At 60.0% G+C, this 57,671-nt stretch carries 26 protein-coding genes (1 of these 26 running past the window's edge); 7 read left to right on the top strand and 19 right to left on the bottom strand.

Going from position 1 to position 57,671, the window contains the following annotated elements; all coding sequences use genetic code 11:
- Positions 1 to 234, bottom strand: partial view of a nitroreductase family protein gene (locus tag Q6A51_RS20805; RefSeq protein ID WP_236250133.1) — the 5' portion only. The gene continues 546 nt to the left of window position 1, outside the view; only the first 234 of its 780 coding nucleotides appear in the window; the start codon lies at positions 232 to 234; its stop codon lies beyond the left edge, outside the window.
- A gap of 50 nt (positions 235 to 284) precedes the next feature.
- Between Q6A51_RS20805 and Q6A51_RS20800 the strand changes: the two genes are divergently transcribed.
- Positions 285 to 899 (top strand): TetR/AcrR family transcriptional regulator, encoded by a 615-nt coding sequence (locus Q6A51_RS20800; protein WP_304575627.1) that lies wholly within the window; start codon positions 285 to 287, stop codon positions 897 to 899.
- Here Q6A51_RS20800 and Q6A51_RS20795 read toward each other — a convergent pair.
- The 3 genes from Q6A51_RS20795 to Q6A51_RS20785 form a co-directional block, all read right to left on the bottom strand.
- Complete coding sequence (locus Q6A51_RS20795; RefSeq protein WP_374004986.1) at positions 892 to 1,809, bottom strand: sugar ABC transporter substrate-binding protein; 918 nt, start codon at positions 1,807 to 1,809, stop codon at positions 892 to 894. The two genes, Q6A51_RS20800 and Q6A51_RS20795, sit on opposite strands and share 8 nt — an antisense overlap.
- A 103-nt stretch (positions 1,810 to 1,912) precedes the next feature.
- Positions 1,913 to 2,704, bottom strand: coding sequence for a TIM barrel protein (locus Q6A51_RS20790; protein WP_304575626.1), 792 nt, complete (start codon positions 2,702 to 2,704; stop codon positions 1,913 to 1,915).
- Positions 2,701 to 3,723, bottom strand: a complete 1,023-nt coding sequence (locus Q6A51_RS20785; protein WP_304575625.1) for a Gfo/Idh/MocA family oxidoreductase — start codon at positions 3,721 to 3,723, stop codon at positions 2,701 to 2,703. The genes Q6A51_RS20790 and Q6A51_RS20785 overlap by 4 nt, the downstream gene beginning before the upstream one ends.
- 190 nt (positions 3,724 to 3,913) lie before the next feature.
- On the opposite strand from Q6A51_RS20785, the gene Q6A51_RS20780 reads away from it, so the two are divergent.
- Positions 3,914 to 5,905, top strand: a complete 1,992-nt coding sequence (locus Q6A51_RS20780) for a sigma-54-dependent Fis family transcriptional regulator (protein ID WP_304575624.1) — start codon at positions 3,914 to 3,916, stop codon at positions 5,903 to 5,905.
- Here the strand turns inward: Q6A51_RS20780 and Q6A51_RS20775 are convergent.
- The gene (locus Q6A51_RS20775; protein WP_201017221.1) at positions 5,883 to 6,836 is read right to left on the bottom strand and encodes a LysR family transcriptional regulator; all 954 of its coding nucleotides are present in this window, start codon (positions 6,834 to 6,836) and stop codon (positions 5,883 to 5,885) included. The two genes, Q6A51_RS20780 and Q6A51_RS20775, sit on opposite strands and share 23 nt — an antisense overlap.
- A 233-nt stretch (positions 6,837 to 7,069) precedes the next feature.
- Between Q6A51_RS20775 and Q6A51_RS20770 the strand changes: the two genes are divergently transcribed.
- A complete protein-coding gene (locus Q6A51_RS20770; protein ID WP_304575623.1) occupies positions 7,070 to 8,290 on the top strand; it encodes an MFS transporter in 1,221 nt (406 codons plus the stop codon).
- A 321-nt stretch (positions 8,291 to 8,611) separates the two neighbouring features.
- Here Q6A51_RS20770 and Q6A51_RS20765 read toward each other — a convergent pair whose 3' ends face one another.
- The 7 genes from Q6A51_RS20765 to Q6A51_RS20735 all read right to left on the bottom strand — a co-directional run bounded on the left by Q6A51_RS20765 (position 8,612) and on the right by Q6A51_RS20735 (position 16,226).
- Positions 8,612 to 9,313: a helix-turn-helix transcriptional regulator gene (locus tag Q6A51_RS20765; RefSeq protein WP_201017148.1), complete on the bottom strand. Its 702-nt coding sequence runs from the start codon at positions 9,311 to 9,313 to the stop codon at positions 8,612 to 8,614.
- A gap of 3 nt (positions 9,314 to 9,316) precedes the next feature.
- Positions 9,317 to 10,249 carry an NAD(P)-dependent alcohol dehydrogenase gene (locus Q6A51_RS20760; RefSeq protein ID WP_304575671.1) on the bottom strand — a complete coding sequence of 311 codons (933 nt, stop codon included), beginning with the start codon at positions 10,247 to 10,249 and terminating at the stop codon, positions 9,317 to 9,319.
- A gap of 115 nt (positions 10,250 to 10,364) precedes the next feature.
- Positions 10,365 to 10,982 (bottom strand): glutathione S-transferase family protein, encoded by a 618-nt coding sequence (locus tag Q6A51_RS20755; RefSeq protein WP_304575622.1) that lies wholly within the window; start codon positions 10,980 to 10,982, stop codon positions 10,365 to 10,367.
- A gap of 106 nt (positions 10,983 to 11,088) precedes the next feature.
- Positions 11,089 to 12,729, bottom strand: coding sequence for a dipeptide ABC transporter ATP-binding protein (locus Q6A51_RS20750; RefSeq protein WP_304575621.1), 1,641 nt, complete (start codon positions 12,727 to 12,729; stop codon positions 11,089 to 11,091).
- Complete coding sequence (locus Q6A51_RS20745) at positions 12,726 to 13,643, bottom strand: ABC transporter permease (protein ID WP_304575620.1); 918 nt, start codon at positions 13,641 to 13,643, stop codon at positions 12,726 to 12,728. Before Q6A51_RS20745 ends, Q6A51_RS20750 begins: the two co-directional genes overlap by 4 nt.
- A gap of 4 nt (positions 13,644 to 13,647) precedes the next feature.
- Positions 13,648 to 14,598, bottom strand: coding sequence for an ABC transporter permease (locus Q6A51_RS20740; RefSeq protein ID WP_304575619.1), 951 nt, complete (start codon positions 14,596 to 14,598; stop codon positions 13,648 to 13,650).
- Positions 14,595 to 16,226 carry an ABC transporter substrate-binding protein gene (locus Q6A51_RS20735; protein ID WP_304575618.1) on the bottom strand — a complete coding sequence of 544 codons (1,632 nt, stop codon included), beginning with the start codon at positions 16,224 to 16,226 and terminating at the stop codon, positions 14,595 to 14,597. Before Q6A51_RS20735 ends, Q6A51_RS20740 begins: the two co-directional genes overlap by 4 nt.
- Before the next feature lie 1,050 nt (positions 16,227 to 17,276).
- On the opposite strand from Q6A51_RS20735, the gene Q6A51_RS20730 reads away from it, so the two are divergent.
- Positions 17,277 to 18,302, top strand: a complete 1,026-nt coding sequence (locus tag Q6A51_RS20730; RefSeq protein WP_304575617.1) for a hypothetical protein — start codon at positions 17,277 to 17,279, stop codon at positions 18,300 to 18,302.
- Between the two features lie 62 nt (positions 18,303 to 18,364).
- Here the strand turns inward: Q6A51_RS20730 and Q6A51_RS20725 are convergent, their stop codons facing one another.
- The 4 genes from Q6A51_RS20725 to Q6A51_RS20710 form a co-directional block, all read right to left on the bottom strand.
- Positions 18,365 to 18,739: a cupin domain-containing protein gene (locus Q6A51_RS20725; RefSeq protein WP_122370706.1), complete on the bottom strand. Its 375-nt coding sequence runs from the start codon at positions 18,737 to 18,739 to the stop codon at positions 18,365 to 18,367.
- Positions 18,740 to 18,813: 74 nt separating this feature from the next.
- Complete coding sequence (locus Q6A51_RS20720) at positions 18,814 to 32,418, bottom strand: non-ribosomal peptide synthetase (protein WP_304575616.1); 13,605 nt, start codon at positions 32,416 to 32,418, stop codon at positions 18,814 to 18,816.
- A 1-nt stretch (position 32,419) separates the two neighbouring features.
- On the bottom strand, positions 32,420 to 48,589 hold the full coding sequence (locus tag Q6A51_RS20715) for a non-ribosomal peptide synthetase (protein WP_304575615.1): 16,170 nt from the start codon (positions 48,587 to 48,589) through the stop codon (positions 32,420 to 32,422).
- A 94-nt stretch (positions 48,590 to 48,683) separates the two neighbouring features.
- Positions 48,684 to 49,031 carry a hypothetical protein gene (locus Q6A51_RS20710; RefSeq protein WP_201000672.1) on the bottom strand — a complete coding sequence of 116 codons (348 nt, stop codon included), beginning with the start codon at positions 49,029 to 49,031 and terminating at the stop codon, positions 48,684 to 48,686.
- On the opposite strand from Q6A51_RS20710, the gene Q6A51_RS20705 reads away from it, so the two are divergent.
- The gene (locus Q6A51_RS20705) at positions 49,022 to 49,639 is read left to right on the top strand and encodes an aspartyl/asparaginyl beta-hydroxylase domain-containing protein (RefSeq protein ID WP_201017139.1); all 618 of its coding nucleotides are present in this window, start codon (positions 49,022 to 49,024) and stop codon (positions 49,637 to 49,639) included. The genes Q6A51_RS20710 and Q6A51_RS20705 overlap by 10 nt on opposite strands.
- Before the next feature lie 278 nt (positions 49,640 to 49,917).
- Here the strand turns inward: Q6A51_RS20705 and Q6A51_RS20700 are convergent, their stop codons facing one another.
- The 3 genes from Q6A51_RS20700 to Q6A51_RS20690 are packed head-to-tail and all read right to left on the bottom strand — an operon-like array spanning position 49,918 to position 54,234.
- The gene (locus tag Q6A51_RS20700; RefSeq protein ID WP_304575614.1) at positions 49,918 to 51,126 is read right to left on the bottom strand and encodes an alpha/beta fold hydrolase; all 1,209 of its coding nucleotides are present in this window, start codon (positions 51,124 to 51,126) and stop codon (positions 49,918 to 49,920) included.
- A gap of 57 nt (positions 51,127 to 51,183) precedes the next feature.
- The gene (gene syrB2 / locus Q6A51_RS20695; protein ID WP_201000669.1) at positions 51,184 to 52,128 is read right to left on the bottom strand and encodes a syringomycin E biosynthesis L-threonyl-[L-threonyl-carrier protein] 4-chlorinase SyrB2; all 945 of its coding nucleotides are present in this window, start codon (positions 52,126 to 52,128) and stop codon (positions 51,184 to 51,186) included.
- 18 nt (positions 52,129 to 52,146) lie between these two features.
- On the bottom strand, positions 52,147 to 54,234 hold the full coding sequence (locus tag Q6A51_RS20690; RefSeq protein WP_304575613.1) for an amino acid adenylation domain-containing protein: 2,088 nt from the start codon (positions 54,232 to 54,234) through the stop codon (positions 52,147 to 52,149).
- Positions 54,235 to 54,555: 321 nt separating this feature from the next.
- Between Q6A51_RS20690 and Q6A51_RS20685 the strand changes: the two genes are divergently transcribed.
- Positions 54,556 to 55,617 (top strand): TauD/TfdA family dioxygenase, encoded by a 1,062-nt coding sequence (locus Q6A51_RS20685; protein WP_201017136.1) that lies wholly within the window; start codon positions 54,556 to 54,558, stop codon positions 55,615 to 55,617.
- Positions 55,618 to 55,777: 160 nt separating this feature from the next.
- Positions 55,778 to 57,472 carry a cyclic peptide export ABC transporter gene (locus tag Q6A51_RS20680; protein WP_304575612.1) on the top strand — a complete coding sequence of 565 codons (1,695 nt, stop codon included), beginning with the start codon at positions 55,778 to 55,780 and terminating at the stop codon, positions 57,470 to 57,472.
- The last annotated feature ends 199 nt before the right edge of the window (positions 57,473 to 57,671 follow it).

Below are 57,671 nucleotides of genomic sequence, written 5' to 3'. Positions count from 1 at the left end.
CCGGATCCAGTGCAGCTCGTACGGCTGCATGTTCCCGCTGGACGGCGCATAAGCCGCTTCAGCGAGCAGTGCATTGACGTCATCCTCTGCAATGGGGCTGGAGTTGAATTTGCGAATGGCTCTGCGAAAGTGATTTGCAGTCTGGAAGCCGTCCCAGGCACTCACGAAGTCTGGTGTTTTCATGGTTGGAAATGCTCTCAAGAACATGAAGGGTGTTGTGTGTCCACGCTTCAAAATCGTAAGTTAAAGCTTATGTTTTAAATACTCATGTTCTGGAGCCGCCCGTGAGCAAAGGTCGAGCAGCCGTAAACCCCAGGAAAATCCCGGCTCAGGCGCGCTCCCGTGCCACGGTCGATGCGATTATTCAGGCGGCGACTTACATTTTGATCCGGGTCGGCTGGGAAGGCCTGACGACCAATGCCATTGCAGAACGTGCGGGCGTCAATATCGGTTCGCTGTATCAGTTCTTCCCGAACAAGGAAGCCGTGATTGCCGAATTGCAGCGGCGCCACGCGGTGGCCACGCGCACTGACTTGCTCAAAGCGCTGGAAGTCTTGCCGCAGCAGCCCTCTCTGCGCGACGCACTGACCCTGATTGTCGAGATGATCGTCAACGAACACCGTGTTGCGCCGGCATTGCACAAGGCAATCCATGAGGAGCTGCCCCATACGGTGAGGCAGGCGGATGACCCGGATCAAATGCGCAAACAGTTCGCTGAGGTGCTGAAGCCGTTCATGAAGAATGTCCCCGACCCGGATCTTTCGATCTACCTGATGGCTATCGCTGCGCACGGCATCATCCATACCGTGACTGCCGACAGGCCAGACCTGCTCGGCAATCCGGATTTTGTCGCAGAAGTCGTCACGCTGCTTGAGAACTATCTCTGTCGGGCTACTTGAAGTGTTGTGCGAAGGTCGAGACCTGATCCGGCCTGATCAATTGGTAGGGCACCCATATATCGGACTCTACGGGCTCTCCCTTTATCATCCGTAGCGCGGCGGTGATGGCACTGCTGGCCTGGGCCTGCGGGTCCTGAAACACCGATGCTGCCAATTGACCGCGCTTGATGGCTGCAAGACCATCGGGAAGGCCGTCGATACCTACAACAGGTGTCGAGCGTTGCCCGGCCTGTTGCAGTGCCATGGCGGCACCGATTGCCATTTCATCATTGTTGGCCACGACCGCGTCGATCCTGACTCCGGCCAGTAACCAGTTGCTGGTCAGGTCCATGCCTTTGTCACGCTGCCACATGGCACTCTGTTCACCCACGATCCTGATGTCGGGATACTGCTTCAAAACCTGCTTGACCCCTTCGGTTCTGCCTTGGGTCGCGTTTTGCACCAGATCACCCATGATGATCGCCAGATTCCCTTTGCCGCCCATCTTTTCAGCCAGGTATTGCATCTGTAGCTGACCGGCCTGGATGTCCTGAGAGGCTACGGCCACAACGCCGGCTGGCAGTGTCTGTTGGTCGGGGCGGCGGTTGACGTAGACCAGCGGGATTGTGGCCTTGGTGGCGGCACGAGTGATATTGACGGCAGCAGCGGTATCGACCGGCAATACAATGATCGCATCCACTTTCTGGCTGATAAAGCCCTCGACCTGGCTGAGCTGGCGAACCACGTCCCCTTGGGCATCCTCGAACTGGATCTTCACGTTTTCTTTTTTCGCCGCGTCATTCAGACCGTTGCGCACGTAAGTCATGAAGTTATCGTCGACCTTGGCGATGCTGACGCCGATCCGGTAGTCGGCAAGCACCCCATGACTGAACAGCAGGGTCAGGAAGGCAAGTACAAGTGAGTGGCGCATGATGGTTTTCCTTTTGTTTTTATGAGTTGAAATTCATCAAGTAAACGGTGCTTCTGGCCCCGCGCCGGACAGCTCGATGGCCGGGCCAGAGGCTTTTGAATATTCACTCCTCCAGAGTAAAGGCCTGGCGAAAACGGTGTAGCGCAATGTCCGGATCGCCGCTGGCCCAGCCTTCCAGGCCGACCACGCCGCTGTAGCCTGTTCGATGCAGGGCTTTGGCAATGGCCGGGTAATGGATTTCCCCGGTGCCGGGCTCCATGCGCCCAGGCACATCCGCCACCTGGATTTCTCCGATGGCGGTGCCTGCACGCTGGATCAGTTCGATCAGGTTTCCCTCGCCAATTTGCGCGTGATAGAGGTCCAGATTCATTTTCAGATGAGGGCTATCCACTGCTTCGATCAGGGCCAGTGTATCTTCGGCCCGGGAGAAGGGCGTGCCGGGATGGTCGACTTGTGTATTGAGGTTTTCCAGCAGGAATACCCTGGAATGCTCCTCTCCAAGCCGGGCGATTTTCTCCAGGGTCTTGCAGGCGTTCAGCCACATGCGCCCGCTGGCATGGCCAACAGGTTTGACCGGCAGGCCCTTGTTATCCAGGCCGGTGCCATGCAGGTTGAGGCTGGGGCAGTTCAGGCGCTCGGCAACGGCCAGTGATTCTCTGGCGCTGTCCAGCAAACGCTGAATATCTTCGGCGTCTGTCAGGTTGCCCGAGATATAGCCGGTCATGGAGGTGAAATCAGCGCCAGTGGCACTCAGCGCAGCGATGTCCTTGGTGGTCCAGTCCCAGATTTCGGCACTGAATCCCAGCTCATGGATACGCTGGACACGTTGCACGAAGGGCAGGTCGAGAAACACCATTTCGGCGCTGACTGCCAGTTTGAAGGGGCAGAAACTCATGCCGGTTCTCCTTGTATCTGGACTGTCTTGCCCTGCTGGACTGACTCGATGCAGGCGCGGGCAATGGCCAGTGCCGCCCGGGCATCTTCACCGCTTGCCAGTGGTTTTTCGCCACTGCGCAGGCAGTCGACAAAGTGATTGAGTTCGGCGATGTAGGCATCGCGCAGCAGATCGGTGTCCATGCGCTGGGTATCGGCCTGAATGCCATCTGCCAGATAACGCACCAGTTCGGACTGGGCGACGCTGCCCATGGTCAGCATGCCCGCGCTGCCAAAGACTTCACCCCGCACATCGTAGCCATAGACCGCCTGGAAGTTGGCCTCGGCAGTCGCGATGGCGCCGTTATCGAAACGGATCGTCACCACAGCGGTGTCCAGCAGGCCCTTGTCCTTGTAGGCCGGAGCGACCAGTGCATCGGCCATGACATTCACCTCCACGGCCCTGGCGCCGGGGTTCAGGTAGAGCAGGGCATCGAAATCGTGGATCAGCGTCTCCAGAAAAATGACCCACTGCCCGATGCCGGCCGGATTATTCAATGCCGGGTCGCGGGTGACCGAGCGCAGCAGTTGCGGTGTACCAATCCGGCCGGCGACGACATCCAGATGCGCCTGACGAAAGCTTCTGGCAAAGCGTCGATTGAACCCCACTTGCAAAGGCACCCGTGCGTCGGCGGCTGCGGCGATGGCCCGGTCGGCTTCATCAAGCGTGATTGCCATGGGCTTTTCGCAAAAGACGCCTTTCCCGGCCCGGGCGGCTGCGATGACCAGTTCGGCGTGGCTGCGAGCCGGAGCCGCAATCAGGACACCATCGATTTCAGGGTCATCCAGCAATTGCTGCGGATCTGTGTAGACCCGCTGGACATTGAGCTTTTCAGCCAGGCGGGCGGCTTGCCCCGGTGTCGGGTCGGCAATGGCAGCCAGGCTGGCTCCCGGAATATGCAGGGCGGCCGTCTGGCCATGAAAACTGCCCATGCGGCCTGCACCGATGAGTCCCAGGCGAATGATCTTGCTCATATGCATGCGTTCCTTGTTGTTGTAGTTGGATGAGCGAGTGGGGTCATTCGCTCTTCTGAGAGGAGAGCAAGCGCTGTGCCATTTATTAATTGATTGATATTTAAGGAGAATTATTGTTTTTGATTCTAGAGAGTGTCTATTTGAAAGACATGTCTACAATGACATGTCAAAGATATGAACACTCAGAGAGCTGGATATGGCCGATCATTCGTTCCTGACATTGCCTCAGGATGAGCTGGACTACATCACTGCCATCGGCCCGCTGGCCCTGAGTGACGGGCCGATGGCCGAACTGCAACAGGCCTGGCGCGAGTGTCTTGCAGGCAGGGTCGAGCCTCATCCTGAGGTCAGACCGGTCATCTGGGCTTCATGGCGGCGCAGTGTCGATAAGGGGATCGACCCTGAAGATGCCGAATACCGGTTCGTCACGCCGACGGCTCTTGTTGAAAAACTGACCGGCAACGCCTTATTGATCGAGACAGCCCGGGAAGTGATGCGTGGTCTGCTCGCCTATAACCCCAGAGGCCATATCAACCTCACCGATCCTCAGGGCACGACCCTGAGTTTCTGCGGGCTGGACATCACCCCGGTAGGCAGTCGCCTCTCGGAATCCATCCAGGGCACCAATTGCACCGGTTTGGCAATTACCGAGGACCGTCTGGTTTACGTGCTGGCCGAGGAAAACTTTGCCAATGGCCTGCGGCAGCGCCGAATGCATTGCGCCGCTGCGCCGATCCGCAATGCCAGTGGTGAAACCCTGGCAATCCTGACCCTGACAGCCGAACCTGGCTGGTTTCATTTCCATACTCTGGGCACCGTGCAGGCGGCGGCTGAAGCCGTTTCGCGGCAAATGGCGTTGCAGGCTCTGCTGGACGAACAGCGCAGCGTTCTGGAAGTGCTCAATGAAGGCTTGGTGGTCCTTGATGACAAAGGGTGTATCAAGGCACTCAATCGCTATGCCCGCCAGTTGTTCCGGGTCGGGCCTGAACTGCTGGAGCGCCCGTTCCTGCAACTTGGGCACAGTGAGTTGAACGAGGAAATCATGCAGCGCCAGGGCGAAGCGTTGCGGGATCTGGACTGTACCTTTCAGCTCCACGATGGCACTCAACTGGCATGTCTGGTCTCGGTTTGTCTGGCCGGGCAGGGTGGTCGGGTCGTGTCGCTGCGTGAAAACCGGCGCATCCGCGAAATCACCCGCCGCATCATGGGGGCTCAGGCTCGCTATACCTTCGATAGCATTCAGGGCAACTCCAGAGTCATACAGGACGCGCTGCGCCTTGGCAGGATTGCGAGTCGCAGCGACTCCACCACGCTGATTCTCGGAGAAAGCGGAACCGGCAAGGAATTGTTCGCTCAGGCCATTCATAACGCCAGCGAGCGTAGCAGCGGTCCCTTTGTGGCGGTCAATTGTGGCGCCATTCCCCGTGAGCTGGTGCAGAGTGAGCTGTTTGGCCACGTTGAAGGCGCGTTTACCGGATCGGCCCGCGGTGGTTCGGCGGGCAAGTTCGAGCTGGCGGATGGCGGCACCATTTTTCTCGATGAAATCGGTGACATGTCGTTTGACGCCCAGGTCAGCCTGTTGCGGGTCTTGCAGGAAGGCGAGGTAACTCGGGTCGGTGCCAGGAAATCCCGGCAGGTGGATGTTCGTATCATCGCCGCGACCCATCGCAACCTGAGTCAGGCCGTGGCTGAAGGCGCGTTCAGGGAAGACCTCTATTACCGGCTCAATGTCCTGAACCTCACCGTGCCTCCGTTGCGGATGCGCAAGGAAGACATCTCCCTTCTGGCGCAGCACTTTCTCGATCGTTGCGCTCAGTCATTGCGCAAGGCGGTGTCGGGCATTTCTGCCCCGGCGCTGGAAGTGCTCATGGCGTATTCATGGCCGGGAAATGTACGCGAACTGGAAAACACCATCGAGCGGGCCACCAATCTGGCTGCGACGGTATTGATCCAGCCAGGTGATCTGCCTTTGGAAATCATGCAGTCATCGCTGCGCGCACAACACACATCACGCCCTGAATATAACGAGGCGCCTGATCTGGGAGCCCATGAAATGAATGCGATCATCGGTGCCCTGAAGCACACCAATGGAAATATCCGGCTGGCGGCAAGGCACCTGAAGGTATCTCGCGGCGGGCTGTATAACAAAATGAACCGGTTCGGGATCAGTGCCGATGCCTTTCGCTAGGCGGGCCTGACCATGAACCAGCCTCGGTTCGCAGCATATCGACCAACTCCCGAAGGCCCGGCGGCATTTGCCTGCGGTCCGGGTAGTAGATATGAAAAGGAGGTTCGATGGGAGACCACTCAGGCAGCACCACTTGCAGTTCACCCCGTTCCAGATGACCGCGTATGCGATCCTCCAGGCAGTACGTGATCCCTCTGTCAGCCAGGGCCATTTCAATGCCGAATTCGGTTTCGTTGACACATAACTGCCCGGTCACATCAATTGCCTGATGCTCCCCGTCCTTCTCGAAGTCCCAGCGGTAGATCGTTCCGTTGCCAGTGCGGATCTGGATGCAGTTGTGATTCTTCAGGTCTTCGGGATGCACAAGGCGCGGTGAGCGATTGAGATACCGTGGAGAGGCTGACGCAACCCATCTCAAGGGGCCGCTGACGGGCACGGCGATGAAGTCCTCCGGGATGGTTCCTCCGTACCGGATACCTGCATCGAAACCTGCGGCGATGATATCCATCATACGGTCGTCCACGGCTATTTCGACCGACACGTCGGGGTAAGCGTCCAGAAACGGAGGCAGCCATCGAGTGAACAGCAGGCGTGCTCCGTCATTGAGAACGTTGATGCGCAACCGTCCCGAAGGCTTGTCACGGTGCCTGTCTACTTCAGCCAGTGCGCCGCCGATCTCCTGAAAACCGATTGCAAGCCGTTTGGCCAGGGTTGTACCCGCATCCGTAGGAGAAACCGTGCGGCTGGTGCGATTCAACAACCGCACGCCAAGACGGGTTTCCAGATTGCGGATGGAATGGCTGAGGGCCGAGGTTGTGATGCCCAGCTCGACGGCGGCTTTGGAAAAGCTTCGATGGCTTTCGACGGTCAGGAATGCATTCAGGTCGGCCAGGTCTGCTCGTGACAGTCTGGTAGTGGGAAGCACGGGCATCATGGATTCTCATTGTTGAGTTTTGCTCAATGCTTCCTTCGATTGCTCTAAACAAAATCGAAGGATGCAGAGTTTATCATTAGAAAAATTCAATGATGCGACAGGTTGCTTTACACAAGCAATGGCACGGGCTTGCCGAACGGTTTTCCTGTCCGCCCGGGTGTACCGGAGAAAACTACCGGGTTCGCCCTTCGTACCGTGTCATCTCGTTAACCGCTTTGCAGGAGATTTTCATGAGCCATTCAGACAGCGTTGCGGTCGGCGATCTATCAGCGACTACTGCTCCTCATAGCGTAACCGCCGCGATTGTGACGCTGGGTCTCGGCGGGCTTTTCATCGGTACGGGCGAGTTCGTTTCAATGAGTCTTCTGCCGGGCCTGGCAGAGAGTACCGATGTCTCGATGCCGACTGCCGGTGGCTATATCAGTGCCTATGCGCTTGGCGTGGTGATCGGTGCTCCTGCCATTGCGATCATGGCTGCGCGCTGGCCGAGAAAGCTTCTGCTGATTTCGTTGCTGGCCTTGTTTGCACTGGGGTATGCAGCAAGCGCGGTGGCCTGGGATCACATGTCGCTGCTCGGAGCCCGGTTTCTGGCTGGTTTGCCCCATGGCGCGTATTACGGCGTAGCCTGTCTGGTGGCAGCAGCCATGGTGGCCGAGAACCGCAAGGCTCAGGCAGCAGGGTATGTGATGGCCGGGCTGGCGGCGGCTAACGTGATCGGCGTACCGATTGCGACCTGGATCGGACAGCTTTGGGGCTGGCGCGCGACCTTTGCTGCACTTGCTGCTGCCGGAGTGGTTTCGATGGGGCTGTTCTGGTACTTCGTACCCACGATCCCCAAAGATGAAAAAGCCAGCCCCAAGGCAGAGTTGAGCGGCTTGAAGCGGCCTCGGATATGGCTGACTCTGGCGACGGCCTCGATTGGTTTCGGTGGAATGTTTGCGGTGTACAGCTACATCACGCCGACACTGACTGAAGTGAGCGGCTTTGGCGTGGATCAGGTGCCGATGGTTCTGGCCCTGTGGGGGCTTGGCATGATCGTCGGTAACCTGGCGGGAGGCTGGCTGGCAGACCGGGCACTGATCCCCGCCATTTTCTGCATCATGATCTGGAACGTTGTCTTTCTCGGGCTTTTTTCCATCTATGCGTCTTCGACCTGGGGCTCGCTGACGGTTCTGTTTTTCATCGGTTGTGGCTTTGCACTCGTGCCAGCGCTACAGGTTCACCTCATGAATATCGCGGGTGAAGCGCAGACCCTTGCCGCCGCCCTCAATCACAGCGCCTTCAATATCTCCAATGCCGTAGGCGCAAGCCTTGGAGGGCTGGCCATTGCCTCCGGTTTCGGGTGGGCGTCCACCGGCTGGGTAGGAAGCATCCTTGCGGTATCGGGTGTCGTCTTGATGAGTGTTTGCGTGCTTGTTCAGCGGCGGGAAGAGCGCAAGGCAGGAAACTGAAGCTTAACGCAGGCCTTCGGCAATCTGTTGTGAAGTGGTAATTTACGCGCCCATTCTCTTTTAAGCAGATCAAGGATTGTCGGCTGTGATTGACATACTGGTTGAAGTCGTTTTTCGAGCTGTTTTCTACTTTGTCGGCTGGCCTGTGATGAAGGCTCTCACGCTAGGGAAGTACCCAGTGAAAGGCTCTTTGCTTTCAGAAACCCCGCAGGCCAACTTGACGTCTTTGACAGGTATTGCCGTCTTGGCGCTTATAGTCCTGGCAGTACTGATGTAGTTCGTGATCCCTTGGCACTTTGCGCAGGCTTGCGCTGCACTCCATCAACTGCAGTCACTCTGGTTACAGGGATGAGCTTCCTGAGCCCGCCATTCCTTGATCAGTTGCTGGCGAGGGCGAGAGTAGTGATCCTTGAGGAAGTCCACTTCTGCTATCTGGTCGGTCCGGAAAATTCGATAGCCCTCGCGCAGCTCGCACCATCCTGCAATAAACAGGCGTGATTCGACGAACCCCAGCATGATGGGCCAGATGATTCTTTGTGACTCTGCGCCATTCTTGTCGGTGTACCGGATGTGCAGTTTGCGTTGCTCGCGCAGTGCCTGTCTGACCTTGGTCATATCCAGGACTGTGGAGTCCTTCCTGTCGCGGTTGATATAGATCGTATTGTCGTCCAGGGAGCGCCGCATATCCGGCGGCAGGACCGCATGGATTTTTGCGAGGGCGTTATCGACGGCGTGAGCCAGACCCTCGTCGGTCTGGCGGCTGACCCACAGCGCGCCAGCCACCAGTGCCTGGATCTCTTCCTCGGTAAAGGTGAGGGGTGGCAGAAGGAAGTCTGGACGCAGCATGTAGCCCACGCCAGGCTCTCCGGTGACGTCTGCGCCCATGGCCTGCAAAGTGGCGATATCGCGGCGTATGGTGCGCAGTGAAACTTTCAGTTCGCCCGCAAGCACTTCACCGGAAACCGCGCCGCGGTGGCGGCGAAGCACTTGCATGAGGTCGAATAATCTATGGCTTCGTGACACGCTTCAATCCATCGCTACAAGGGCCTTGCCAGGGATTCTCCGGCCTCCCTCCAGCGCGGTGATAAGCGCGATGGCTTCGTTCAGGGGAACGGTCTGAGCTATGGAAACCCGGAAATTGCCATTCTTTACGGCGCTGGCAAGGTCGTCAAGAATACCGGGGCGCGGTGTGCAGATAACGGGTTTTAGGCGCCGGTCAATAATGGCACGAATGAACTTGCCGGGGCTGGGTGTCAGATCCAGGAATACGCCTCCCTTGCGCAGCATTCCAAACCCGGTGGCGGTCGTCATTGTGGCTGCCGTGTCATACACCACGTCAAAACGCTCCTTGATGTCAGCAAGGTTTGTCGTCTGGTAGTCGTAAACGGTTTCAACGCCAAGGAGCTTTGCCTGCTGCATGCCGCCAGCACTGCAACTGCCTGAAATCCTTGCGCCGGTCATGCGTGCGATCTGCACGGCGGCTTCACCCACTGCGCCGCGACAACCATTGATGAAAACATGATGGCCTGCCGTCAGTCTTGCCTTGTCTGCAAGGCCGTTCCAGGCTGTGACTCCGGGTGTTGCGAGACAGGCCGCATCCTCGAAAGACACCTCATCGGGTTTCCTGGCCAACAGCGCTTCCCTGGTGATCACAGCCTCTGCCAATGCGCCACTTTCCTTGAAACGGGCAAGCCCGAAAACGGCGTCACCGACCTTGAAGCGCGTCACGCCGGTGCCTGTGGCAATGACTGTCCCCGAAAAATCCATACCCATCGTACGGGGGAACGCCTTGCCTGTAATGAGTTTCATCTGGCCCTGACGCAGCTTCCAGTCGATAGGGTTGATGGCTGCAAACCGGACCTTTACGGCGACCTCGGAGTGACCGGGTGAGGCCAGTTCGAATGACTCAAGCTGCATGACACTGGCATCGCCGTAATTGTGGTACTGGATACGCTTCATGATAGGTGCGGTACTCATGGGGAGTTGAGGCAAGCCTAACGCCCACTGGTGCCAGATTCTGGCACCAGTGTTTTATGAGTAAGTGCCGACGGAGTCATGAAGCGACTGCTTATGCCTACCCGTAAAACCCGGTCTCACGCGCCTGCGCACTTTTCCAGCTATCAAGGTTCCTCAGCGTGGCCAGATAGCGCTGAATATTGGCGTAGGCCTGCGGCTTCTCCAGCCGCTCCACCAGTTCAGCGACAAAAAACATCATGAAGTCCGCACCGCTCAGCTTTTCGCCGACCAGAAACGTCTTGTTTTCCAGTTGCTGGTTCAGATAGCCAAAGACTTTTTCGCATTCGACCTGCGCATAGCCGGGCAGAAAGGAGAGGGTGGCCGTTTCGCGCTGTGCAAAGATTTTCAACAGCGGTGGGAGCATGGCGGAGCTTTCGGAGAAGTGCAGCCATTGCAGGTAGTCCAGATAATCCCCTGTGTATTTTTCAGGGGCAAGGTGCGGCGCGAAGCGTTCGATGAGAATCTCGGTGATGGCGCCGGATTCGGCAACGACCTTGCCATCAAGCTCGATAACCGGGGATTTGCCCAGAGGATGGATGGCCTTCAAGGACTCGGGTGCAAAATGGGTCTTGCCGTCGCGACGGTAAAACTCGATGTCGTACGGCGCGCCAATCTCCTCCAGCAGCCAGAGAATGCGGATGGAGCGAGACTGGTTCAGATGATGCAGCCTTATCATGGTCTTTCCTTGAGGCGATGAGCGATAAGGCATCCTAGAGGTCTGGCTGGTTGGCAGCCAACAACGTTATTTGCAGAGCCCCATAAATTATTTTATGAGGCTGCTCCTATGACGCAGCCTGCAATTCCAGGCTCCGGCCCGGTATCGCGGCAATAAGCTCTTGCGTGTAAGCCGCCTCGGGCCGCTCGAAGACGTCGCTGGCGAGACCTTGTTCGACGGTCTTGCCGTGTTTGAGCACCAGTACCTGATGGGCGACGCTGGCAACCACCGCAAGGTCATGGGAAACCAGCACATAAGCGATGCCCAGTTCACTTTGCAGTTCGACGAGCAGGTCAAGGATCTGCGCCTGAACCGAAACATCGAGTGCCGAGACAGGTTCATCGAGCAGCAGCAGGTCCGGTTGCAGGGCCAGGGCTCTGGCAATTGCAACCCGTTGCCGTTGTCCGCCTGACAGCTCGCGGGGCAGTCGATCCAGATAGGCGGTTGGCAGGTGAACCCGTTCGATAAGCTGGCGTGCAGCCTGTTCCAGTTCGCGCCCCTTGAGCAGGCCAAAGGAAACCAGTGGTTCAACAATGCTTTCAAACAAGGTAAAGCGTGGGTCGAGGGCGCCGAACGGGTTCTGCTGAACCAGCTGGATACGCCGCCGCAACGGCCTGAACTCGTTCCAGCCAAGGTCCGTGACATCGCGGTCCTCAAACAGTACTCGTCCGTGGGTCGGCTTTTCCAGGCCCAGGGCGATGCGCAATGCCGTGCTTTTGCCCGAGCCGGATTCGCCGACAATGGCCAGTGTCTGGCCCGGATAAACCTTGAAATTGACATCCTGCAAGGCCTGGAAGTCGGCGTCTTCTCCTTTCACATAAGGCAGGCGATAGGTCTTGCCGATATTGCTCAAGGTCAGCAACGGCGTAGCGTCGGGCGAGATATTGCGCGGCGCGGCCGGGCTTTTGCGCTGTCCGAAAGCAGGCGCTGCGGCAATCAATGCGCGGGTGTAAGCGTGCTCTGGCTTGATGAGGATCTGCTGTGGCGGGCCTTGTTCCACCAGTTCACCGCTTTTCATCACCAGCACCCGGTCTGCGCGATCAGCCGCCACGCCAAGGTCGTGGGTGATGATCAGCAGGGAAATGCCACGTTCGCCCACCAGACGTTGCAGGTGGTCGAGAATCTTGCGTTGCACCGTGACATCCAGCGCGCTGGTCGGCTCGTCGGCGATGATCAATCGCGGATTGCCCGCCAGAGCAATGGCAATCAGCACCCGCTGACGCATGCCACCTGACAGTTCGTGCGGGTACTGCCGGGCGCGCAGCACCGGTTTGTCGAGCCCGACCTGTTCCAGCAACTCCACGACATCGGCATCGATGGCCGGGTAGCGACGGCCGTGGGCCTGGACCAGCGCTTCGGCAATCTGCTGGCCAATGCGCAAGGTCGGGTTGAGGCTGACCATCGGGTCCTGGGGAACCAGGCCGATGATGCTGCCGCGGATCTGCCGTTTTTCACGTTCAGAGGCGTGGCTCAGGTCGTTGCCATCGACCCGCAGTTCGCCGTGGGTGATGGTTGCGTTATCCGGCAGCAGGCCGAGTATCGAGTTGGCGATGGTGGACTTGCCGGAGCCGGACTCGCCGACAATCGCCACGGTTTCGCCTCTTGCCACTTGAAAGGAAACGTTACGCACGGCCTGAGTGAGCTGCCCGTTGAAGCGATAGGTCACGCTCAGGTTCTGGAGATCGATCAGTTGAGGCGTATCGGTCATCGTTGAGTCTCTTCCAGGGTGCGGGCGATATGGTTGAAGCTGAACACTACGGTGACCAGAAACAGGCCAGGCAACAGTGACACCCAGGGCGCGGTCATCAGGAAGTGACGGCCGTTGGCAATCAGCGTGCCCCATTCGGCGGCTGGTGGTTCTGCGCCAAAGCCGAGAAAGCTCAGGCCGGCGGTGGCCAGAATCGCTGCGCCGAAGTCCAGAGTGGCCAGCACGGCAACCGGGCCCCAGGCGTTGGGCAGGATGTGTCGCAGCAAGGTTCGGGTCCAGCTTGCACCGCCCAGGCGTGCCGCCTCGACGTAGGGCAAGGTCTTGACGCGCAGCACTTCGGCGCGGGTGGTGCGGGCGAAGCCGGGGATGATCCCGACACCCACCGCGATGGCCACCGGAATGGTGCCGAAGCCGATAGCCGTGACAATGGCCAAAGCCAGCAACAGGCCGGGCAGGGCCAGTAATACATCGATGAAACGCATGATCACGGCATCGATACGGCCGCCCGCAAAGCCGGAAATCACCCCAAGGCTAAGGCCACCGGCCATGGCGATGCCGACGGCCAGCAAGGCCGCCTGCACAGACAGGCTGGAGCCATGCACGACGCGGGTATAAAGGTCGCGCCCCAGCTCGTCGGTGCCGAACCAGTGTACGGCATTGGGCGGCGTGAGCTTGTCGGTCGGCGAGGTGGCGTAGGGGGCATAGCTGCTGAGCAGGGTCGGAGCTATTGCTGCCAGCAACGCAAAGGCAACGATAGCCACCGCCAGCAGAAAGCCGGGTCGACGCAACAGTGGTCTTGCGGCATCGAAAGCCCGGCTCAGGCTGCTGCGCCGCCGCCACTGGGTCGCAGGCGGTGTTTCACTGCGGCTGACAACGCGAGCCAGACGCGCAAGGCGATTATCGAAAATGGTCATGGTGTCAGGAGACCTTTGGCGTGTGGGCGATGCGCGGATCCAGCGCAGGGTAGAGCAGGTCAACGATCAGATTGACCAATACAAAAGCGGCAGCCGAGACGGCGACGATGGCGAGTACCACCGGGATGTCCTGGCGCAGCACCGCTTCCTGGGCAAGACGACCGACTCCAGAGCGGGCGAAGATGGTTTCCACCAGTACTGCGCCGGAAACGGTATTGCCCACCTGCAGGCCGATCAGCGTCAGCAGTGGCAAGGCCGCGTTCTTGAACGCATGACGTGCCTGGACCTGAGCGCGGCTCAGGCCTTTGGCGTAGGCGGTGATGATGTAGGGTTCTTTCCAGACACCCTGAAAGCCGCGCAGCAGAACCTGGGCGTAAACCGCGGCACTGGGAATCGCCAGAGTGACCGCAGGCAATATCAGGCTGGAAAAGCCATCATTGCCGGTTGCCGGAAACCAGCCGAGGCTGAAGGCGAACAACTGGATCAGCAACAATCCCATCCAGAACACCGGTACCGAGAAGCCCAGCGAAGGCAAGCGCGACAGGGCGACCTTCAACGGCTGCCAGCGTACATACGCGGTGAGGTACGCCAGGCCGATCCCGCCGATCAGCGACAGGACAATGGCCAGGCCTGCCAGCGCCATGGTTTGCGGCAGCCGCTCGACCAGCACTTCTGAAACGGGGCGGTTGAGCGTGAGCGAATTGCCGAAGTCACCGTGGATCGCGCCCCATAGCAGATCGACATATTGCTCGAAGGCGCTGCGATCCAGCCCGTAATAGGACCTGGCCTGAGCGAGGTCCTGCTCTGACAGAGCATCGATCTCGACCCCTGAGGCGCTGAGCATGATGGACAGTGTGTCGCCGGGCAGCAGATACAGAATGAAATAAGTGATGCTGTAGGCACCCCAGAGTACCAGCAGCGCCTGGGCAATCCGGCCAAGAACGTAACGGCTCATGGTGTTGCGATCTCGATGTCGTTGAACAGTGCGAAACCTTCGGCGGTCCAGTGGAAATTACGCACCTTCTTGGCGGTCGCGGCTTGCCAGACCCGCTCATAGATAGGGAATGCCGAGCCTTCGTCGATCAGCAGGTCCTGCAAGTCGCCATAGGCTTGCGCCCTTTGCTCGCTGCGGGTAGCGGTCAGCCCGGCATCGAACAGCTCCAGTGCTCTTGGCAGCGTTTGCGGCTCGTAAAGGCTGGTCGCCAGGGTCGAGCTGTTGGCACTGCGCGGATCGAGGATGCTCTGCAGGACGATCGGGTCTGCGCGGGTCATATAGGCGAAGGTCAGGTCGTAGTTACCTGCGGCGTTGGTCGCCGCCCATTCAGCCGTCGTCACGACGCTGAGCTTGAGTTCGATACCGATCTTGCGCAGTTGATCCTGGATCAGCACATCGCCAGCGCTTTCGGAAGGCGACAGGTTGTAGGAAAGCTTCAGCCGTTTACCGTCCTTGTAGCGATAGCCATCGGCATTTTTCTGCCAGCCCGCACCTTCCAGCAGTCGCTCGGCACCCTGGGGATCATAGGCAAGCTTGTCGCTCTGGTTCTTGTAATAAGGCGTAGTGATGTCATAGATGCCAGAAACCACAGGGAACTCTGGGCTATAAACCGTGGCGGCGTAAGTCTTGCGGTCGATGCCTTTCTGTAGCGCCAGACGCACATCGCGATCAGCCAGAATGCGCGAGCCACGGGTATTGGGGTAGATGTTCAAGGCCGGACCAGGCAGGGAGCGGCTCTGGATGGTGGCGCCCTTGGACTTGAACAGGTTCAGGTCCACTTCGGAAAACGGGTTGCGCGGCCAGAGAATATCGACCTGGCCCTGTACGAACTGACCGTTGCGCACGCTTTCTTCCGGCACGTAACTGACTTCGACCTTATCCAGATGCGCTTCGCCCTTGTTCTGGGCATTGGCTGATGGCCAGGCGTAGCCTTTGCGTTTGGTCAGGAGCAGACCGCTTTCCGGCGTATAGCGCTCCAGCACAAAAGGCCCGGTGCCAATGATCGCGCCCAACGAGCGCTCCTTGGCGCTGAGCTTGTAGGATTCCGGAGCCAGAATTGAGAGGTTGGTAGTGGACGTGGCTTGCAGGAAGCCGGCATTGGGCTTGGCCAGCACCAGCTTGACGGTAAAGTCGTCCAGGACCTCGGCGTGATCGTAGCCCGCCAGATAAGTCGCGCCAAAGGTGCTCGGCAACTGGGCGGCGAAAGATTTGTTTGAGTCATAAGCAGCCTTCACCGCATGAGCGTCGAAGCGCGTACCGTTGCTGAAGGTCACGTCCTTGCGCAGGTGAAAGGTGTATTCCAGCGCGTTGTCACTTACCTCCCAGCGCTCTGCCAGCCAGGGAATGATCTTGCCGGTCTGTGGGTCCTGATCGGTCAATGACTCGACGACATTGCGCAGCACTACCCGATGCTCCAGCCAGTAGACCTGGAAGAGATCGACGCTGACCAATATGGTGTTATCCCTGAAAAAAGCGACTTTGAGCGTCTTGGCCGCCTGACTGTCCTGACCGGCAGGGGAGCAACCCAGCAAAGTGGCGGCAGTGGCAGCGGCAAACAACAGGCGCATGGGAAGAGGGCGTTTGATCATTGCTGCGTCCCCTGGTCCGCGGGGTTGGCTGGCAATGCCTGATGTTGAGTGCGGTGCATGAGAAATCCTCTTCAAGTCGAACAGCGCTTCAGGCTGGTTTTTAAGACCTTATTCGTCTGAGAAGGGGCTGTAAAAGTCTTTTTGGTTTTAAGCTAATATACATTTTTGTGATTTACGGTTTGTTTATTATGCTTGATTGGTATTTTTTTGCGGTGAGATCGGCCTGCTGGCTGCCGATTTCGGGGGCTTGAATGAAAAAGCCCTCCAGCGAGGGCTTTGTAGTCAAGCGGCAGGGCACCGGAGAGGGGCTGAGCGTAGGCCTATCCTTGAGAATGAGCTTCTCAAGAAGTTTTCAAGGCGGTTCTGAGTAGCCGGCTATTTTCCATTTATCGAATCGTCAGTATTTTTCAGAAGCGACGCATGTTGAAACTTGACCCATTCTGCTCATGTTTCAGCACTCTCGATTGCTGTAAGGGGGCGGGTTTTTTATTCCTTTCTGACATGCAGAGTGAAGTATTGCTATACATCACTGAAAACGTACCCAAAAAAAAGCGTCCCTGAGGACGCTTGAAGATTCACCTTTACCAAAGGAGCTGTAAAGCTATAAAGGTGAGTTCTGGAAATCTGATTTTCAGCCTTCCGACTTGTTTATCTGTTCGGCACGAGGTTTTTCATCCGCACTGACCAGCCGTGAAGTTTCACTGCGATTCTGTTCGTTGAACCTGAGGACTTGAGCGTGATGGTACGTCGTGAAGGCTAACGGGAAGATGAGCCGATTATTACAATATTGTTAGAAATTAATCTGATCATGAGTGGTCTGGCGAGTCGAGTGGCAGAGAGTGTTAAGAGTATAAAGTGCAGTGCATGTCAGGCCCCAGGCTGTAACATGGGTGAGTCATATTTATTTATGTGTATAAAGCGCACTCTGTAACGTTTTTGATTATTTAAAACTTTTCGACGGAAGTATTAAACTTCCTGAGTTGCCTTCAGGTCACTGGACTAAGCGCAGGCTTTTTGCGTGTTCTGCCACTGACTTCAAGGACTACCATCATGATTCGCGATGACCGTATCAATCCGGGCGTTGATCCCGCCTATGCCCATCAAGACACCCATACCATTGCACCGCTGCTCAAGCGTATTTCCTGGAGTGCGATACTGGCCGGTGTCGTGTTGGCCATGGTTGTTTCATTGCTGCTGAACCTGCTGGGGACGGCTATCGGGAGTGCCAGCATCGACCCTGTCCAGGAAGCCAACCCCATGTCCGGGATCGGTACTGGTGCCGGTATCTGGCTGGTCGCCAGCTCCATGATCTCGCTGTTTGTCGGGGGGTGGGCGGCAGGGCGTCTGGCTCAGCGTGAAGGTGCGTTTCACGGCTTGCTGGTGTGGGCCAGTGTTTCGCTGATCACGGTCTATCTGGTTTCCAGTGCTGTTACGGGCGTGGTACGCGGTGGTCTGAATCTGGCTGGCAGCGGCATGTCGGCACTGGGCAGCGGCATTGCTCAGGTCGCGCCTGCGCTGGGCGGCAAGATTCAGGAGCAACTGCGTGCGCAAGGTATCGACTTCAACCTCAACGATATTCAGGGTGAAATCGAAACCGCCATGCGCCAGACCGGAAAACCCGAACTGAACCCCGATAATGTCAGGCAGGAGGCCCAGTCCACCCAACAGGACGCGCAGAATACTGCCCGACAAGGTGCTCAGAACCCTCAACAAGCCGATGAGCAACTGGGTGGTCTGATGGATCGGATCAAGGCCAAGGGCGATCAGGCCTGGGATGCGGCCGACCGTCAGGCGCTGGTCAATCTGATCAAGGCCCGTGGCAACAAGACCGATGAAGAAGCCAACCAGATCGTCGATCAGGCTCAGGCCAGTTACCGCGAGGCTTATGCCAAGTATGAGGAGTTGAAGGCCCAGGCCGAGCAGAAAGCCCGTGAAACCGCCGAAGTTGCCGCCAAGCGCATTTCACAGGCGGCCTGGATTCTGCTGATCACGCTGGTGATCTCCGGTCTGGTGGCAGCAGGTGCCGGTGTTTTGGGACGTCGTACCCAGCCGCCCGTCAAGGCGGTGGTTTCCTGATTCATGCTTCAGGCTGAGGGCTTCAAACTGAAGGCTCCCGCGCAGTATGCGGGAGCGCTGCTTCAGATCCAGCGGTCATTCTCGGCGGTCATCTCGCCAGTGTGCTCGCCGGTATTGATGACGCCACGGGGTTCGACCAGCAGAATCCTGGCCTCCCGCGCCGCACAAGGCTTGTGCTCGACACCTTTGCCGACCACATACATTTCTCCTGCTCCCAAAGTGACCTTGCCATCGCGCAGGTGAATCTCCAGTTCGCCTTCCAGGACGATAAAGACTTCATCCGTGTCGGCATGGCTATGCCAGATGAACTCGCCTTCGACCTTGACCAGCTTGAACTGGTAGTCATTCATCTGCGCGATGACCTTGGGGGTCCATTGCTCGGAAAACAGGGAAAACTTGTCGGCAAAGTTGATTGCCGTTGCAGATGCTCCATTCACAGAAAAGACCTCGTTCCAACCCGGTGAATGGCGGCCTGGTGCTTCTAGCACCAGGTCGCCGATGCTGCTGGAAGTTATAGACGCTTCAAGGCCAGAGAGATGGCCTCGCCCAATGCCCTGACATACGGTGCCGTTACCAGCGTATTGTGCTCGCCGCGCAGCGGGGTGACTTGCAGGCGGTTGCCCTGCAGGTCGCTCCAGCCCAGAGTCGCATCGACACGCTCTTGGTCCTTGGCGGTAAACAGCGATACGTTCACTGCCGTCACAGGGCTGACATAGGCATCGACCGCCTGACGAATGGCATAGGCAACCTTCAGGTGAGTGCGCAGAGACTGGGCGTCGATGTCTTTGCCCAGCTCCTGCGGCAACAGGTCGTTGGCCAGGCACAGTGCAAGCATCTGCTCGATCCTGTTGGCAGCGGCATGGGCATCCAGCTCGTTTCTGATGGCCGGTTCGATCCGTTCCGGCAGCCATTCGAGCAGGAATTGCGTTTCGCTGAGTGGTTTCTCGGCAGGCGCTGTCTTGTGTACCGAGGTATCGATAATCCCCAGGAACTCCACCGTTTCACCCGCAGCAATGGCCTGATGAGCCATTTCATGGGCGATCAGGCCACCAGCCGACCAGCCCGCGATGCGGTAAGGCCCCTTGGGCTGCACGGCGCGAATCGCTGTGAGGTAGCTGGCGGCAAGGGCCTGGATCGTGTTCGGGGTCTTTTCCCCGGCAGCGAAACCACTGGCCGCCAGCCCGTAGACCGGCACCTCGACATTCAGCTCCGGTGCCAGATCCCTTGCATATTGCACTTCGCCGCCCAATGGGTGGACCAGGAACAGTGGCCGCTGGCTGCCGCTGCGACGGATAGGCACCAGATTGCTCTGTGCTGCCTGACCAGCCTTCTGGTCCAGAGTCCGGGCGAAACCGGCCACGGTAGGTTCGACAAACAGATCACGGACCGCGATTGCCTTGCCCAGCACCTTGCGCAGCCTTGAGGTCATTTGTACGGCCATCAGCGAGATGCCGCCCAGTTTGAAGAAATCATCGTGGCGACTGATCTGCTCGGTCTTGAACAGCTCTTGCCAGATGCGTGCAATCGCCAGTTCCGTATCGCCTTGCGGGGCCTCATAGGGCAAGGCTTCTGCTTCTTGTGCATCCAGTGCCGAGGCGGGCAGGTGCGGCGCGGACTCGGCACGCACCAGCGCGGGCAACTGTTCCAGCAGCTTGCCGACCGGTTGCCGGGCATCCGCGATCAGATGCTCCAGGTTCAGAGTGAACAGATCGAGAATGTTCTGCACCGTTGCGGTATCGAACAGGTCGCTGGCGTACTGCATGCTGCCGTACAAGCTGCCTTGATCCTCGGTAAGAGACAGCGACAGATCGAACTGGGTCGTGTGGTGAGCACTTTCCAGGGACTCGATCTCAAGTCCGGGCAGCGTCAGCGGTGCTGGCGGGGTGTTGTTGAGGCTGAGCATCACCTGGAACAGCGGGCTGTGGCTCATGCTGCGGGTCGGCTGCAGCGCGCTGACCACCTGCTCGAAAGGCAGATCCTGATGATTGAAGGCTGCCAGGGTCAGGTCTCTGATGCTGACCAGCAACCTGGAAACACTCGTCTCACGCTCAGCCTTGACCCTTAAGGCCAGGGTGTTGGCGAAGAAGCCGATCAGCGGCTCCAGCTCGGTACGCTGCCTGTTGGCGACCGGTGTCCCGACCACCACATCATCCTGGCCGCTGAGGTGAGTCAGCAGAGTCGACCAGCCAGCCAGGAGGGTCATGAACAGGGTGGTGCCCTGTGCCTGGCTGAAGGTACGCAACTGTTCGCTCAGCGCTGCGGGCAAAGTGAAGTCGAGGATGCCGCCGGCATAGCTCTGCACGGTTGGGCGAGGCCGGTCGAGTGGCAGGTTCAGCAAGGCGGGTGCGCCTTGCAGGTGCTTGTGCCAGAAGTCGGTCTGGGCCTGCAGGGCTGCACCCTGCAACCACTGCCGTTGCCAGACGGCGTAATCGGCGTATTGCAGCGGCAAGGCTGGCAGCGGGTCCTTGTTCCCCTGGCTGTAGGCGCTGTAAAGCACGCTTATTTCGTGGGCCAGAACACTGTTGGACCAGCCGTCCGAGATGATGTGGTGCAAGGTGATGAACAACACATGCTCATTGTTGCCAGTCTGTACCAGACAACCTCTGAGCAGTGGCCCGTTGCCGAGATCGAACAGAGTACTGGCATTGGTTTCACCCAGTTGCTCGATGGTCCGTTGACGTTCCTCGGCCAGCAACTGACGCAAATCATGCCGCGTCAGCGAGAAACCACGGTCCGCAGGTGCGATTTTCTGTTCCGGTTGGCCATCGACCAGTGCAAACGAAGTCCGCAGGTTTTCATGGCGGGCCACCAGACGGTCAAGGGCGGCCTGCAAGGCATCGGGGTTCAGCTGTCCACTCAGGCGCAGTGCCACTGGCAGGTGATAGGCGGCACCGGCTGCCGGGTCCAGATGATCCAGGAACCACAAGCGTTGCTGCGAAAACGACAGGGCAAGCTTTTCCTTGCGGTTGGCCAGCGGGATGGTCTGGCTTTGTTCGGACGAAGCCGATTCCACTCGTGCTGCAAGACCGCGCACAGTCGGGGCGTCGAACAGCTCACGCAAGGTCAGCCGGGTGCCGAGCTTGCGGCGCAGCCGCGAGAGCAATTGCACTGCCAGCAGCGAATGGCCGCCCAGTTCCAGGAAGCCATCGTTACGGCCGACTCGCTCCACATGCAGCAAGTCCTGCCAGATTTTGGCAATGGCTTCTTCCACCTCGCCCTGTGGTGCCTCATAGGCACGGCTGGCAAGCGATTCCTGGCCCGGAGCGGGCAGGGCGCGGCGGTCGAGCTTGCCGTTGGCGGTCAGTGGCATGGATTCCAGTTGCACGAAGGCGCTGGGCACCATGTATTCCGGCAGGCGCTTGAGCAGCAAGGCGCGCAGTTCCTCGGCAGAAGTCGGTTCGCCACAGATATAGGCCACCAATCGGCTGCTGCTGGCTTCGCCTGGGTTGTCTTCACGGGCAATCACTACTGCTTCACGTACTGCCGGAGAGGTCAGCAATGCGCTTTCGATCTCGCCCAGTTCGATACGGAAGCCCCGGATCTTGACCTGGAAGTCGTTGCGTCCTGCGTATTCCAGGCTGCCGTCAGCTTTCCAGCGGCCCAGGTCGCCGGTCTTGTACAAGCGAGCCTGTTGATTACTGGAGAACGGATTGCTGAAGAAGCGCTCGGCGGTCATTTGCGGGTTGTTCAGATAACCGCGGGCCACACCGGCACCGCCGATATGCAGTTCCCCGGTCACACCCACCGGCACCGGCTGGCCACGCTTGTCGAGTACCAGCACCTGCATGTTGGACAGCGGCTTGCCGATGCTCGGACGGTCGCCCAGATCGCTGATCAGGCCCAAAGAGGCATCGACCGTGCATTCGGTCGGGCCGTACATGTTGTAGAAACGGATGTTCTGGCTCTGGCGCAGCTTGTCCCAGGTCGCAGCATTCAGGGCTTCGCCACCCAGCAGGACGCTGACCGGCTGATAGCTGCGACGTTCCAGCAATCCCGCCGCCAGCAATGTATCCAGCTGTGATGGCGTGGAATCGAAGGCATGGACCTGATGTTTCTCAAGGAAATCCAGCAGTTCATGGCCGCTGGCACGGATCAAAGGCGGAATGATGATCAGGCGATGGCCAAAGAACAGTTGCGCGATGCCCTTGATGGACATGTCGAAGTAGAACCCGGCATTGAGGGCCACATTGGCCTGCGGCGGGCAATGGGCGTGGGTGGTGCGGGCCATGACGTGACTGAAGTTGAACACCGAACGGTGCTCGACCATCACGCCCTTGGACTGCCCGGTTGAGCCGGAGGTGTAGATCACATAGGCCAGGTTCTCGGCGGTCAGGCCGATGCTGGCAGGGTCGATGTTCTTGTCGTATTGCGCGTCGTTATCGACCGATTCAAGGTCATGCTCATCGAGCAGGATCAGCATCGGACGGTTGGGTTCGGCAGGCAGGTGAGCAGTCAGTGCCTGCTGGCAGAGCAGAGCCTGAGCGTCGCTGTCCTTGAGGATAAAGGCGATACGGTCAGTCGGGTGATCCGGGTCGATCGGCACATAAGCGCCGCCAGCCTTGAGCACGGCGAGCAGAGCCACGATCATCTCGACGCCGCGTTCTGCACAGATGGCCACCCGCTGTTCTGGCTGAATGCCGTGGGACAGTAGACGCTGGGCCAACTGATTGGCCCGACGGTTGAGCTGGGCGTAGGTGAGCTGTTGCTGCTCATGCACCAGCGCAATGGCATTCGGCTGAACCTGAACCTGCTGCTCGAACAAGGTCTGCAGAGGGCGAGGGCTGCCAAAGTCGCTGGCGGTCTGGTTGAAACCGTTCAGCACCAATTGGCGCTCTGCCACAGGCAGGATGTCGAGGGTATCGGCCAGACGTTGCGGTGTATGTTCCAGCGCTTCCACCAGCACAGTCACCGCTTGTGCCAGATAATCGGCAATACGTTGCGGGTCGATACCGACCACTGTCTGGGAGGTCAGCGAGATCGCACCGTTTTCAGTCGCCACGGCAATTTCGATCGGGTAGTTGGTGTGGGTTTCCGAAGCCTCGAACTGGATACCGTCCCACTTGTCGAATTCAGCGATATTGCTGCCATCGGCAGTGATCATCTCGCCATGTCGGCAGTTGAGGATGACGGTAAACAGCGGCATCGAGGCATCGACCGCACTGCAACGCTGGGCCAGGGCCAGTGAAGCCTGTTCGTGGGTCAGCAGCTCGCTCAATTGCTGATAGGCATCCTGGACGATGTCGTTGACGCTTCTTTGCTCCAGGCGAATGCGCATCGGCAGGGTGTTGATGAACATGCCCAGTGCCTGGTCGGCACCGCTGGCACCCTGGGAACGGCCCGACAACACCGTGCCGAATACCGCATCGTCGCGTCCGCTGGTGGCCGCGACCACCAGCCCCCAGGCCGCATGGAACAGCACGGAATTGGGCACCCCACGGATTTTGGCCACGCGGTGAACGGCTGCGCTGACCTCATCGCTCAGGTAACGGATGGCCTTGGTATTGCCGGCACCGCTGCTCTGAACATCCAGCACACCATAGGGCGCAGTGGTTTCGTCCACGTCGCCCAGAAGTTTGCGGAAATAGGCTTCGTGCTCTTCCTGGGAAACCATGGCCGCCTTGGCAATAAAGTTCCGGTAAGGGTGAGACGGCGGCAGGCTGTGACCTTCGCCATGCAGGATGGCGTAGATCTCCGACATGATCAGGCGCAGGGTCACGTTATCGCTGATCAAGTGGTGATCCAGCAGCGCCAGCAGCCATTGCTCCCGTGTCCGGTCCCAGGTCATGTACGCCGCGATCAGCGGGGCCTGTTGCAGATCCAGGCTCAGGGTCTGGGTGTCGGTGTGTTCATGCAGCATCTGCAACGGATCGGCAGCCTGGCTGCTGTCGAGCACATTCACCGGCAGCGTTGCCTGGCGCTGCACGATCTGCACCGGTTTCGGCAGGCCGGACCAGCGCAGGGCCGTACGCAGGATGTCATGGCGATTGATCACGCTTTGCAGCGCCGCCAGAAACTCGTCCAGACGCTCGCGTTGTTTGAATTTCACGACAGTACGCATCAGGTACGCATCGCCCTGGCCCTGCAACAGGTGGTGGAAGAGAATCCCTTCCTGCAGCGACGAAAGCGGGTAGATGTCCTGCACATTGCCGGCACCACCCGGCACGTCAGCCACAATCTGCTCGATTTCCGCCTGAGTGAGCGTGACCAGCGGCAGCATGTCCGGGGTGATTTCCGTGCAGCCGTCAGGAATCAGATTTGGCGGAATTGCGGTGCTGGCAAGCTCGGTATCCGTAGACAGCACTGCGGCCATGGCCTTGAGTGTCGGTGCGGCAAAGACGCTGCGCACATCCAGCACGATTCCGCTCTGGCGCAGGCGCTCGATCAGGCTGATTACCAGGAACGAATGCCCGCCCAGCTCGAAGAAGTGATCTTCGCGCCCCACACGCTCGATACCCAAGAGTTCCTGCCAGGCCGACGCCAGGGCAATTTCCAGCGTGCCTTGAGGCGCTTCGTACTCGCGGGTTGCCGTTGCAGTGCGATCCGGCGCGGGCAGTGCGTTGCGATCCAGCTTGCCGTTGGTGGTCAGCGGCCATGCCGACAGGGGCATGAAAGCGCTCGGGATCATATGCTCGGCCAGGGTACTGGCCAGTTGCGAACGCAGGGCCGACGACTCCAGCGTCGCCTGTTCATGGGCGATCAGGTAAGCCACCAGACGTTTGTCACCGGGCGCATCTTCGCGCACGATCACCACGGCTTCACGCACGCCGTCGCAGGCTTGCAGACGGGCTTCGATCTCGCCCAGTTCGATACGGAAACCGCGGATCTTGATCTGTGAGTCGTTGCGGCCCACATAGACGATTCCGCCATCGGCCCGATAGCGCGCCACATCGCCTGTGCGATAGAGGCGTGCTTCAGGGCTGCTGGCAAACGGATCGGCGATGAAACGCTCTGCGTTGAGTTCAGGACGGTTCAGGTAGTGGCGAGCGACGCCTGCGCCGCCAATATAGATTTCGCCTTCGACACCGACCGGCACCGGCTGCCCGAAGGCATCCAGAATGCGCAGGCACAGGTCCTGCAGCGGTTCGCCGATCAGGCCGTTATCACCTGCATCGATTTCCGCCTGGCTGACGGCATGAAAGGTGGCATGTACGGTTATTTCGGTAATCCCGTACATGTTCACCAGTCGGGTGCGGGTCAGCGGCGTGTTCTGTGTCCAGGCACGCAGGGTGCGAACGTCCAGGGCTTCGCCGCCGAAAATCACTTCCTTGAGGCTGTGTGCTTCGTCGCTGCGCCCGGCGGCTTCGATGAACTGGCGGAAGGCGCTCGGCGTCTGGTTCAGCACGCTGACCCGCTCACGGCAGACCAGTGCATGGAAGTCATCCGGCGAGCGTGCCAGTTCGGTGGGCACGATCACCAGCTTGCCGCCGTAGATCAAGGCTCCCCAGATCTCCCAGACCGAGAAGTCGAAGGCGAAGGAGTGGAACAGCGTCCAGACATCGTCACTGCCGAAACTGAAGCTGGCCTGTGTGGCATCGAACAGTCGCGCCACATTGCCGTGCTCCACCAGCACACCTTTGGGCAGCCCGGTAGAGCCGGAGGTGTAAATCACGTAAGCGAGGTGCTGCGGACCAAGCTCTGGAGCCGGATTGCGGTCCAGGGTGGCGTCGGCTGCCGTTTCACTGTCGGTTTGCGGGTTCAGCTCGATCAGCGCAATGTCGGGACGGGCGCCCAGTGCATCCAGGCTGGCGGGCTGGGCCAGCAGGGCAACCGGCTGGCTGTCCTCCAGCAGATAAGTCAGGCGCGCCTGCGGATAGGCTGGGTCCAGCGGGACGTAAGCGGCACCGGCTTTCAGCACGCCGAGAATGGCGCACAGCATGTCCACGCCACGTTCGGCGAGAATACCGACCCGATCATCGGGCTTGACGTTCAAGTCGAGCAGTTGCCCGGCAATGCGGTTGGCCCGACGGTTGAGTTCCTGATAGCTGACCTGACGTTCGGCGAATTGCAGTGCAATGGCTTGCGGCTGTTGTTCCGCCATTTGCTCGAAACGCTGATGAATCAGGGTATGAGTGCCGAAATTCGCCACAGGAGGGCGCAATGACGGGTGCGCTTCTCGCTGGGCAGGCGTCAGCAGCGGCAGGGCCATGACCGGTTGTTCGCTGTCTCGGACAAAGGCTTCCAGCAGTACCTGGAAGGATTGGGCGAAGCGTTCCACGGTTGCACGATCAAACAGGTCGGTGGCGTATTGAATGGCACCGCCCAGCGTCCCGGCGTTTTCCGCCAGAGACAGCATCAGGTCGAACTGCGAGGTTTCCTGAGCCTGATTCAGGGCTGTCAGGGTCAGGCCCGGCAAGTTAAGCGGGCCATCGTCCGGGGTGTTGTTCAAGGACAGTGCAACCTGACACAACGGGTTATGGCTCAGGGAACGCGGAGGTTGCAGGGCTTCGATCACATGCTCGAAAGGTACTTCCTGGCGTTCATGGACCGCCAGCAGTGTGTCCCGGACCTGCACCAGCAGTTGCGCGACGCTCGGGCTGTCCTGCAATTGCACCCGCACCGGCAGCGTGTTGACGAAAAAGCCGATCAGGGATTCGACCTGCGCATTGCCACGGTTGGCAGTCGGCACGCCGATCACCACATCGCGCTCGTTGCCCAGCCGCGCCATCAGCACCGACCAGGCGCTGAGCAGGACCATGAACAGTGTGACGTCGTGTTGCTTGCAGCAGCGTTCCACCTGAGCGAGCAGTTGTGGGCTCAATGCCAGTGGCACGTCGGCACCGCGATAGCTTTGCAGCGCAGGCCTTGGGCGGTCGGCAGGCAGGGTCAAGAGAGTCGGCGCGCCACCCAGGTGCTCGCGCCATTGCTCAAGCTGGTTGACCAGTTGCGGGCCTGAAAGGGTTTCGCGCTGCCAGGCGGCATAGTCGGCGTACTGGACCGCCAGCGGTTCGAGCGATGGGGTATTGCCGTTGGCAAAGGCTTCATAAAGCTGCGCGAACTCCTTGACCAGCACACCCACGGACCAGCCATCGGAAATGATGTGGTGCTGGGTGATATGCAGGCGATATTCGTCATCGGCCAGACGCACCAGGCTGCCGCGAATCAGCGGGCCGTGTTGCAAATCGAACGGCGCTGCCGCTTCGCGCTGGGCGATACGTGCCGCGCTGGATTGTGCCTCCTCGAAAGGCAGGGCGCGCAGGTCGTGTTCGGTCAGGCTGAAGCCGCTGTCGGTGGCGGCAATCACCTGAACCGGCTGTTCACCGATACGCTTGAAGGTGGTGCGCAGCCCTTCGTGACGTGCCACCAGATGATCCAGTGCAGCTTTCAAGGCCTGAGTGTTCAGGTCGCCGCGCAATTGCAGGGACGCCGGCATGTGATAAGCGATGCTGGCATTGGGGTCCAGTTGATCGAGGAACCACAGGCGCTGTTGAGAGAAGGACAGGACCAGCGGAGCTTCACGGTCGATGGGCTGAATGCCGGCAACTGTGGTCTGTTCCAGCGCACCGATGACCCTGGCCAGTTCTTCGACGGTCGGGTGGCTGAACAGCTCACGCAGCATCAGTTCGCCGCCCAGCACCTGACGGACACGTGACACCAGTTGCGCGGCCAGCAGCGAGTGGCCACCCAGCTCGAAGAAGCCGTCACGACGCCCCACACGCTCAACGCCCAGCAGTTCCTGATAAATCTGCGCCAGTGCCTGTTCGGTGGTGCCCTGTGGCGCTTCATAGCCGCGCTCGGACATGGAATCTACGCCAGCAGCGGGCAGGGCATCCTGATCCAGTTTACCGTTGGCGGTCAGTGGGTAAGCGTTCAGGCTGACAAAGGCGCTGGGCACCATATAGTCCGGCAAGGTCGCGCCCAATTGCTTGCGCAGGGCCGCCACTTCAATCACGGCTCCCGGCTCGGGAATCAGGTAGGCGATCAGGCGTTTGCCCTGGCGGGCATCGTCGCGGGCCAGTACGCGCACTTCATGCACGCCTTCGCAGGCCAGCAACTTGGCCTCGATCTCGCCCAGTTCAATACGGAAGCCACGAATCTTGACCTGAGCGTCCATGCGGCCCAGGTGTACGATCTCGCCATTGCTCAGCAATTTGCCCAGGTCACCCGAGCGATACAGGCGCTCACCGGGGCGCAGCGGGTCGTCGATGAAACGCTCGGCAGTGAGTTGCGGACGATTCAGGTAGCCGCGCCCGACCCCAAGGCCACCGACACAGATTTCCCCCGGTACGCCCACCGGCAGCAGACGCTGTTTGCCGTCCATGACGTAGGTCACGGTGGTCGGGATCGGCCGTCCCACATTGGAAATGCTGGCGTTGATGTCATCGGCCTTGATGTGCTTGAAGGTCACATGCACGCAGGTTTCGGTGATGCCGTACATATTGATCAGCGCCACCTCGGGGAAGGCGTCATGGAACGCCCCCAGGCGATTCACTTCCAGGCTTTCGCCGCCAAAGATCACGTATTTCAAGGCGCGCAGAGCGGTTTCCTTGCGTCCCAGCGCGGCTTCGCTCAAGGGCAGGAAGGCCGAGGGAGTCTGGTTGAGGACCGTGACCTGCTCGCGTTCGAGGAAATCGAGGAGCAGCGCCGGATCACGGCGCTCGGGTTCCGGCACCAGCACCAGACGCCCGCCGTGCAGCAAGGCTCCGAACATTTCCCATACCGAGAAATCGAAGGCGTTGGAGTGGAACAGCGTCCAGACATCGTCGCTGCCGAAGCTGAAAGGGCTGCGGCTGTTGTGCAGCAGGCGTACTACGTTGCGGTGTTCCAGCAAGGTGCCCTTGGGCTGGCCGGTGGATCCCGAGGTGTAGATCACGTAGCACAAGTGGCCCGGCGCCGTCAGGTTGTCCAGGTTTGTAGCGGTAATGCGCTCTTCGTTCATCGAGGCGGGATCGAAGACTTCAAGATCCGGGTCTGCCAGGGATGCTGCTGTCTCTGCCCGTGCGATGATCTTGCGCACGCCGCTGTCTTTCAGAATGTAGGCCATGCGATCGGCAGGCGAGGCCGGGTCGATGGGCACATAGGCCGCGCCGGCCTTGAGCACGGCCAGGGTGCTGACAATCATGTCCAGCGAGCGGTCCAGCAGAATGGCGATCAACTCCTGGGTAGCGACCCCGCTGGCACGCAAGCGATGGGCCAGACGGTTGGCCCGCTCATTGAGGGCTTTATAGGTGAGCTGACCCTCGCTACTGTTGACCGCAATATGTTCCGGTGTGGCCAGCACCTGCGCCTCGAACAGTTGGTGCAGCGTTGCATCCGTCGGGTAAGCGGCTTCGGTGTCGTTCCAATGCAAGGCCTGAAGGAGTTTTTCCTGTTCATCCAGCAGCGGGATGTCATCCACCGGTTGTTCGGTATCGCCAGCAAAGGCATCCAGCAGACGCACGAAATGCTGCATCAGTTGCGCGATGAAGTCCTGATCAAAGAAGTCGGCGTTGTAGGTCATGTGGCCTTGCCACTGAGCTTCGCTGGCGACGATCAACAGATGCAGGTCGTTCTTGCCGTAACCCAGGCTGGTTTCCAGGGTACGAACTCCAAGGCCTGCAACCTGATCAGGCGTCTGGCGAGCCTGTTCGAAGTTGAACAGCACATCGAACAGCGCGGTGCGGCTCATGTCCTTGTCGGGATTGAGGGCCAGTACCAGTTGGTCGAACTGCATGTAGCGATGTTTGTGGGCCTGAGCCAGTTTTGTCGAGGTCTGGGTCAGCAAGCCTTGCAGCGAGGTGTTTTCATCGCAGGCACCGCGCAGCACCAGCAGGTTGCCGACCGGGCCGACCATGTCCTGCAAGACCACGTCTTCGCGGCAGGCAGCGGTGGTGCCGATCACCAGCTCGTCGTGCCCGGCATAGCGACGCAGCAGGGCGGTGAATGCACTCAGGGCCAGGCTTTGGGTCGAGACTCCGGCGCGGCGTGCGACGGCTTCGATAGCCTTGACCTGTCCGGTAGTGAGGGCAAAGGCATGGGTGGCCGGTGTGAACACATGAACCGCTGCGCGAGGACGGTTTAGAGGCAGTTCCATGGGCTGCAGCTTGCCGCGCAGTTGGTAGGCCCAGAACGAACGCAGGGATTCACGGGTCGCGGCAGGCAACTGACGCTGCCATTGGGCGAAATCATGATAGGTGACCGGCAGGTCTGAAAGTTGCGGTTCGCGCTCCGAGCAGGCCGCGTCATACAGCTCCAGCACGTCGCGCTTGATGATCTGCATCGAAGCCCGGTCGGCCAACAGGTGGTGAACGGTAATGGCCAGCACCGCTTCTTGAGTACCGTCCTGTACCAGCGTCGCCCGCACCAGACCGCCACCGTCCATATGCAGCGGCTGCGTCGCATCTTCCAGCGCAATGACGGTGCATTGACCGATTGCGGCTTGCAGACAGTTGAGGGGGAGCGAGGCGTTCTTTTCAAAACGCTGCCAGGCCCTGGCGCCATCGCTGAGCACCCGGCAACGGAGGATTTCATGGCGAACCATCAAGCCATTGAGGGCCGTTTGCAGCGCTGTGGTATTGATTTCACCACTGAGTTCCAGCAACAGCGGGATATTGTGGTAGATCGGGTTGGCGGCATACAGATAGCCAGTTTCAAAGGTATCGACGAACCAGATACGTTCCTGATGCCAGGACAGTGGCGTTTCCAGAGCGTCGTGGCTGACAGGCTGCACCTGTGGCAGTTCAAGATCCGGGTCCAGGTCCAGCGCGCCGACCCGGGTCTGTGGTGCATCGGTGAAATAGCGCAGCACTCGCTCGAAGCGCCGGGAAAGTCGTTCGATGGTCGAGACGTCGAACAGGGCCGTGGAGTAGGACAGGCTGCACACCAGTTGCTCGCCGCCCTCGTCAATGTGCAGAGACAGATCGTGCTGGGTGTCTTCCTGACGCGAAGACAGGAATTCCAGCGTCAGGCCCGGCAGGCTCAGCTGTTCTGCGTCGTTGCCGGCGTTGGTGTACAGCATGGTCTGGAAGATCGGGCTGTGGCTGGCACTGCGCGGTGGCTTGAGTGCTTCGACTACCAGGTCGAAAGGCGTGTCCTGATAGCTCGACGATTCCAGCATCAGGTTGCGCACCTGGGCCATGACTTCATCCAGGCTCGGATCAGCCTGCAAACGGACACGCAACGCCAGGGTGTTGGCAAAGAAGCCGATCAGACCTTGTACATCCTGGCGGTCACGATTGGCGGCGACAGTGCCGATCACTACGTCCTGCTGGCCGCTGATGCGGGTCAACAGCACGGCCCAGGCCGCCATCAGGGTCATGAATGGCGTTGCGGCGCGCAACTGGGCAAAGGCACCGATTGCGCGAGACAGCTCCTTGGGCAGAGTGAATTTCAGGGTGCTGCCTTCATGGCTTTGTACTGGCGGGCGAGGCCGGTCAGTGGGAACCGTCAGCAGGACGGGTGCGCCGCTCAGGTGATTACGCCAGAACTCCAGATGTTGTGTCTGGAGGTCGCCATTCATGCGTTGACGTTGCCAGGCGGCGTAGTCGGCATACTGGATCGACAAGGGCGGCAGCGGGTTCGGCTGGTTGCCGACAAAGGCTTCATAAAGCGCCGAGAACTCCCGGACCAGCACTTCAATGGACCAGCCATCGGAAATGATGTGGTGCTGGGTGATCAGCAGCAGGTGTTCTTCATCGGTCACTTGCAGCAGGCGACCACGAATCAGAGGCCCTTCCAACAGGTCGAAAGGCTCGGCGGCTTCGGCTTCGCTGATCCGGGTGGCGCTCAGGCGTGCCTGTTCGGGCGACTGCTCACGCAGATCCTGCTCCACCAACACAAAGCCACTGTCGGCAGCTGCGATGACTTGCACCGGTTGCTCGTTTTCTTGCTTGAAGGTCGTGCGCAGGCTTTCGTGACGCGCCACCAGATGGTCGAGTGCGGACTTGAGTGCCGATCTGTCCAGGCTGCCCGTCAGGCGCAAGGCCGCAGGCATGTGATAGGCCACGCTGGCGGTGTGATCAAGCTGGTCGAGGAACCACAAGCGTTGCTGGGCGAATGACAGCGGCAGCGCGGCGCTGCGGTCGGCGGCTTCGATTGCATCCTGCGGTGCCCGTTCGGTACGGCTGGCGCCGCGTTGCTGGAGCAGGCGCAGCAGGGCGGCGCGTTTCAACTGGTCGAGACTTTCGTTACGGTCGTTCAATTCAGGCATCCTTGGAGACAATAGCGAGCAGGTCGCTTTCAGAGAGCAAAGCCAGTTCCTGTTCGAGCGCGAGCAGGTCGTCGGCGTCGTACAGCGCCAGTTGCAAGGTGTTGATGTGGTCGGCCAGAGCCATCAGCGAGTTCTGTTCAAAAAGGGTTCTGAGAGGAATGTCGACGCCGGTTTCCTCACGAATCCGCAGGGTCAATTGCACCGCTGTCAGGGAGTGACCGCCCAGCTCGAAGAACGAATCGTTACGACCGATGTGCTCGAAACCGAGCAGGTCGGCCCACAGGCTGGCCAGCAATTGCTCGGTCTCGCCACTCGGGGCTTCATAGGCGCGCTGGGCAAAGGCTTGCTGATCCGGTGCTGGAAGCCGTGCGCGGTCGAGCTTGCCGTTGGGGGTCAACGGCATGGCATCGATGATCACGAAAGCGCCGGGCAGCATGTACTCGGCCAGTTGCGGCGCGAGTTCTTCGCGCAATGCCGTGGCACTGAGGACATGACCGGCCTGCGCGACCACATAGGCCACCAGCCGTTTCTCGCCGGGCACGTCTTCGCGGGCGATGACGGCCGCTTCCTTGACCCCGGCACAGCCGGCAAGCCGGGATTCGATTTCCCCCAGCTCGATCCGGAAACCCCTGACCTTGACCTGGAAGTCGTTACGGCCCATGAACGCCAGGCTGCCGTCGCTCAGGTAACGGGCCAGATCGCCGGTCTTGTACAGACGGGCATTGGCTTCGTCGCTGAACGGGTCGGCCAGGAAGCGTTCGGCATTGGCGGCTTCCAGGTTCAGGTAGCCGCGAGCGACCCCGTGGCCACCGATATACATTTCTCCCGTAGTACCGAAAGGCACGGGGCGCAGGTGTGGGTCCAGCAGGTAAATACGGGTATTGGCCATGGGCTTGCCAATGCTCACCAATGCTTCCATCCGCCGGTCGCCTGCTGCTTCGCCCACATAAGCGGCGGTACAGGATACGGTCGCCTCGGTAGGGCCGTAGGTGTTCACCAGTCGGGTGTGAGCCGGCCGGATCCTGGCCCATTGCTCCAGCTTCTGCGCCGACAGAGCATCGCCGGTCACGTTGATCAGCCGCACATTGCCCAGGCAGGCCAGGGCGCGCTCCGGTTGTGGGTGCCAGCCGCCGACCAGGCTGTGCCAGTGGGCCGATGTCATGTGCAGCACCGTTGGAGCCGCTTCGCCGATCAGCCCGTCAGTGCCGAAAATCTCCTGCGTCGGCATCAAAGTGGCGCCTGCCAGCAGGGCCGGGAAAATTTCCTCGACCGACAGGTCGAAGTTCGGCGAGTTCTGCTGCAATACCAGATCGTCCGAGGTCATTTCAAACAGACTGGCTGCATCCAGGCTGTAATTGACCAGGCTGCGGTGCTCGATCATTACGCCTTTGGGCAGGCCGGTCGAACCCGAGGTATAGATCACGTAGGCCAGGTTTCTGGAACTCAACGCCAGGTCCGGGTTGTGCTCCTGTTCCGGGTTGCTCCGGGCCAGGAACCCGGCATCGATCAGCAATGTCGGGATCGACAGCTCAGGCAGCGAGTCCAGCCGTCCAGCCCGGCTGAGCAAGACCTTCGGTGCGCTGTCGGTCGCAATATGCGCCAGCCGCTCGGCCGGATAATCGGGGTCCAGTGGTACATAGGCGCCACCGGCCTTGAGAATGCCCAGCATGCCGATGATCAGTTCCGGGCCACGCTCCAGCAGCAAGGCAACCCGATCGTCCGGTTGCAGACCCTGGGCCAGCAACTGGTGGGCGACGAGGTTGGCCTGACGGTTGAGCTCCTGATAGCTCAGGTTCCGCTCGCGGTCCCGGACGGCAATCGCCTCGGGTTGGCGCAGCACCTGTGCTTCAAAGAGCTGGTGGATGCAGGTGTCCTGCAGATAGGCCGTCTGAGACTGGTTGAGTTCGACCAGCACTCGCTGACGTTCTTCGTCCGATAGCAGGTCCAGGTCGGCAAGCTCGATGTCCGGATTTTCCGCCAGTGCCTGGACCAACAGTTTCAGGGCTTTGAGTGTCATGTCGGCGATGCGCCGGGCATCCATGACCGGCACACTTTGCAGGGTGAGTGTCAGGTGCTGAGGATAATCGTCCACCGACAGCGACAGCGGATAGTCGCCGTTATCGACGTCGGTCAGCACCCGTATGCCGGGCCAGTCCGCCAGCCCTTCGGCAGCCCGGGCATGCAGGCGGTAGTTGAGCAGGCTGGTAAACAGCGGCAGGCCAGTGTCGATACCGCTGCAACTCTGGGCGGTGGTCAGTGCAGCCTGTTCGTGGCCCAGCAACTCGCTCAGGTCCTGATGAGTTTCGCCGATCAGGCCCTGAACGCTTCGTCCTGCCAGTTGTACGCGCACCGGCAGGGTATTGATAAACATGCCCACGGCACTTTGCGCCCCGGCACCGCCTTGCAGGCGGCCGGAGAGCACGGTGCCGAACACCACGTCATCGCGGCAAGTGCAACGTGCCAGCACCATCGCCCAGGCAGCATGCAGGATCGTCGCGGGCAGTACGCCGCGGCTTCGGGCCTGGGTGCGCAGGCTTTGGGTGAAGCCTTCGTCGAGTGTCAGGATGTGGTTCTGGAAGTCGCTCTGTACATCCATCACGTCGAATGGCGCAGTCGGGCTGTCCACGTCTGCCAGACGCCGACGGAAGTAGTCCTCATGCAGTTCGACCGGGCTGGCCAGAGTCTGCGCGACAAACTCGCGATAATGCTGGGGTTCAGGCAAGCGGGCTGCGTCGCCGTCCATGATCGTGCGGATTTCGTCGAGGACGATGCCCAGGCTCACATGGTCGTTGATGATGTGATGGTCAAGCAGTGTCAGCAGCCAGCATTGTGTGTCTACATCATGGGTGATGTGGGCGTGGATCAGCGGTGCCTTGCCCAGATCGATACGCTGACGGCCCGGCTCGGTGGCGCGTTCCAGTTGCCCGCGAATGTCGTCGCCTGTGAAGTCCAGACTGTTCACGGTCAGTCGTGCGTTGCGCTGTACTACCTGTAGTGGTTGCGGCAGGCCGCTCCAGTGTATTGAGGTGCGCAGGCTGTCATGCCGGTCGATGACCTGTTGCAGCGCCTCCAGGAAGGCATCGAGGGTTGCCCGCTCGCTGAATTCGAGGACCGAACGCACCAGATAGGCGTCGCCTTCCTGGTCCAGCAGATGGTGGAACAGGATGCCCTGCTGCAAAGGCACCAGTGGATAGACGTCCTGGATATTGGCCGCGCCGCCCGGTACTTGCATGACGATATGGTCGATGTGCGACTGGCTGAGCTCCACCAGCGGCAGCAGGTCCGGGGTCAGTTCTGTACAACCGGACGGTATCGGGTTGGCCGGTGTCTCGAATTGCAATACGTTGCCGTGCTGCAAGGTCGCAGCCAGTTCGTGCAGGCTTGGCGCGGTGAATACGCTACGCACGTCAGCGTTCAGGCCCAATTGACGCAGACGATCGATCAGCGTGACGGCCATCAGCGAGTGACCGCCCAACTCGAAGAACCGGTCATGGCGCCCGACTTTTTCCAGCCCCAGCAGTTCCTGCCAGAGCGTGGCAAGCACGGTTTCGGTTTCGCCCTGGGGCGCTTCGTTCCGGCGGCTGGTGAAGGCCTGCTGATCGGGCACTGGCAAGGCGCGGCGGTCGAGCTTGCCGTTAGGGGTCAGTGGCAATTCATCGAGCTGAACGAAGGCGCTGGGCACCATGAAATCAGGGAGCCGTTCAAGCAGTTGCGCGCGCAATTGCTCCACGGACAGTGATTCGCCGCACAGGTAGGCGACCAGCCGCAGGTCCCTGGCCTGTCCGGGCGTGTCGTCCCTGGCCAGTACCACCGCCTGGCGCACGCCCGGACAGGCGGCGAGGGCGTTTTCGATTTCACCCAGCTCGATGCGCAGGCCACGGATCTTGACCTGATCGTCATTACGGCCCAGGAACTGCAAGGTGCCGTCCGGCAACCAGCGACCCAGATCACCGGTGCGGTACATGCGTTGTCGATCGTTGCCGAACGGGCAGATCGGGAAGCGTTCGGCGCTCAGTTGTGGCTGATTGAGGTAGCCACGTGCGACCCCGGCACCGCCGATATACAGCTCACCGACCACGCCGGTGGGCAGCGGTTCGCCATGGCGGTCGAGGACGTAGACCCGGGTATTGTCCAGTGGTCGTCCAATACTTCGGTTCGGGGTGTCCTGCGGCTGGACTTCAGCGGCAGTCGTCACGATGGTCGCCTCGGTTGGCCCGTAGGTATTGAGCAGCCTTGGAGTATGGCCAGGGCGTGCGAACCACTGCTGCACGGCCTCTGTGCTCAATTCCTCGCCGCCGATGACCACCACGCGCACCTGCTCGGGAATCGGCGCCTTCTGGTCCTGAGCCAGCTGTTGCCAGAAGCGGGTGGGCAGGCTCACCACACTCAACCTGTTTTCCGCACACAAGGCCCAGAAGTTGCTGGCGTAGGTGAGCCAGTCATCGTTGCGCAAGACCAGCGTGGCGCCGCTGACCAACGCGCCGAAAATCTCCTCGGTGGAGGCGTCGAAGTTGACCGAAGCGAATTGCAGCGAGCGTTCTCCAGCGACCAGGCCGGTCAGCTTGCAGATTGCCGCCACTTCGTTGCGCAGGCCCGCATGTTCAAGCATCACGCCTTTCGGTGTACCGGTGGAGCCGGAGGTGTAGATCACGTAGGCCAGGTTCGATGCCGTCAGCCCAAGCGCAGCAGCATCCGGGTTGCTGTCATCGAGGGTGGTCCAGGGCTGGAACTCGTCATCCAGGGCAATCACTTGCAGGCCAGCGGGCAGTTCGCCCAGACGCTGCAAGGCCCCGTGCTCGCAGAGCAAGGCACGCGGTGCGCTGTCACGCAGCATGTACGCCAGGCGTTCCGCAGGGTACGCCGGGTCCAGCGGCACATAGGCTGCACCCGCCTTGAGGATCGCCAGCAAGGCGACGATCAGGCGCGGGCTGCGCTCGATGGCCAGTGCCACACGGTCATCGGGCTGGATGCCGGTGGCCAGCAGGTAATGGGCCAGGCGGTTGGCCTCGGCGTTCAGCTCGGCGTAGCTCAGTTGCCGGTCTTCGAAGATCAGTGCCAGTTCGTCAGGCTGATTGCGAACCTGTTGTTCGAACAGCTCATGGATGCAGGGATTGCCCGGTAATGGCCGTTCGGTTGCGTTCCAGCCATGCAGCACTTGCTCGCGCTCCTCCTCGTTGAGCAGCGGCAGGCGGCTTATCGTTTGCAGATCGTTGCCCAGCAGGCCGTCCAGCAAGGTCTGGAAGTGGGACATGAAGCGGGCAATGGTGCTGTCGTCAAACAGGTCGCTGGCGTATTCCACGCTGCCGGTCAGGTCGGTGCCGTCGTCGGTCAGTGACAGCGACAGGTCGAACTGGGTGCTGCGGTGTTCGTAGTCCTCGGCGCTCAGCGTCAGCCCCGGCAGTTGCAGGGCAGGCTCGGCGTCGCCGTTCTTCAGCGCCAGCATGCTCTGGAAGACCGGGCTGTGGCCCAGGCTGCGAGCCGGGTTCAGGGTTTCCACCACATGCTCGAAAGGCAGCTCCTGATGACTGAAAGCCCCCAGCGTGCTGGCTTTCACTTGCTCAAGCAGTTGCGTGACGGTCGGTTCGTCGTCCAGTCGTACGCGGATCGCCAGGGTATTGACGAAGAAGCCGATCAGCGACTCGGTTTCCTCGCGTTGCCGGTTGGCGACCGGTGTGCCGATCACGATGTCGGTCTGTCCGCTCAGGCGTGACAGCAACGCTGCCCAGCCCGCCATCAGAGTCATGAACAGGGTATTGCCATGGCGGCGACTCAGGGCACGAAGCCCCGACGTCAGTTCAGTGGGCAACGCAACGTTGTACTGGCCGCCTGCATGGCTCTGGACCAGTGGACGAGGGCGGTCGGTGGGCAGTTCCAGCAGGGTTGGCGCGCCCTGAAGGTGTTGTTGCCAGTAATCCTTCTGCGCCTGCAAGCGTGAGCCCGACAGCCATTGCCGCTGCCAGACGGCATGGTCGGCGTACTGGATGGCCAGAGAAGGCAGCGGATCGGTCTCGCCTTTGGCGAAAGCACTGTAAAGCGCGCTGAACTCGTCGATCAGCACGCCCAGCGAAGCACCGTCGGAAATGATGTGGTGCAGGGTTACCCAGAGCCGATGCTCGTCATCGCCCAGGATGACCAGATGCGCCCTGACCAGCGGCCCTTTGGCCAAGTCGAAAGGCTTGGCCACTTCTTCCTCGGCCATGCGTTGCAGAGTGAGCCGGTCCACTGGATGGGTGACGGTGGTTTCACTGATGACGATGCCACTGCCTGGCGCCGCGATATGCTGCTGCACTTGCGTGCCATGGCGCTCGAAGGTGGTACGCAGGCTTTCGTGGCGCTCCACGATCCTGGCCAGCGCCCGTTGCAGAGCAGCGCGGTCCAGCTTGCCGGTCAGGCGCAGCAGTGCCGGGATGTGATAGGCAGCGCTGGCGTTGCGGTCCAGTTGGTCGAGGAACCACAGACGCTGCTGGGCCAGGGACACCGGCAACGCTTGCTGGCGGTCTGCCAGAGGAATCGGTTGCGAACGGGATTGATCGGCCTGGGCGACATAGGCCGCCAGTTCCTGCAGCGAGGACTGGGCGAATAGCGTACGCAGGTCGATTTCAACACCCAGTTCGGTGTGCAGGCGAGCCTGTAACTGAACGCTCAGCAGCGAGTGGCCGCCCAGCTCCAGGAAGCCATCGTTGCGACCGACTCGCTCCACATGCAGCAAGTCCTGCCAGATGTTGGCAATCGCTTGTTCCACTTCACCCTGCGGTTCTTCATAGGCCCGGCTTGCCAGCGAGTCCTGGCCCGGAGCGGGCAGGGCGCGACGGTCGAGCTTGCCGTTGGCGGTCAGCGGCATGGCGTCCAGTTGCACGAAGGCGCTGGGCACCATGTATTCCGGCAAGCGCTTGATCAAACGTGCCCGCAGCTCTTCGGCAGAAGTCGGCTCGCCACAGACATAAGCCACCAACCGGTTGCTGCTGGCTTCGCCGGGGTTGTCTTCACGGGCAATCACTACCGCTTCACGCACCGCTGGAGAAGCCAGCAGTGCGCTTTCGATCTCGCCCAGTTCGATACGGAAGCCCCGGATCTTGACCTGGAAGTCGTTACGCCCGGCGTATTCCAGGCTGCCGTCGGCTTTCCAGCGACCCAGGTCGCCGGTCTTGTACAAGCGTGCCTGCTTATCACTGGAGAACGGGTTGGAGATAAAACGCTGGGCAGTCAGTTGCGGGTTATTCAGATAGCCGCGGGCCACACCGGCACCGCCGATATGCAGCTCCCCGGTCACGCCCACCGGCACTGGCTGACCACGCTTGTCGAGTACCAGCACCTGCATGTTGGACAGCGGCTTGCCGATGCTCGGACGGTCGCCCAGCTCGCTGATCAAGCCCAAAGAGGCATCGACCGTACACTCGGTCGGGCCGTACATATTGTAGAAATGGATATTCTGGCTCTGGCGCAGTTTGTCCCAGGTCGCAGCATTCAGGGCTTCGCCACCCAGCAGGACGCTGACCGGCTGGTAGCTGCGGCGCTCCAGCAAGCCAGCCGCCAGCAGGGTATCCAGCTGTGATGGCGTGGAATCGAAGGCATGGACCTGATGTTTCTCAAGGAAATCCAGCAGTTCATGGCCGCTGGCCCGGATCAGCGGTGGAATGATGATCAGGCGATGGCCGAAGAACAGTTGCGCGATGCCCTTGATGGACATGTCGAAGTAGAAGCCAGCATTGAGCGCGATATTGGCCTGTGGTGGGCAATGGGCGTGGGTGGTCTGCGCCATGACGTGGCTGAAGTTGAACACCGAACGGTGTTCGACCATCACACCCTTGGACTGCCCGGTTGAGCCGGAGGTGTAGATCACATAAGCCAGGTTCTCGGCACTCAAGCCCACGGATTCCGGGTCAAAGTTCTCGTCGTACTGCGGATCGTCATCGATGACTGCCGGGTCGTGCTCATCGAGCAGGATCAGCGCCGGGCAATAGCGAGCTGCAGGCAGGTGAGGAGTCAGGGTCTTCTGGCACAGCAGCAAACGGGCGGCACTGTCCTTGAGGATAAAGGCGATGCGATCAGCCGGGTGATTGGGGTCGATTGGCACATAAGCGCCGCCGGCCTTGAGCACCGCGAGCAGGGCCACGATCATCTCGACGCCGCGATCCGCAAAGATGGCGACCCGTTGTTCTGGCTGAATGCCGTGTACCAGAAGACGCTGGGCCAACTGGTTTGCGCGGCGGTTTAACTGAGCATAGGTAAGCTGTTGTTGCTCGAAAACCAGAGCGATGGCATCCGGTCGGGTCAGCGCCTGAGCCTCGAACAAGGTCTGCAAGGGTCTTGGCGTACCGAAGTCGATGGCAGTCTGGTTGAAACCGGTCAGTACCTGCTGGCGTTCAGCTTCGGACAGGATGTCGAGGGTGTCAGCCAGACGCAGCGGCGTCTGTTCCAAAGCGTCGACCAGCGTACTGACAGCCTGGATGAAATAGCTGGCAACACGCTGCGGATCGACACCGGCGGCTGTCTGGGTGGTCAGTGAGAAACCTTGGCCTTCATCGGCCATGGCGACTTCAATCGGGTAGTTGGTGCGGGCTTCGTTACTGAGGAAGCGCACGCCGTTCCATTGCAGTACGGCCTCGTCATTGGCCAGAGATCCACCATCGGTCTGATGGCGATAATTGAGCAGGGTGGTGAACAGCGGCAGCGAGGCCTGTACACCGCTGCAACGCTGGGCCAGCGCCAGAGAGGCCTGTTCGTGACCGAGCAACTGGCCAAGATCCCGGGCTACTTCGCTGACCAGTTCGCGGACACCTTGCCCGGCAAGGCTGATGCGCACCGGCAGGGTATTGATGAACACCCCCAGCGCCCGTTCGGAGCCGGACGAACCTTGCAGGCGGCCCGACACCACAGTGCCGAACACCACGTCGCTCTGATCGGTGCAGCGGGCCAGAACCTGCGCCCAGGCGGCATGGAACAGCACTGCCGGAGTCATGCCCTGGCGGCGGGCCTGCTCGCGGATGGCGTGGGCCAGCTCCGGTTCCAGGTACTGGCTGATTTCGCTGACGTCGGCTCCGTCGCCTTGCACATTGAGCAGATCGAAAGGGGCGGTAGGTGTATCGATTACTGCCAGACGTTCGCTGAAATAGGCTTCGTGAACCTCGGGCGTGCTGGCCAGGGTCTGGGCGACGAAATCCCTGTAAGGCATCGGTACCGGCAGTTGATCGCTGCGATCCTGCATGATCGTCTGGATTTCTTCGAGAATGATCGCAAGGCTGACGTGGTCGCTGATCAGGTGATGATCGAGCAACGCCAGCAGCCAGCGCCGGGATTGCGGGTCCTGGACGATCCGGGCACTGAGTAGCGGTGCCTTGGTCAGGTCCATGCGCAGATGGCGCGGGTCGCTTGCCCGTTGCAGTTGTTCAAGAGCTGTCGAGTGGCCTTTGAGTGCCAGTGTCTCTACCGGCAAGGTGGCCTGACGCTGAACGATCTGCACCGCCTGTGGCAGGCCGCTCCACTGAACGGAACTGCGCAGGATGTCGTGGCGGTCGATGACCTGCTGCAAGGCGTCGAGAAAGGCATCCAGGTGGGTGCGGTCGTCGAATTCGATCAGCGAGCGCACCAGATAGGCGTCGCCCTCGTGACCCAGCATGTGGTGATAGAGAATGCCCTGTTGTAATGGCACCAGCGGGTAGATGTCCTGGACATTCGCTGCGTCGCCCGGCACTCGCTGGGCCAGGGTGTCGAGTTGTTGCTGGCTCAATTGAACCAGCGGCAGCATGTCCGGCGTCAGCGCCGTGCAGCCATCGGGAATCAGGTTCGCCGGGGCGACGAACAGCGAGTCGTTGCCGCCCTCGATGGCTGTGGCCATGTCCCGCAACAGTGGTGTACTGAACACGGCCCGTACATCGGCGACCAACCCTTGCTCACGCAAACGCTCGATCAGGCTGACGGCTTTCAGTGAGTGCCCGCCCAAGGCAAAGAAGTGATCGTTACGGCCTACGGTTTCAATGCCGAGCACTTCTTGCCAGGCCTGCGCCAACAGGGTTTCGGTGGCACCTTGGGGCGCCTCGTGTGCGCGATTGGCATAGGCTTCGGCGGTGGGCTCGGGCAGCGCCTTGCGGTCCAGCTTGCGGTTGGCAGTCAACGGGAAGGCCGGCAGGCTCACGAACGCAGCGGGCATCATGTATTCAGCCAGTAGCGGAGTCAGTTGCGCGTGCAGCTCTGACGCCTCGATGCTCTGGCCGTCACGGGGAACGACATAGGCCAGCAGGCGCTTTTCACCTGCACTGTCGGCGCGGGCAATGACCGCCGCTTCCTTGATGCCCGGCAGGCTGCCCAGACGGGCCTCGATTTCTCCCAGTTCGATGCGGAAGCCCCGCACCTTGACCTGGAAGTCATTGCGGCCCAGATATTCGATACGTCCGTCCGGCAGATAGCGGGCCAGGTCACCGGTCTTGTACATGCGGGCGTCAGGCTGATCGCTGAACGGGTCTGCCAGGAAACGCTCCAGAGTAATGGACTCCAGATTCAGATAGCCTCTGGCTATGCCATCGCCGCCGATGAACATTTCCCCCGAAGCACCGAACGGTACGGGTTGTTGCTGCTCGTCCAGCAGATAGATCCGGGTGTTGGCCATGGGTGTGCCGATGGTGGCATTGCCGCTGGCTTCGCTATCGTCGGCAGAACCCTGCACATAGGCGGCAGTGCAAGACACCGTCGCTTCGGTCGGGCCGTAGGTATTGACCAGCTTCACATGGGCCGGGCGGATGGTTTCCCACTGTTGCAGCTTTTGTGCGGACAGCGCATCGCCGGTCACGTTGATCAGGCGCACGTCTTTCAACTGCCTTGTGGCCAACTCGGCATTCAGGTGCCATTCACCCACCATGGTGTGCCAGTGGGCGGCGGTCATGTGTACCATGGTCGCGACGGGTTCATCGTCATCCTGCCGGGTGCCGAACAGGCTGCGGGTCGGTTTCAGGGTCGCGCCAGCCAACATGGCCGGGAAGATTTCTTCGATGGAAAGATCGAAGTTCAGGGTGTTCTGCTGCAACACGGTGTCGCGGGTGCTCAGCTCGAACAGACGGGCCGCATCGAGGCTGTAGTTGACCAGTGAGCGGTGTTCGATCATGACCCCTTTCGGGTTGCCGGTGGAGCCGGAGGTGTAGATCACATAAGCCAGATGCTCAGGCTTCAGGTCGGCAACGAACGGATTGTCATCGCGGCCCTCGATGGGCTCATCCAGCAGCACCAGCGGGATCGACAGTTGTGGCACGCGCCCCAGAACCTCGTGCTGGCTGACCAGCACCGAGGGCGCGCTGTCTTCCAGCATGTAGGCAATGCGTTGTTCAGGATAATCCGGGTCCAGCGGCACATAGGCCGCGCCCGCCTTGAGAATACCCAGTAAACCGACCACCATCCTGGCGCTGCGCTCTACGCAGATCGCCACCCGGTCGTCTGGTCGAACCCCCAGGCCGATGAGGTGATGCGCCAGGCGGTTGGCCTGCCGGTTGAGTTCGCTGTAGCTCAGGCGCTGGCCCTCGAAAGCCACTGCCAGCTCATCGCCGCGCACGCTGGCCTGATCCTCGAACAGACTATGGATGGTCCGGTCGTGGGGGTAAGGTGTGCGGGCGGGGTTCAGATCCTGCAGCACCCGCTGACGCTCGCTGGCGTCGAGCAGTTCGATATGTTCCACCACCGAGCGGTCGTCGTCGGCCATCGCTCGCAGAATGCGCTCGAAGTAACCGAGATAGCGCTGTGCTGTGGCTTCATCGAACAAGGCGGTGGCGTATTCGAGGTTACCGCTCAGGCGGCCATTGGCTTCACCCAGGTCAAGGGACAGGTCGAATTTGGCGATGTCGTTCAACAGGCCAAGGTCTTCAAGCAGCAGTTCGCCCAGTTCGGCCTGGCCGACGCCGGTGTCCTGCCAACTGAGCATGGCTTGAAAGATCGGGGTGTGGGACAGGCTGCGGAACGGATTGACGATTTCCACGACCTGCTCGAAAGGCAGGTCCTGATGACGCTGGGCAGCCAGGGTCTGGGCCTTGACCCGTGCCAGCAGCGATCCGACATCGGGTTGCCCCGAGGTGTCGACACGAATCGCCAGGGTGTTCACGAAGAAGCCGATCAAAGGCTCGACTTCGGAACGGGTCCGGTTGGCCATGGGTGAACCGATCACCACTTCGTCTTGACCGCAAAGTCGGCTGAGCAGGGCGGCCCAGGCGCTCATCACGGTCATGTACAGGGTTGCGCCGTGGCGTTGGCTCAAGGCCTTGAGAGCCTGGGTCAGTTCTTCGTCAAAGGCCACAGGCAGGCTGGCACCGCTGTAGCTCTGTTCCGCCGGGCGTGGCCGGTCGGTTGGCAGGGTCAGCAGTGCTGGCGCATCGGCCAGTGTTTCCTTCCAGTAGCGGCTTTGCTTCTCCAGCACCTCGCCGGTCAGCCAGCGACGCTGCCAGGCAGCGTAGTCGGCGTATTGCAACGCAAGAGGCGGCAATGGGTCGGCATGACCCTGACGCAGCGCGTCATAGAGCGCGGCCACTTCACGGGTCAGCACGCCAATCGACCAACCATCGGAGATGATGTGGTGCAGCGTCACCAGCAGTACATGCTCGGTTTCACCCAGGCGAATCAGCGTGCCACGCACCAGCGGGCCGCGCTCCAGGTCGAAAGGTGCCAGAGCTTCTTCATGGGCCAGGGCCTGCATCTGCTGTTCGGCATCTGCCTGGCCCGACAGGTCGATGCGTTTCAGGGTAAAGCCGATGTTCTCGGCATCGATGACTTGCACCGCCTGCTGACTGGCATGGGGCACGAAACGGGTGCGCAATACCTCATGGCGGGTGACCACACGATCCAGAGCGCTTTGCAGTACCGAAACGTCGAGCGTGCCACGCAGGCGCAAGCCCGCCGGCATGTGATAAGCCCCGCTGGCACCTTCCATCTGCGCCAGAAACCACAGGCGCTGTTGGGCGAACGACATCGGCAGGTCTGCTTCACGGTCAACCGGCGTGATGTCCGGCAGGCTGCTTCTACCCGCGCTTGCAGCAATCTGCGCAAGATCCGCAAGTGTCGGGTGGGCAAACAGCTCCGCCAGGTCCAGCTCGATGGACAGTTGCTGACGCATCTGGGAAATCAGTTGAATGGCCAGCAACGAATGGCCACCCAGCTCGAAGAAGTGGTCTTCACGCCCCACTTGAGGGACTTTCAGCAGGTTTTGCCACAACTCGGCAAGGGCGTTTTCCAGCTGGCCTTGAGGCGCTTCATAGCGACGGCTGATCACGTCGTCTGCTGTCGGTGCTGGCAGCAGGCCGCGATCCAGTTTGCCGTTGCCAGTCAGCGGCAGGGTTTCCAGGCCGACATAAGCGGCAGGCACCATGTAGGCGGGAAGCTGGGCGTGCAGGTGGTCGCGCAGTTCACGGATATCCAGCGCAGAGTCGCTGGTCGAGGTGAAGTAGGCCACCAGACGTTTCTCGCCGGACGCTTCGTCGCGAGCCAGCACCACAGCTTCCTTGATGGCCTCATGCAGGGCCAGCTTGGCTTCGATCTCGCCCAGCTCGATACGCTGCCCCCGGATCTTGACCTGGAAGTCGTTACGGCCGATGTACTCGACCGCGCCATTGTCCAGCCAGCGGCCCAGATCGCCGGTCTTGTACAGGCGAGCCTGCGGGTCACGGGAGAACGGATCACGCACAAAGCGTTCGGCGCTCAGATCGGGAAGGTTCAGGTAGCCACGAGCAACGCCCACGCCACCAATGTTGATTTCACCCGCCACACCCACAGGCGTCGGCTGGCCATGGGGATCGAGGATATAGATCTGGATATTGGCGATAGGCCGGCCAATCGGCACGCTGTCGCCTTCGTCAGTCGGGCGGCACTGCCAGGACGTGACGTCGATGGCGGCTTCGGTCGGGCCATAGAGGTTATGCAGCTCGACCGGCGCCAGTTGCTCCTCGAAACGTTTCTGCAGACTGCGAGGCAAGGCTTCGCCACTGCACAACACGCGGCTCAGGGCGGTAAAACCCTGATTGTCGCCATGCTCCAGAAACACTTCCAGCATCGAGGGGACGAAGTGCAACAGGGTGATGCTTTGTTCGCGCATCACCTGAGCCAGATAGGCTGGGTCCTGATGGCCGCCAGGGCGCGCCATGTACAGATGAGCGCCGGTCAGCAGCGGTAGGAAGAATTCCCAGACCGATACGTCAAAGCCGAAAGGCGTCTTTTGCAGCACTCGATCTGTGTCATTGACCCGGTATTCGTCCCGTGCCCACAACAGGCGGTTGACCACACCCCGGTGCTCGTTCATCACACCTTTTGGCTTGCCGGTGGAGCCTGAGGTGTACAGCACATAAGCCAGATGGGTGGCCTCAAGGCCCAGCAATGCCGGGTCTGGATTGGTGTCCGGGAACGCGGAGCGATCAATGTCTTCGTCAACCAGCAGCACGGGGATGTCTGCCCGTGCGACGTGATCCAGCAATGCCCCTGAGGTCAGCATCGCCACCGGTGCGCTGTCGTCGAGCATATAGTCCCGGCGATTGTCCGGCAGGTCCGGGTCTATCGGCACGTACGCGCCACCGGCCTTGATAATCGCCAGAAGCGCGACTACCAGCTCGTTGCTACGGCGCAGGGCCACGGCGACCCGGGCATCCGGTGTTACACCTTGCTTGATCAGTTGATGGGCCAACTGGTTGGCACGCTGATTAAGCGCGCTGTAGCTCAATGACTGGCCGTTATGGTCGCTGACCGCAGCCGCATCAGGCGTACGTTCGACTTGCTGCTCGAAGAACCCGTGAATCAGTTCATCGCGAGGATAGTCATGCTGTGTGGCGTTGAAGGTGTGCAGCACGCGGTCCTGCTCGGTTTGCGGCATGATCGGGAATTGCGCGACAGGCAGCGCGTGGTGCTCGATAAGGGCTTCAAACATCGACACCATGCGGCCCTGAATGACCTGGACTTCTTCCTGAGTGAAGAAGGCGGTGTTGAAGTTGAAGTCCAGATAAACATCGTCTGAGGCATGGTAGTCACGGACGAAGATTGCCAGTGGCAAACGCTCGTAACCGTTGTCCTGGGTGAAAATCTCGGTTTCCTGACCGCCCAGCGTCGCGTCGCCATTGAGGCTTTCAAATGAAATCGACACGTCAAAAAGCTGCCGACGACCTTGCTGGGCAAGCTTCAAGGTGCGGTTGAGTTCGGCAATCGGAAAGCGCTGGTGCCGATAGCAACGGCGCAACTGGCCTGCCGTGACCTGCATCAGGTCTATAAGCGAAGCCTGGGTATCGACTTCCAGACGGATCGGGCTGACCGACGAGAACATGCCCACGGTCGCCTTTTGCCGGGCATTGGTACGGTTGTGGACCGGCATGCCGATCACGATGGAGTCTACGCCCGTGGTGCGACAGAAATAGGTGCTGATCACCGTCATGAACACGTGAGCCAGGGACAGACCCTGGCCAGTAGCGAACTCGGCCAGTTCGTTGAACAGTTTGCGCGGCATCATCGTCTGCACCTGGGCGCTGGGTGCAACGCCGTTACCAGGGACTGCAAAACGCTGTTGCAGCAGCGGCGGTGGCAACTCGGCGAAGACTTCCTGCCAGAACGCCCGGTCCCGCTCGAAACGACTCGATTCCAGGTAGCCGCGATCCTCTTCGAGGAAAGACAGATAGGACGGCCCCTGGGCCGGATCGTCTTCACCAATGAGCAGGCCGTTATAAGCCTGCTCCACTGCGCGTCCCATCAGCATGACGCTGATGCCATCGGTCATCAGGTGGTGATAGCGGGTCAGCCAGTAATAAAGCTGTGGCCCGCAACGCACCAGACGAACACTCCAGAGCACACCGGTCAGCGACGCAAAGGGGCGGCGGAACTCTTCCTGCAGATACGCTCTGGCGACTTTTTCCGGGTCCTGCTCGCCGGAGAGATCCACCACTTCCAATGCCACATCGACCCGAGGCAGGACACGCTGGCAGGCGACACCGTCCTGTACATCGAAACTCAGGCGCAGGGAATCGTGACGTTCCACAACCAGCTGGATGGCCTTCTCGAACAGCGGGACATCGATCTCGCCACGGATCTCCATCGCCATGCCTATGTTGTAGTAAGGCAACTCGGGATGAGCCATCTGATCGAGCCAGATACCTTGCTGGACGGAGGCGAGCCCGTACGCCGGGGTTTCTTGTTCAAGCACCTGGGGAGTGGACGAGGCCATGTTGGATCACCTGTATTGCGCAGTCAGTGAAGGCTCGTCTACGGGCGGTGGGCAGGCAGGCTGCAATGCGGACATTACCCATCGGCGTGACGAATCATGAGGTTCGATCAATAAAAGTCGTCTCGGCGGTCGCAGTCGGTGAACCGGCTTTTCGAGAGAAGAATGCGCAATCGAGCAAACCATCCCGTGCCTGGGTACCGGGCGCTTCCGGGGAGCAATGGTTGGAAATTAGAGGATCGGTTCTGGACTGTCTGTCGCCGGAAGTGGGGACAAACAGCAGGCGCAGCACGGGTGGATCGGTGTACCCGAATACGGTGGCAGACAGCCCATGGTGGCGCAGGCCAAATGGCTTGATCGCCTTGCATTCGCCTGGCGAAAGGCAAATGACCTCACCTTGAAGGTCTTCCAGTAATTGCTGATGAAGGAGGTGCCATGCGCCCATCGTTTTATGAAGCCAGCCGTTTCCCGCAACTTGAAAACCTGGCCAGAAACTGGGAAGTGATTCGCGATGAATTTCAGGCTCTGGATGCGCCGACCCTGGAAATAAATCGCGTGAACAAGTCCATCACCGAGTTGTTCGAGGAACTGACCGAGCACGTCAATAACGGCGGCGAGTACGGCTGGCTCTGGGGGTGGGGCGACAACGACCAGTTGATGACCAACTGGACGCAATACGCGCTGGTGGCCTACGACCAGCCCATCCCGTTTGCCCAGCAAAAGATGCCTCGCACCCTGGAGCTGCTGAGCAACACGCCAGGCATCAAACTGTGTGCGTTGTTGCGCCTGGAGCCCAATGTGTTCCTCGGCACGCATTCCCATGGCGGGACCTGGGAAGAGGGCTTGCTGCACATGCAACTGACCATCGATGCGCCGACCCGGCAGAACTACAACTACCTGAACGTCAATGGCCAGTTCAGCCAGAGCGTCAACGGCAATCTGGTGGTGTTTGATGGCTCACTCGATCATTTCGCAGTCAATGCATCGAATGGTGTAAGGACAGTGATGTATATGGAGTTCTATCGCGAACAGCATATGGTGGGGCAGGCCTGATTGATGCGTAGGAGCGAATCGGGCGGCGCTCCGCTTATTCGCGAGAGGCCCGTACACCCGAAGAAGCTTTATCGCCTTCAGCGGACGTCTCGCGAATAAATTCGCTCCTATCAGAGGTGGACAGAGGTATTCCATACACTGCCGTAAAGGCGGAACCAGTAGGGCCAGCACATGCCGATAATGGATATGTACGTCGGATAACGTTTCAAACTCATTCGCGAATACTGAAGTATCGCGAATGAATTCGCTCACACAGACCGTGTGGAGTGCGGTTTGATTTAAATCAGTGCGGGTTCTTCCAGTTCTTCCATGAAGCGAAACGCGGTAGCGCACGAACGCGGGGCATGCTCGAAAAACGCCAGGTGGCTGCCGTTTTCTTCAACATGCAGGCGTGCCCCGTCGATAGTCTGGGCTATATGCCGTGAGCCACCGATGTGCGTGGTCTGGTCGCTGTCACCAGCCACTACCAGCACCGGCACGACGATCTGGTCGAGCAGCACGTTCAGGTCCGTCTTGTTCAAGGCGTCGTTGAGTCTTGAGTAGCGGTAGAACAGCTCCGCATTGGTGTACGGAAACAGGGCCACGTGGGCAATGGGTTCCGGGGTGGTGACCAGCGTGGCCTGGTCGACGAACAGCATCTGCAGGTCGCCGGCTTCATTGCGGTCGGATGCGGCAGCTTCCATCAGCCACTCGAAATTGCGCTGATGGGCTGTGCGCAGATTGTCATCGGCCAGGTTGTAATCACCGTGCCAAAGGCTCAGCGAACGAACGCGCTCAGTGTTGGCGGCGGCTGCGCACAAAGCGATCGCTGCGCCGCCACAGATCCCCATCAGGTGTGCGCTGTCATGGCCGAAGTGATCCATGACAGCGAACAGGTCCGCAACCTGAGCGTCGGCATCCACGTCCAGACGATCGAAGTCGATACAGGCCCCAAAAAGCCCGCGGGTTTCCCAGGCCATGACGAAGTAGCGTTCGCCCAGCGCCTGGAACCATTCGCGGCACAGCTCGAAAGGCAGGCCGCACGGCAGTGCAAGTACGATGGGCGCCAGTTGCCGGTTGGCACTGGCGTAAGTATTGAGCAGGACACCGTCGCGGGTGATCAGGCTTGATCGGGCGATGCCTGGCAGAGGAGGGCTGAAGTCGAAATCCTGGATCAGCATCTGTTGCGCCGGATCCGGTTCGGCAACGCCAAACAGCTCATAGTTGAAATCCAGCGCGGCACTGATTTTCCTGCTGATGAACAATTCAAAAGAGGACAGTTGCGCAATGGCATCGTGGCAGTATTCCAGGTGTCGGACGCCCAGGCGTTCGAAAGCCAGGCTGACCGCCTTCTGTGTTGCTGCTACGCCGGGGCCGGCGATGATCGAACGATCATCCTCGGCCCCGAGGAAGCCGATACGAATCGGTTCGGGGAGGTTGGTCGCCAGATGCCGGAGCATCCTGACTGCCTCGCACAGGCGCGTCGCCGCGTCAGTGAAGTTGGACATGGTTAAACGCTCCTTACCAGACATGTGTGGTGACCTGCCGCCTCGATTACCGATGACTCAGTCTTCCCTGAACTTCTTGCCGCGAGTGGTTTCAGTCACCAGGCGGTTGTAGTCAGGAGTGGAATTACCGATGACCTGCACCGCGCCGTATTTTTCCAGGCTGATCTTGCCGCCGTATTCCTCGATGTGATCGGAATCCGGGTAGACGTGGACGAAGGACGGTACATAGCGGGACGCGAAGCCCATGCGCATTTCCTGGCTTTCGCCGCTGTGCGGGTACGAGGCGTGCATCAGGGTCGACCAGAAAATGATGAACTGGCCGGCTTTCATCTGGATGGGCACAGCGCTGGCTTCGTCGGGTTTCCAGTTCTCGTCGATCTGCAACTGGCGATAGTCGTAGCCGAAGAAACCACGGCGTACGCCGTCCTTGACCACCGAGTTGGAGGTTTCCGGCGAGTAGCTCATGCGCTTGGTTTCGTCGTAGTTCATGCTGTTCTGCGTGCCGGGAATGAACTGCAGGCAGCCGTTGGCAATGCTCACGTCGGTGAAGGCCGTCCATACAGTGATGGTGCCGCCAAACTCTTCGTTTTCAGGCCAGATGATCTGCGGCTTGCCCGAAGCGTTGGCAAAGGTGTCTGCCTGGTGCCAGTCGGTGCCTTCATCGCCAGGGTATTTCGGGAAAAACTCGGTGCGCCAGCACAGTACATCCGGGCCGAGGATGCTTTGTACGCGGTCACAGATTTCCGGGCAGCCGATATGGGAGGCCAGGAAGTCGTCATCCAGGTGGCGGTCGTAGTTGGCGATGTTGGTGCCGCCGGAAATCGCGTCCAGATCCTGATAGGCCGCATGGCTGCGGTCCAGCAGGCGCAGGCGAAGGCGTTTCCAGACTTCCTTCATTTCATCCTGGTCATAGGCTGTGAAAGGGCCGATGAAACCGTTCTTCTCGAATGTGGCGCGTTCCTCCTTGGAAAGGTGGAATCGCTTGATTGCTGTTTCAGACATGTGCGTGTTCCTTTTCGGTCAATGGGCGTTGGCAAGGGAGGTGCGAATGCTGTCGGCAAGAATCTTGGCAGTGGCTCCGTTCGCGAGAGCGCCAGGGTTGAGGTCGACCTTGTAGTGAGCCTTGAGCAGGCTGAGTGAGCGGATCAGGGCCAGTGAGGTACCGCCGTGATCGAAGAAGTCGTCGTTCAGGCCAATGCCCTTGAGGCCGATGTCGTCGGACCAGACCTTGAGTACATGCAGCTCCTGTTCCGACAGGTTGCCCTGATCGATTTTGGCAAGGGAGGTACGAATGCTGTTGGCAAGGATCCTGGCTGTGGCTCCGTCCGCAAGGACGCCAGGGTTGAGGTCAACCTTGTAGTGAGCCTTGAGCAGGCTGAGTGAACGGATCAGGGCCAGTGAGGTGCCGCCGTGATCGAAGAAGTCGTCGTTCAGGCCAATGCCCTTGAGGCCGATATCGTCGGACCAGACCTTGAGTACATGCAGTTCCTGCTCCGACAGGTTGTCCTGGTCGGTTGTGGCGCTGACGTGCTCAAGCGGCGAAGGCAGTTGCTGTTTGTCGATCTTGCCGTGGGCGGTGACCGGCAGTGCCGCCAGGCCAATGTAAGTCGAGGGACGCATGTAGTCCGGCAACTGTTGTGCGGCCAGGGCCGCCAGTTCACTGCGCAGTTCCCGGGTCACGGTCTGTGAGCCATCGGCGGGAACGACGTAGGCCACCAGACGCAAATCGCCCTGACCGTAGTCGTACGCGGTAACGTGACTGGCGGAGATACTCTTGCTCGACTGCAGGGACGCTTCGACTTCGCCGGCTTCGATACGGAAGCCGCGAACCTTGAGTTGCTGATCGCTACGCCCGGCGTAGTGGTATTCGCCATGCTCGTCGAGCTTGAGCAGGTCGCCGGTGCGATAGGCACGGATGCCGCTGCCTGGCAGAGTGACAAAGCGTTCGGCCGTCAGGCCCGGACGGTTCAGGTAGCCCAGGGTCAGCCCGGCGCCTTCGATATACAGCTCGCCGATTTCGCCTGTGTTCACCGGCTGCTGTTTTTCATCCAGCAGGTGCAGGCTCCAGCCATCCAGCGGTTTGCCGACAGATACGGTAGCCGATGTTTCGAGGTCCTGGCCGCGTACCCGTTTGTGGGTGGTGTGCACAGTGGCTTCGGTGATGCCATACATGTTGATCAGGGCTGGCAGCGCGTCACCATGACGTTCGACCCATGGACGCAGCACGGTGGCGGGCAATGCTTCGCCGCCGAATACCACGTAACGCAGCGACAGACGCTTGCTGGCCTGGCTATCTGCTTCGTCAAGACCGCGGAAGGCCGATGGCGTCTGGCTCAGGACAGTGACCTGATTGCTGATCAGCCACTTTCTGAAGGTCTCAGGCGAGCGGGAGATTTCGTAAGGCACGATGGCGACCTGGCCACCGTGAGCGAGCGCGCCCCAGATTTCCCAGACAGAGAAATCGAAGCCGATGGAGTGGAACATCGACCAGATGTCATTTTGAGTGAAATGGTAGATGCGCTGAGTGCTTTCCAGCAGGCTGCTGACGTTGGCATGGGTTACCAATACGCCTTTGGGTTCGCCCGTGGAGCCTGAGGTGTAGATCACGTAGGCCGGAGCCTGAGACGCATCGGCGCTGCTGGCCTTGAATTCGCCAGGGTTCTTTTCTGCCAGCAGCTCGTTCAGGAGCAGCACTTGCAGCGAAGGCGTCCTGGGAATGCTGCACAGGTCACGGGAGCTGACGATCAGTTGCAGGCCGCTGTCCTGAATGATGTGCTCGATGCGTTTTGCAGGGTAGGCCGGGTCGACCGGAACATAGGCACCACCGGCCTTGAGGATGGCGAGCAGGGTAATGACCAGATCGACATCGCGCTCCAGGCACAGGCCGACCAGGCTGCCGTCCTTGACGCCGCGCTTGCGCAGGCTGGCTGCCAGCGACGAAGACGCTGCGTCGAGCTCTGCGTAACTGACGGCTCGGGTTTCATCGGATAGCGCTGTTCTTTCGGGAAATTCTCTGGCCCTGGCACTGAACAATTCGTGCAGCAAGGTGCCGGGTCGCAGTGGGGCTGACAGCTTGTCTGCCCCTTTGCCAGTCGGGTTGATCGGCATGAATAACACTCCTGTTTGATCACAAGTTGCAGTGCGCTGGACGCATTCGGAAACCAGGTTCTGCAGCCCGTACCGAAGAGTGTGAGGTACTTGCGAACCGCTCGTATCTGCGCAGCGGAGGCATTTCAGCACCGAACCCGCAAGGGTGTCTGTCGAGGGAAATGGGGACAGTTGGTGACGCGCTGCGGGGGCCGTAATGTCCCCGATTGCGGTGACAGACAGGCGTATCGGGCGATGCTTACATGCTGGCGCAAAGCGTGCCGGTACGGGAGGTTTCTCGATCAGGCGCGACCCTCGATACCCATCGCCCGGGAGTTATGCATGAACCTTGAAACCATCGCGTCGCCTGCCGGTTTGCAGGCGAACATTACCGAGCCGTTGCGCTGGCCGGACAGCCGTAGCGACGCAAAGGTGCGCCTGTCGCTGCTGGACCCTGAAAGCAGCCTGCCAGTAGTGATCGAGCCCGTCGAAGCCGGGCTGGAGCCGCTGGCCTGGGCCGCCGAAAACCGTGAAAGCATCGAAGCGTTGCTGTGCCGGCACGGGGCGATTCTGTTCCGGGGTTTCGGTCTCGATACAGTGCCCTTGTTCGAGAGTTTCGCCGAGGCATTGTCCCCGGGATTGCACGGCGGATATGGTGATCTTCCGAAGAAGGAGGGCGGGCGCAATGTGTATCGCTCGACACCTTATCCCGAGCGGGAAATGATCCTCTATCACAATGAAAGCTCGCACCTGGAAAGCTGGCCGCGCAAGCAATGGTTCTACTGTGAGCTGCCATCGAAAGTGGGCGGTGCGACACCCTTGGTGGACATTCGCCAGATGCTGTTGCAACTGCCTGCCGAAGTGGTCGATACATTCGAGCGCAAGGCGCTGCGCTATATCCGTACCTTTACCTCAGGTGTGGAGCCCAGTTGGCAGAGCTTTTTCGGCACCGACCGGCCCGAGGTTGCAGAGGCTCGTTGCCGCGAGCAAGGCACGGCATTCGAGTGGCTGGATGCCGACACCCTGCAAATCCACACCCATTGTCCGGCGGTCATTCATCACCCGGTCACCGGGCAGGCGGCTTTCTTCAATCAGGTCCAGTTGCATCACCCGTTCTGCCTGGGTGAGGAAATGCGCGAAGACCTGTTCGACATGTTTGGTGAAGACCGCCTGCCGCGCATGGTCAGCTACGGCGATGGCAGCCCTATCGAAGATGAAGTCATGGCCCTGGTCGGCGAAGCCTACGAGGCCTGTGCGGTCAGGTTCCAGTGGCAGAAGGGTGATCTGGTCATGCTCGACAACATGCTCGCTGCACATGCGCGCGACCCCTATGAAGAGCCAAGGCTCATCGCAGTGGCCATGGGCGAGATGACCACGCGAGACGCCATCTGGCCACGCAAATGATTGACGCTTGTACTCGGAGTCCGGGACAGCTGCGAGCCGTCTCGTCCGTACACTGGCTTTTGATCTTTCACTGTTTTTCCCGAACGAGCTGGAGCGTTCATGCACCAGCGATTCGTAATCGGTACTGCCATCTGGCCCGTCCATGCAAGGATATTGAGCAATGAGCAACGAGCAAGAGAAAAAGCCCAGTCCGGGTTCGATCATGCGCCTGTTATGGCGCAGCCATCCCTGGCTGACCCTTTTCACTCTGGTGACCGGTGTCATCAGCGGGGTCGCTTCGATTGCAGTGGTCAACGTGATCAACCAGGCGATCCATATGGAGGGTTCACGGACCCATGTGCTGTACTGGTTCATCGGCCTGAGCGTCGTGGCGTTCGTCTTTCGCAATGCCGCAGCGTTCTTTCCGGCCTATGCGAGCATGCACATCATGACGAGGCTGCGCATCGCGCTGTGCCGCAAGATTCTGCGCACTCCCCTTGAAGAAGTGGACAAGCGCGGGCCGGCGAATGTGCTGACCATGCTCACCAATGACATTCCCCAACTCAATACCACGCTGGTCGTGATGCCCACCGTGCTGGTCGAGACGACGGTATTCCTGTTCGGTATCGCTTACCTTGCCTACCTGTCCTGGGTGGTGTTTGCGGTCACGCTGTCGCTGATGTTCGCGGGAGTGGTGCTTTATCTGTATTTCTTCAGCAGTGGCGTAAAGGTGTCGAGCCGGGTGCGTGACGAATTCACCTCGTTCAACGAATACACCCATGCGCTGGTGTTCGGCCTCAAGGAGCTGAAGCTCAATCGTATTCGCCGCAACTGGTTCAGTCGCTCGGCCATTGATGCTTCCTCAACCCGGGTGGCGCGTTTCAACTTCATCGAACGTGTCTGGTTCACGGCCGGTGACAACGTTGGGCAACTGACATTGTCGGTACTTTTGGGCTGCCTGTTGTTCGCCGCGCCGAAAGTGGCAGCTCTGGATCCGGCCGTACTGACTGCCAGCGTACTGGCCGTGCTTTACATCATGGGGCCGCTCTCTCTGCTGGTGACCGCCATGCCGATTCTGGCTCAGGGTCGTGTTGCAAGCAGCCGGCTGGCGGAGTTCGGATTCGGTATCAATGACAAGCACCCACAGGTTGTGGAGGCGGAAGTACCCAAGCTGCTGCACTTCCCGCAAAAAGCCTGGGATACCATCTCGCTCAAGGACGTGAAGATGGATTATCAGAATGCCGATGCAGGTTCGGGGTTCGCCCTTGGGCCTGTGGATCTGGACATTCATGCAGGAGAACTCATCTATATCGTCGGCGGCAACGGCTGCGGTAAAAGTACCCTGGCCAAAGTGCTGTGCGGTCTTTATATCCCGCGTCAGGGCCATGTGCAGATCGATGGTGTCGACGTTACCGACAAGAACCGCAGCGACTACCGGGATATGTTTTCGGCTGTGTTCTCCGACTTCCATCTGTTCAACCGCCTGATTGGCCCGGATGAAAAGGAAGCAAGCAGTACGCTGGCACAGAAGTACCTGACGACCTTGGGGCTGGCGGACAAGATCAAGATCGAAGGACACGGTTATTCGACGCTGAAGGCGCTTTCCTATGGACAGCAGAAACGCCTGGCGCTGGTCTGTGCTTACCTGGAAGACCGTCCGGTCTACGTCCTCGACGAATGGGCTGCGGACCAGGACCCACCGTTCAAACGGTTCTTCTACGAGGAACTGCTGCCTGACCTGAAGCGACGCGGCAAGACGATCCTGATCATCACCCATGACGATCAGTACTTCCAGCTGGCCGACCGCATCATCAAGCTGGCCGACGGACAGATCGTTTCCGATATCAATTGCGGGATTCGCGATAAGCAAGCCTGAGGCTTGCGCCTCTTTGGCCCGGCCTTTTGGCCGGGCTTTTTTTGGGGAGGGGAATCAAGAGGCGCTACGTTCACACAGTCTGGGCAGGAGCGAATTCATTCGCGAATGAATTTTAAACATTCGGGGGGGGGGGGGGTTAAAATAAAAAATATCCGTGTGTCAACCAAAAATAAAAAAAAAAAAAAAAGAATACCCAATA

Source organism: Pseudomonas serbiensis (assembly GCF_030580745.1).
Lineage (GTDB): Bacteria > Pseudomonadota > Gammaproteobacteria > Pseudomonadales > Pseudomonadaceae > Aquipseudomonas > Aquipseudomonas serbiensis.
Note: the sequence above shows the minus strand (reverse complement) of the source record. Positions and strands in the feature narration are given on the sequence as shown.

Excerpts from the sequence above, each read along its gene's own strand:
- Q6A51_RS20760 (WP_304575671.1), bottom strand. The coding sequence starts at position 10,249 with ATGAAGCGTATCCAGTACCACAATTACGGCGATGCCAGTGTCATGCAG.
- Q6A51_RS20795 (WP_374004986.1), bottom strand. The coding sequence starts at position 1,809 with ATGCGCCACTCACTTGTACTTGCCTTCCTGACCCTGCTGTTCAGTCAT.
- Q6A51_RS20740 (WP_304575619.1), bottom strand. The coding sequence starts at position 14,598 with ATGAGCCGTTACGTTCTTGGCCGGATTGCCCAGGCGCTGCTGGTACTC.
- Q6A51_RS20750 (WP_304575621.1), bottom strand. The coding sequence starts at position 12,729 with ATGACCGATACGCCTCAACTGATCGATCTCCAGAACCTGAGCGTGACC.
- Q6A51_RS20730 (WP_304575617.1), top strand. The coding sequence starts at position 17,277 with ATGATTCGCGATGACCGTATCAATCCGGGCGTTGATCCCGCCTATGCC.
- Q6A51_RS20700 (WP_304575614.1), bottom strand. The coding sequence starts at position 51,126 with ATGTCCAACTTCACTGACGCGGCGACGCGCCTGTGCGAGGCAGTCAGG.
- Q6A51_RS20785 (WP_304575625.1), bottom strand. The coding sequence starts at position 3,723 with ATGCATATGAGCAAGATCATTCGCCTGGGACTCATCGGTGCAGGCCGC.
- Q6A51_RS20690 (WP_304575613.1), bottom strand. The coding sequence starts at position 54,234 with ATGCCGATCAACCCGACTGGCAAAGGGGCAGACAAGCTGTCAGCCCCA.
- Q6A51_RS20685 (WP_201017136.1), top strand. The coding sequence starts at position 54,556 with ATGAACCTTGAAACCATCGCGTCGCCTGCCGGTTTGCAGGCGAACATT.
- Q6A51_RS20705 (WP_201017139.1), top strand. The coding sequence starts at position 49,022 with ATGCGCCCATCGTTTTATGAAGCCAGCCGTTTCCCGCAACTTGAAAAC.
- Q6A51_RS20780 (WP_304575624.1), top strand. The coding sequence starts at position 3,914 with ATGGCCGATCATTCGTTCCTGACATTGCCTCAGGATGAGCTGGACTAC.
- Q6A51_RS20770 (WP_304575623.1), top strand. The coding sequence starts at position 7,070 with ATGAGCCATTCAGACAGCGTTGCGGTCGGCGATCTATCAGCGACTACT.
- Q6A51_RS20680 (WP_304575612.1), top strand. The coding sequence starts at position 55,778 with ATGAGCAACGAGCAAGAGAAAAAGCCCAGTCCGGGTTCGATCATGCGC.
- Q6A51_RS20715 (WP_304575615.1), bottom strand. The coding sequence starts at position 48,589 with ATGGCCTCGTCCACTCCCCAGGTGCTTGAACAAGAAACCCCGGCGTAC.
- Q6A51_RS20745 (WP_304575620.1), bottom strand. The coding sequence starts at position 13,643 with ATGACCATTTTCGATAATCGCCTTGCGCGTCTGGCTCGCGTTGTCAGC.
- Q6A51_RS20790 (WP_304575626.1), bottom strand. The coding sequence starts at position 2,704 with ATGAGTTTCTGCCCCTTCAAACTGGCAGTCAGCGCCGAAATGGTGTTT.
- Q6A51_RS20710 (WP_201000672.1), bottom strand. The coding sequence starts at position 49,031 with ATGGGCGCATGGCACCTCCTTCATCAGCAATTACTGGAAGACCTTCAA.
- Q6A51_RS20775 (WP_201017221.1), bottom strand. The coding sequence starts at position 6,836 with ATGCCCGTGCTTCCCACTACCAGACTGTCACGAGCAGACCTGGCCGAC.
- Q6A51_RS20755 (WP_304575622.1), bottom strand. The coding sequence starts at position 10,982 with ATGATAAGGCTGCATCATCTGAACCAGTCTCGCTCCATCCGCATTCTC.
- Q6A51_RS20735 (WP_304575618.1), bottom strand. The coding sequence starts at position 16,226 with ATGATCAAACGCCCTCTTCCCATGCGCCTGTTGTTTGCCGCTGCCACT.
- syrB2 (WP_201000669.1), bottom strand. The coding sequence starts at position 52,128 with ATGTCTGAAACAGCAATCAAGCGATTCCACCTTTCCAAGGAGGAACGC.